The sequence below is a fragment of the Pseudomonas sp. OA65 genome (genome assembly GCF_017498305.1).
In the GTDB taxonomy this organism is placed as follows: Bacteria; Pseudomonadota; Gammaproteobacteria; order Pseudomonadales; family Pseudomonadaceae; genus Aquipseudomonas; species Aquipseudomonas zanjanensis.
In genome coordinates this window covers 1-57,671 of the sequence record NZ_JAGDEZ010000035.1, presented here as the reverse complement: position 1 = coordinate 57,671, position 57,671 = coordinate 1, and the positions used below count along the sequence as shown (strand labels likewise).

General features: G+C 61.4%; 47 protein-coding genes, 1 tRNA gene and 2 pseudogenes (1 of these 50 running past the window's edge). 30 read left to right on the top strand and 20 right to left on the bottom strand.

From position 1 onward, the window contains the following. The 3 genes in view from pgaB to pgaD are tightly spaced (at most 1 nt apart) and all read left to right on the top strand, a layout consistent with a single transcriptional unit that may run on beyond the window. Positions 1-125, top strand: the final stretch of a protein-coding gene (gene pgaB / locus J3361_RS23235) for a poly-beta-1,6-N-acetyl-D-glucosamine N-deacetylase PgaB (RefSeq protein ID WP_207966493.1). 1,873 nt of this gene lie to the left of the window's left edge; only the last 125 of its 1,998 coding nucleotides appear in the window; its start codon lies beyond the left edge, outside the window; its stop codon occupies positions 123-125. A gap of 1 nt (position 126) precedes the next feature. Then, entirely contained in the window at positions 127-1,482 is a 1,356-nt protein-coding gene (gene pgaC / locus J3361_RS23230; protein WP_122566756.1) for a poly-beta-1,6-N-acetyl-D-glucosamine synthase, read from the top strand. Then, complete coding sequence (pgaD, locus tag J3361_RS23225) at positions 1,479-1,985, top strand: poly-beta-1,6-N-acetyl-D-glucosamine biosynthesis protein PgaD (RefSeq protein ID WP_207966492.1); 507 nt, start codon at positions 1,479-1,481, stop codon at positions 1,983-1,985. The genes pgaC and pgaD overlap by 4 nt, the downstream gene beginning before the upstream one ends. A 191-nt stretch (positions 1,986-2,176) precedes the next feature. On the opposite strand, the gene J3361_RS23220 is transcribed toward pgaD, so the two are convergent. Beyond that, positions 2,177-3,709, bottom strand: coding sequence for an apoptosis inducing factor family protein (locus tag J3361_RS23220; protein ID WP_207966491.1), 1,533 nt, complete (start codon positions 3,707-3,709; stop codon positions 2,177-2,179). A gap of 139 nt (positions 3,710-3,848) precedes the next feature. On the opposite strand from J3361_RS23220, the gene J3361_RS23215 reads away from it, so the two are divergent. The 3 genes from J3361_RS23215 (at position 3,849) to J3361_RS23205 (ending at position 6,080) form a co-directional block, all read left to right on the top strand. Next, entirely contained in the window at positions 3,849-4,409 is a 561-nt protein-coding gene (locus tag J3361_RS23215) for a YbhB/YbcL family Raf kinase inhibitor-like protein (protein WP_207966490.1), read from the top strand. A gap of 145 nt (positions 4,410-4,554) precedes the next feature. Continuing rightward, positions 4,555-4,728: a hypothetical protein gene (locus J3361_RS23210; protein ID WP_186709969.1), complete on the top strand. Its 174-nt coding sequence runs from the start codon at positions 4,555-4,557 to the stop codon at positions 4,726-4,728. A 38-nt stretch (positions 4,729-4,766) separates the two neighbouring features. Then, positions 4,767-6,080 (top strand): MFS transporter, encoded by a 1,314-nt coding sequence (locus J3361_RS23205; protein WP_207966489.1) that lies wholly within the window; start codon positions 4,767-4,769, stop codon positions 6,078-6,080. Between the two features lie 101 nt (positions 6,081-6,181). Here J3361_RS23205 and J3361_RS23200 read toward each other — a convergent pair whose 3' ends face one another. Then, on the bottom strand, positions 6,182-7,060 hold the full coding sequence (locus tag J3361_RS23200; protein ID WP_207966488.1) for a LysR family transcriptional regulator: 879 nt from the start codon (positions 7,058-7,060) through the stop codon (positions 6,182-6,184). A gap of 107 nt (positions 7,061-7,167) precedes the next feature. Here J3361_RS23200 and J3361_RS23195 point away from each other — a divergent pair, with 107 nt between their 5' ends. From J3361_RS23195 to J3361_RS23180, 4 genes are all read left to right on the top strand, one after another. Then, entirely contained in the window at positions 7,168-8,169 is a 1,002-nt protein-coding gene (locus J3361_RS23195) for a zinc-dependent alcohol dehydrogenase family protein (protein WP_207966487.1), read from the top strand. 302 nt (positions 8,170-8,471) lie between these two features. Next, the gene (locus J3361_RS23190) at positions 8,472-10,148 is read left to right on the top strand and encodes a VWA domain-containing protein (RefSeq protein ID WP_207966486.1); all 1,677 of its coding nucleotides are present in this window, start codon (positions 8,472-8,474) and stop codon (positions 10,146-10,148) included. Positions 10,149-10,317: 169 nt separating this feature from the next. Further along, positions 10,318-10,890 carry an RNA polymerase sigma factor gene (locus tag J3361_RS23185; protein WP_207966485.1) on the top strand — a complete coding sequence of 191 codons (573 nt, stop codon included), beginning with the start codon at positions 10,318-10,320 and terminating at the stop codon, positions 10,888-10,890. Further along, a complete protein-coding gene (locus J3361_RS23180; RefSeq protein WP_207966484.1) occupies positions 10,887-11,498 on the top strand; it encodes a hypothetical protein in 612 nt (203 codons plus the stop codon). Before J3361_RS23185 ends, J3361_RS23180 begins: the two co-directional genes overlap by 4 nt. Before the next feature lie 241 nt (positions 11,499-11,739). On the opposite strand, the gene J3361_RS23175 is transcribed toward J3361_RS23180, so the two are convergent. Beyond that, positions 11,740-11,988, bottom strand: a complete 249-nt coding sequence (locus J3361_RS23175) for a helix-turn-helix transcriptional regulator (protein ID WP_207966483.1) — start codon at positions 11,986-11,988, stop codon at positions 11,740-11,742. A 168-nt stretch (positions 11,989-12,156) separates the two neighbouring features. Here J3361_RS23175 and J3361_RS23170 point away from each other — a divergent pair, with 168 nt between their 5' ends. After that, on the top strand, positions 12,157-12,429 hold the full coding sequence (locus J3361_RS23170; protein WP_207966482.1) for a hypothetical protein: 273 nt from the start codon (positions 12,157-12,159) through the stop codon (positions 12,427-12,429). A gap of 176 nt (positions 12,430-12,605) precedes the next feature. On the opposite strand, the gene J3361_RS23165 is transcribed toward J3361_RS23170, so the two are convergent. Continuing rightward, positions 12,606-12,992, bottom strand: coding sequence for a hypothetical protein (locus J3361_RS23165; RefSeq protein ID WP_207966481.1), 387 nt, complete (start codon positions 12,990-12,992; stop codon positions 12,606-12,608). A gap of 490 nt (positions 12,993-13,482) precedes the next feature. After that, positions 13,483-13,559 (bottom strand) — tRNA-Arg (locus J3361_RS23160). 350 nt (positions 13,560-13,909) lie between these two features. On the opposite strand from J3361_RS23160, the gene gabD reads away from it, so the two are divergent. The 3 genes from gabD to J3361_RS23145 all read left to right on the top strand — a co-directional run bounded on the left by gabD (position 13,910) and on the right by J3361_RS23145 (position 18,157). Beyond that, positions 13,910-15,352, top strand: a complete 1,443-nt coding sequence (gene gabD, locus J3361_RS23155) for an NADP-dependent succinate-semialdehyde dehydrogenase (protein ID WP_207966480.1) — start codon at positions 13,910-13,912, stop codon at positions 15,350-15,352. Between the two features lie 171 nt (positions 15,353-15,523). After that, positions 15,524-16,801 carry a 4-aminobutyrate--2-oxoglutarate transaminase gene (gene gabT, locus J3361_RS23150; protein ID WP_207966479.1) on the top strand — a complete coding sequence of 426 codons (1,278 nt, stop codon included), beginning with the start codon at positions 15,524-15,526 and terminating at the stop codon, positions 16,799-16,801. Positions 16,802-16,939: 138 nt separating this feature from the next. Beyond that, positions 16,940-18,157: an HDOD domain-containing protein gene (locus J3361_RS23145; RefSeq protein ID WP_207966478.1), complete on the top strand. Its 1,218-nt coding sequence runs from the start codon at positions 16,940-16,942 to the stop codon at positions 18,155-18,157. Between the two features lie 146 nt (positions 18,158-18,303). On the opposite strand, the gene J3361_RS23140 is transcribed toward J3361_RS23145, so the two are convergent. Next, positions 18,304-19,293: a sensor domain-containing diguanylate cyclase gene (locus tag J3361_RS23140; RefSeq protein WP_207966477.1), complete on the bottom strand. Its 990-nt coding sequence runs from the start codon at positions 19,291-19,293 to the stop codon at positions 18,304-18,306. Between the two features lie 228 nt (positions 19,294-19,521). Continuing rightward, positions 19,522-20,706 (bottom strand): delta-9 fatty acid desaturase DesA, encoded by a 1,185-nt coding sequence (desA, locus tag J3361_RS23135; RefSeq protein WP_186709980.1) that lies wholly within the window; start codon positions 20,704-20,706, stop codon positions 19,522-19,524. Positions 20,707-20,851: 145 nt separating this feature from the next. Between desA and dibA the strand changes: the two genes are divergently transcribed. Beyond that, positions 20,852-22,759, top strand: a complete 1,908-nt coding sequence (gene dibA / locus J3361_RS23130; protein WP_207966476.1) for a phosphodiesterase DibA — start codon at positions 20,852-20,854, stop codon at positions 22,757-22,759. Between the two features lie 106 nt (positions 22,760-22,865). Then, positions 22,866-22,955, top strand: a pseudogene (locus J3361_RS29815) (metal ABC transporter ATP-binding protein); the annotation flags it as partial. Between the two features lie 99 nt (positions 22,956-23,054). Here the strand turns inward: J3361_RS29815 and J3361_RS23125 are convergent. Further along, on the bottom strand, positions 23,055-23,438 hold the full coding sequence (locus J3361_RS23125; RefSeq protein ID WP_207966475.1) for a DUF6124 family protein: 384 nt from the start codon (positions 23,436-23,438) through the stop codon (positions 23,055-23,057). A gap of 487 nt (positions 23,439-23,925) precedes the next feature. On the opposite strand from J3361_RS23125, the gene oscA reads away from it, so the two are divergent. The 5 genes from oscA to J3361_RS23100 all read left to right on the top strand — a co-directional run bounded on the left by oscA (position 23,926) and on the right by J3361_RS23100 (position 28,124). Next, the gene (gene oscA / locus J3361_RS23120) at positions 23,926-24,108 is read left to right on the top strand and encodes a sulfur starvation response protein OscA (protein WP_003186967.1); all 183 of its coding nucleotides are present in this window, start codon (positions 23,926-23,928) and stop codon (positions 24,106-24,108) included. A gap of 130 nt (positions 24,109-24,238) precedes the next feature. Continuing rightward, complete coding sequence (locus J3361_RS23115) at positions 24,239-25,252, top strand: sulfate ABC transporter substrate-binding protein (RefSeq protein ID WP_207966474.1); 1,014 nt, start codon at positions 24,239-24,241, stop codon at positions 25,250-25,252. A 177-nt stretch (positions 25,253-25,429) separates the two neighbouring features. After that, positions 25,430-26,248, top strand: coding sequence for a sulfate ABC transporter permease subunit CysT (gene cysT, locus J3361_RS23110; protein WP_013692011.1), 819 nt, complete (start codon positions 25,430-25,432; stop codon positions 26,246-26,248). Between the two features lie 13 nt (positions 26,249-26,261). Then, a complete protein-coding gene (cysW, locus tag J3361_RS23105) occupies positions 26,262-27,131 on the top strand; it encodes a sulfate ABC transporter permease subunit CysW (protein WP_024618577.1) in 870 nt (289 codons plus the stop codon). 3 nt (positions 27,132-27,134) lie between these two features. Next, on the top strand, positions 27,135-28,124 hold the full coding sequence (locus tag J3361_RS23100; RefSeq protein ID WP_047700099.1) for a sulfate ABC transporter ATP-binding protein: 990 nt from the start codon (positions 27,135-27,137) through the stop codon (positions 28,122-28,124). Positions 28,125-28,415: 291 nt separating this feature from the next. On the opposite strand, the gene J3361_RS23095 is transcribed toward J3361_RS23100, so the two are convergent. Beyond that, a complete protein-coding gene (locus J3361_RS23095) occupies positions 28,416-28,940 on the bottom strand; it encodes an Mpo1-like protein (RefSeq protein WP_207966473.1) in 525 nt (174 codons plus the stop codon). A gap of 87 nt (positions 28,941-29,027) precedes the next feature. Here J3361_RS23095 and J3361_RS23090 point away from each other — a divergent pair, with 87 nt between their 5' ends. The 3 genes from J3361_RS23090 (at position 29,028) to J3361_RS23080 (ending at position 31,466) form a co-directional block, all read left to right on the top strand. Continuing rightward, positions 29,028-29,714 (top strand): Crp/Fnr family transcriptional regulator, encoded by a 687-nt coding sequence (locus J3361_RS23090; RefSeq protein WP_207966472.1) that lies wholly within the window; start codon positions 29,028-29,030, stop codon positions 29,712-29,714. A gap of 272 nt (positions 29,715-29,986) precedes the next feature. After that, on the top strand, positions 29,987-30,235 hold the full coding sequence (locus tag J3361_RS23085; protein ID WP_207966498.1) for a helix-turn-helix transcriptional regulator: 249 nt from the start codon (positions 29,987-29,989) through the stop codon (positions 30,233-30,235). Then, positions 30,228-31,466, top strand: coding sequence for a type II toxin-antitoxin system HipA family toxin (locus J3361_RS23080; protein ID WP_207966471.1), 1,239 nt, complete (start codon positions 30,228-30,230; stop codon positions 31,464-31,466). The genes J3361_RS23085 and J3361_RS23080 overlap by 8 nt, the downstream gene beginning before the upstream one ends. Before the next feature lie 275 nt (positions 31,467-31,741). On the opposite strand, the gene J3361_RS23075 is transcribed toward J3361_RS23080, so the two are convergent. Next, positions 31,742-32,746, bottom strand: coding sequence for an AraC family transcriptional regulator (locus tag J3361_RS23075; RefSeq protein WP_207966470.1), 1,005 nt, complete (start codon positions 32,744-32,746; stop codon positions 31,742-31,744). A gap of 100 nt (positions 32,747-32,846) precedes the next feature. Here J3361_RS23075 and J3361_RS23070 point away from each other — a divergent pair, with 100 nt between their 5' ends. Next, positions 32,847-33,920 carry a fatty acid desaturase gene (locus J3361_RS23070; protein ID WP_207966469.1) on the top strand — a complete coding sequence of 358 codons (1,074 nt, stop codon included), beginning with the start codon at positions 32,847-32,849 and terminating at the stop codon, positions 33,918-33,920. A gap of 138 nt (positions 33,921-34,058) precedes the next feature. Here J3361_RS23070 and J3361_RS23065 read toward each other — a convergent pair whose 3' ends face one another. From J3361_RS23065 to J3361_RS23055, 3 genes are all read right to left on the bottom strand, one after another. Continuing rightward, positions 34,059-36,563 carry a TonB-dependent siderophore receptor gene (locus J3361_RS23065; RefSeq protein WP_207966468.1) on the bottom strand — a complete coding sequence of 835 codons (2,505 nt, stop codon included), beginning with the start codon at positions 36,561-36,563 and terminating at the stop codon, positions 34,059-34,061. An 85-nt stretch (positions 36,564-36,648) separates the two neighbouring features. Then, on the bottom strand, positions 36,649-37,650 hold the full coding sequence (locus J3361_RS23060; protein WP_207966467.1) for a FecR family protein: 1,002 nt from the start codon (positions 37,648-37,650) through the stop codon (positions 36,649-36,651). Further along, the gene (locus tag J3361_RS23055) at positions 37,640-38,140 is read right to left on the bottom strand and encodes a sigma-70 family RNA polymerase sigma factor (RefSeq protein WP_207966497.1); all 501 of its coding nucleotides are present in this window, start codon (positions 38,138-38,140) and stop codon (positions 37,640-37,642) included. Before J3361_RS23055 ends, J3361_RS23060 begins: the two co-directional genes overlap by 11 nt. 254 nt (positions 38,141-38,394) lie before the next feature. Here J3361_RS23055 and J3361_RS23050 point away from each other — a divergent pair, with 254 nt between their 5' ends. Beyond that, the gene (locus J3361_RS23050; protein WP_207966466.1) at positions 38,395-40,275 is read left to right on the top strand and encodes a methyl-accepting chemotaxis protein; all 1,881 of its coding nucleotides are present in this window, start codon (positions 38,395-38,397) and stop codon (positions 40,273-40,275) included. A 482-nt stretch (positions 40,276-40,757) separates the two neighbouring features. On the opposite strand, the gene J3361_RS23045 is transcribed toward J3361_RS23050, so the two are convergent. From J3361_RS23045 to J3361_RS23025, 5 genes are all read right to left on the bottom strand, one after another. Further along, positions 40,758-41,222 (bottom strand): SRPBCC family protein, encoded by a 465-nt coding sequence (locus tag J3361_RS23045; protein WP_207966465.1) that lies wholly within the window; start codon positions 41,220-41,222, stop codon positions 40,758-40,760. A gap of 32 nt (positions 41,223-41,254) precedes the next feature. After that, positions 41,255-44,809, bottom strand: coding sequence for a non-ribosomal peptide synthetase (locus J3361_RS23040; RefSeq protein ID WP_207966464.1), 3,555 nt, complete (start codon positions 44,807-44,809; stop codon positions 41,255-41,257). A 10-nt stretch (positions 44,810-44,819) separates the two neighbouring features. Continuing rightward, positions 44,820-45,752 (bottom strand): diiron oxygenase, encoded by a 933-nt coding sequence (locus J3361_RS23035; RefSeq protein WP_207966463.1) that lies wholly within the window; start codon positions 45,750-45,752, stop codon positions 44,820-44,822. Continuing rightward, positions 45,749-46,525: a DUF3050 domain-containing protein gene (locus J3361_RS23030; RefSeq protein WP_207966462.1), complete on the bottom strand. Its 777-nt coding sequence runs from the start codon at positions 46,523-46,525 to the stop codon at positions 45,749-45,751. The genes J3361_RS23035 and J3361_RS23030 overlap by 4 nt, the downstream gene beginning before the upstream one ends. A 684-nt stretch (positions 46,526-47,209) precedes the next feature. Then, entirely contained in the window at positions 47,210-47,902 is a 693-nt protein-coding gene (locus J3361_RS23025; RefSeq protein WP_207966461.1) for a GntR family transcriptional regulator, read from the bottom strand. Positions 47,903-48,104: 202 nt separating this feature from the next. Here J3361_RS23025 and lapG point away from each other — a divergent pair, with 202 nt between their 5' ends. The 4 genes from lapG to J3361_RS23005 all read left to right on the top strand — a co-directional run bounded on the left by lapG (position 48,105) and on the right by J3361_RS23005 (position 52,419). Continuing rightward, positions 48,105-48,797 carry a cysteine protease LapG gene (lapG, locus tag J3361_RS23020; RefSeq protein WP_207966460.1) on the top strand — a complete coding sequence of 231 codons (693 nt, stop codon included), beginning with the start codon at positions 48,105-48,107 and terminating at the stop codon, positions 48,795-48,797. Positions 48,798-48,811: 14 nt separating this feature from the next. Beyond that, positions 48,812-50,758, top strand: coding sequence for a cyclic di-GMP receptor LapD (gene lapD, locus J3361_RS23015; protein ID WP_207966459.1), 1,947 nt, complete (start codon positions 48,812-48,814; stop codon positions 50,756-50,758). Between the two features lie 115 nt (positions 50,759-50,873). Beyond that, entirely contained in the window at positions 50,874-51,062 is a 189-nt protein-coding gene (locus J3361_RS23010; protein WP_156334916.1) for a nucleoid-structuring protein H-NS, read from the top strand. A gap of 985 nt (positions 51,063-52,047) precedes the next feature. Continuing rightward, positions 52,048-52,419, top strand: coding sequence for a DUF6124 family protein (locus J3361_RS23005; RefSeq protein WP_207966458.1), 372 nt, complete (start codon positions 52,048-52,050; stop codon positions 52,417-52,419). A gap of 308 nt (positions 52,420-52,727) precedes the next feature. Here the strand turns inward: J3361_RS23005 and J3361_RS23000 are convergent, their stop codons facing one another. Beyond that, entirely contained in the window at positions 52,728-53,066 is a 339-nt protein-coding gene (locus tag J3361_RS23000; protein WP_207966457.1) for a tryptophan synthase subunit beta, read from the bottom strand. Between the two features lie 193 nt (positions 53,067-53,259). Further along, a pseudogene (locus tag J3361_RS22995) lies at positions 53,260-57,671 on the bottom strand (LapA family giant adhesin); the annotation flags it as partial.

Below are 57,671 nucleotides of genomic sequence, written 5' to 3'. Positions count from 1 at the left end.
ACTGGATGGGACGTCTCAAGCGCAAAGGCGTGACCAGCTTTGGTTACTACCCGGACAACTTCATCGAAGACCAGCCCGCCGTGAAAACCGTGCGGCCGGCGCTCTCCAACAAGTGGAATCCTTGACATGCTCGACAGACTGCTCGCCCTGCTGGTGCTGGCGATCGTCCTTGGGGTGCCCCTGGGCCTGATCTTCCTGGTCACCGGGCAATTCCTGATGGACTTCGTGTTCTTTTACCCGCTGTTCATGTCCGGGCTGTGGATCGCCGGCGGCCTGTATTTCTGGCTGCACTGGGAGCGTCACTGGCCGTGGAAGGACGACACCTTGCCACCGGCTCTGGCAGGCGAGCCGCTGATCAGCATCCTGATTCCGTGCTTTAACGAAGGCGACAACGTCGCCGACACCATTCACGCGGCGCTGGGCCAGCATTACCCGAACATCGAAGTCATCGCCATCAACGACGGCTCCAAAGACAACACCGCCCAGATGCTCGATCAACTGGCGGCTGAAGACCCGCGCCTGCGCGTGCTGCACCTGGCGGAAAACCAGGGCAAGGCCGTGGCCCTGCGCATGGGTGCCATCGCGGCGCGCAGCGAATACCTGGTGTGCATCGACGGTGACGCGCTGCTGGCGCCGAACACTTGTGCTTATCTGGTGGCGCCGATGTTGGATAACGCCCGTCTCGGCGCGGTGACCGGCAATCCGCGCATCCGCACCCGCTCGACCCTGATAGGCCGGGTCCAGGTCGGTGAGTTCTCGTCGATCATTGGCTTGATCAAGCGCACGCAGCGGGTGTTCGGGCGGATCTTCACCGTCTCCGGTGTAATCGTTGCGTTCCGTCGCACCGCCCTGCACCGGGTGGGCTACTGGAGCCCGGACATGATCACCGAAGACATCGACATCAGTTGGAAGCTGCAACTGGATCACTGGAGCATCTTCTACGAGCCGCGCGCGCTGTGCTGGATCCTCATGCCTGAAACCCTGCGCGGCCTGTGGCGGCAACGGTTGCGCTGGGCCCAGGGCGGCGCCGAGGTGCTGTTCAAGAATATCCGTGGCATCTGGCAATACCGCCACCGTTATCTGTGGCCGTTGTTGTTCGAATACTGCCTGTCCACCGGTTGGGCGTTCACCTTCCTGCTGTCGGTGATCTTCTGGGGCGCCGGTAAATTCGTCGAGATGCCAGCCGCCATTGCCGTGGATCACCTAATGCCGCCGGCCTTCACCGGCCTGTTGCTGGCGGTGGTGTGCCTGCTGCAATTCGCGGTGAGCATCCTGATCGACCGGCGCTACGAAAAAGGCCTGTGGCACATCATGTTCTGGGTGGTCTGGTACCCGTTGGTGTTCTGGCTGATCAGCCTGTTCACCACCCTGGTGAGCTTTCCCAAAGTGCTGTTCGGGCAGCATCAGAAGCGTGCGCGCTGGATCAGTCCGGATCGCGGTATCAAACCGTTCGATGATCAGGAAGAGGAAGTGATCCGATGAAAATTATCAGGACCCGGCAGCGGCCTTTTCTGGTGGTCATCGATGCGCTTTTCACCGTACTGGCGTGGGTAGGGCTCTTGTATCTGCTGGTCAATGGGCTATGGCCGCTGATCGACAGCCAGGCAGGCCCGCGCCTGGGCGGGTCGCTGTTCGACACCCTGGCGACCTTGCAGGTCTATGGCTGGATTGCGTTGGTCAACGCGGTGCTGCTGATTACCTGGGCGCGATATCAACAGCGCAAAAGTCGCAGCTTCGCCCAGCGTCGACTGCCGGCGCCGGTGGTGGATGATCAAGGCTTGAGCGCCAGTTTCAAGTTGACCGACGAGCGTCTGGACACCTTGCGCCAGCCCGGCTCGAAGATTATCCACAACAACCAGGAAGGCGACATCAGCCATGTCGTGCCGCATTTCCACCTGCTCAGTCCGGAATTGCAGCCACCGCCCCTGGCGCCATTGGAGCGGCCACGGGTGATTCACTTGCCGGCTGATCAGTCCGTACATTGATGCGAGCTGTGCCGACGCTTTCGCGAGCAAGCCCGCCCCCACAGGGGATTGGGGGTATGGCGGATATTTCGGTCAGCCCAAGACAAAACTGTGGGAGCGGGCTTGCTCGCGAATGCTGCGTGTCAGTCAATATTGATGCCGGCTGATACACCGCTTTCGCGAGCAAGCCCGCCCCCACAGGGAATTTGGGGCTAGGACGAAAAATCCCGGATCAGCCGCCACGCTTCGTCCACCGGTAACGGTTGTTTCATGCGCTGGGCCAACGCCGCCATCGCCCGGCCTTCATCGCAGGCCACCGCGGCGGCAACGAGGCCGTCCTTGCCCAGCAGGGCGATAAAAGGCGGATGCTCGGGCGTACCCTTGAATTCCACTTCGTCCCAATGCTCGGCGTGGCCGAGGTAGTCGTAGCGTTTGCCGAAGTGATAGGTCCAGAAAAACGGCACGTCCAGATAGTGCTCATCGCCGCCGAGCATGTTCGCGGCGGCGATGCGCGCCTGTTGCTGGGCCAGGCGCCAATGTTCGATGCGCACAGGCGCGCCGTTCAGGGGGAAGGTCGCGATATCACCCACGGCCCACACGCCATCCGCCACACGCATGCCCGCATCAACCGACAGCGAATGGTCCTGTTCCCGCGGCAACTGCGCAAACGGCTCGGTGGCCGGGCGCACGCCGACACCGATGATCACCAGGTCCGCGGCAAAACGCTGGCCATTATCCAGCATAACCGCTTCGACCTTGTGTGAGCCCTCGATCCGCGCCGCCTCGCCGTCGGTGTGGTAGACCACGCCGTTGGCCCGGTGGCGGGCCAGGATGGCCTGGCCGACGCTCGCACCCAATTGCGCGGCGAACGGCACCGGGTGCCGGGCCAGGACAGTGACGCTCAGCTCGCGCTTGCGCAGGGACGAAGCGACTTCCATGGCAATGAAACTGTCGCCGATGATCACCGCCCGTTGCCCTGGCCGGACAGTGTCGAGAATCTGCCGGGCGTGGGCGATCGAGCGCAGCACGAAGACTTGTGGCAAATCGACGCCAGGCAACGCTAGCGTCTTCGGTTCCCCGCCAGTGGCAATGAGCGCGGCGTCGTAGTCCAGGCGCCGGCCATCGGCGAGGTGGATTTGCCGGACACTCGGGTCCAAATGGATGACCTCGCCATGGAGCCTTTCGATGCGTTGCTGGGTGAAGTAAGTTTCATCGCGCAGCGGCGCCGTCTCGTTGACTGCCATATCCCCAGCCAGCACATACTTGCTCAGCACCGTACGGTCGTAGCCGGCTTCGGCTTCGCGGTCGATCATCAGGATGTGGCCGCCAAACCCCCTCTCCCGCAACGCCGCCGTACCAGCCGTGCCGGCCGCACCGGCGCCGATGATGACAAACGTGCGCGCGTCATCGGCCGGCGGGACTTTGTCGGACGGCAGCGGTTGGTCATCGACCCAGACGTCACCGTCCCGCACCTCGACGTGATAGCGCGTCAGGCTGTCGAGGGCCGGCGGCTCGCACAGGGCGCCGTCTTCAGCCCGGAACGCCGCCTTGTGCCATGGGCATATCAGCCGTCCATGACACACCGCGCCCTTGGCCAGTGGGGCGCCGGCGTGTGGGCATTTGCCCTGGAAGGCGCGCACCTGATCGCCGGAGCGCAGCAGCAGGATGGACGTGTCGTCGATTTTGACTTCGAGGCCGCGGTCTTCGCGAACGTCGGCGAAACGGGCGACTTGATGCAGAGACATGATCGTTCTCCGGCTGGCGTTTCCCGTTGGAGTCGCAGGGCCGGAGCGAGGTTCAGCATAATTGTCACTGCACCCCTGGCGAAGCTGCGGCTATAGTTCGCAAGCCGTCCATGGCCTGACACGCACAAGGTGCCCCGGTATGACCCGATTGAAGATTCTCACCCCTTGGCTGGCGGCCGTCGCCCTGGTGCTGTGTGCCCAAGGGGCTGTCCAGGCCGAGGAGCGTTTCACCCTCAGTATCCCCGGCGTCTCGGACGATCGCCTCTTCACGGCGGCGGCAGCAAGTGATGCCAACACCTGCGGTGGCAAGAACATTTCCCCGGCCCTGAGCTGGAATGCCGGCCCACCTGGCACCCTCAGCTACGCCATCGTCATGTTGGACCCGGACGGGCAACGGGGGCAGGGTGTCGACCACTGGATCCACTACGGCATCAAGGCCTCCACGCGGCAGATTCCGACGGGCGCCGGCACCAAGTCCTCGTTGGAAGGCATGAGCGGAATCAACAGCAAGAACACCCACGGCTACATCGGCCCATGCCCGCCTATCGGCGACAGCGCTCACCATTACCTGATCCAGCTCTTCGCCCTCGACCTGCCGCCGGAAGCCTTGCCCGCCGGCCTCACACGGGCCCAACTGATGGAAAAAATCAAAGGCCACGTCCTGCGCAACAGCAGCGTAGTGCGCCGCTACCACCGCTAAACAGCGCAGCTCCCCGTGGCGAGGGAGCTTGCTCCCGCTGGGCTGCAAAGCAGCCCCCATGACGCTGGCCCCCGACACAATATTGGCATCACGCGCCAAAAACGAGCACTATCGAACCCCTGTTCACTCATGCCGGAGGATGGCGATGACGCAGAAACCCGACGGCATCGCCCGCCTGTTGAACTGCCCCACCAAGGGCGACGAAATACGCCGGGCCATTGCCCAGAGCCGCAAGGATTTCCTGCCTGTCGACGAGGCCGAAGACGCCGAGCCAGGCCAGCCACCGGTTGAACCGGTGGACAATGATCGCGACGACTGAGCCGTCGCCTCTTTCAACCGACTTGTTCAAATCTGCCTATGACTGCTGCCACTGTTCTAACCGGTGATCGATTCAGCCGCTCCGATTACAAAACCCTGGGCCTTGCCGCCTTGGGCGGCGCGCTGGAGATCTACGATTTCATCATCTTCGTCTTCTTCGCCCTGACCCTCAGCCAATTGTTCTTCCCGCCGGAAATGCCCGATTGGCTGCGCTTGCTGCAAAGCTTCGGGATTTTCGCCACCGGCTACCTGGCCCGGCCCCTGGGCGGCATCCTCATGGCGCACTTTGCCGATCGCCTGGGGCGCAAACGCGTGTTCAGCCTCAGCATCCTGATGATGGCCTTGCCGTGCCTGCTCATCGGGGTGATGCCGACCTACGCGCAAATCGGTTATTTCGCTCCGTTGCTGTTGCTGGCGCTGCGTATTTTGCAGGGCGCGGCGGTGGGCGGCGAGGTGCCCAGCGCCTGGGTGTTCGTGGCCGAACATGCGCCGTTGCATCATCGTGGCTATGCCCTGGGTTTCCTCCAGGCCGGCCTGACCTTCGGCTACTTGCTGGGTGCCTTGACTGCAACGGCGCTGGCGCGGATCTACACGCCGGAAGAGATTCTCGATTACGCCTGGCGCCTGCCGTTCCTGCTGGGGGGCGTCTTCGGGGTGGTCGGCGTCTGGTTGCGCCGTTGGTTGAGCGAAACGCCGATTTTCATGGCCCTGCAAACCAATCGCGAAGGTGCCGCGGAACTACCGTTGCGCACAGTCCTGCGCGACCACCGCCAGGCCTTGCTGCCCGCCGCCCTCCTGACCTGCGTGCTGACTTCTGCCGTGGTGGTGTTCGTGGTCATCACCCCGACCGTGATGCAGAAAAGCTTCGGCATGACCCCCAGCCACACCTTCGCCCTGAGCAGCCTGGGCATCGTCTTCCTGAACATCGGCTGCGTCCTGGCCGGCCTGATCGTCGACCGCATCGGCGCTTGGCGCACCGTCATGCTCTACAGCCTGCTGCTGCCCCTGGGCATCGCCGTGCTCTACGCCAGCCTGATCAGCGGTGGCGCCTGGCTGGGCCTGGCCTACGCCGTCGCCGGCCTGGGTTGCGGCGTGGTTGGTGCGGTGCCGTCGGTGATGGTCAGCCTGTTTCCGCCGAAGATTCGCGTGTCTGGCATTTCGCTCACCTACAACATCGCCTATGCCCTTTGGGCGAGCATGACCCCGTTGATGCTGATCGCCTTGGTGCCGTGGAGTCCGTGGGTGTGCGTGGGGTATTGCGTGGTGATGGGCGCGGTGGGCGTGGCTGCGGCGGCGTATTTTCCGGGGCGGGGAGAGCGAGCTCGGGATCCTGTGTTGGCTTCGGAAACCTGATCAGTAAAAGTTGTTATGGATCTTTTCTGAAAGGGCGAGTGTGAGATTGATCAAAGCGCAACCACTAAGAGTTTCTTAGCGGTTCGCTGCCGACCGTTGTTTCAAAAACGCTCGCGCAAAAAATCCACAAAGGCTCGGGTGCGTGCCGAGCGGCGTCGGTCCTGGCTGAACACGGCGCTGATGGGCAGCGCCAGTGGCTGGTAATCGGCAAGCACAGTGCAGACGGTTCCCTGGCGAACATCGGCCGCGAACAACCACTGTGGTGACAGCGAAACGCCCAGCCCCGACAGCACCATTTCCCGGATTGCCTCGCTGCTGTTGCAGGTGACGTTGCCCTTAATCGTGACGCTGTGCTGTCGGCCATTCTGCTCGAATCGCCAGACGTCGTAATGCTCCAGCAGCGTGAACGCCAAACAGTTATGGCCGGCCAGGTCGGTCGGTACGAGGGGCGTGCCGTGCTGTTGCAGATAAGCAGGGGAGGCGTACACCCGACGCGGGCTGTCGCCGAGGGGAATCGCCACCAGCCCTTCGCTTTTTACCACGCCGATACGAATGGCCAGGTCGATGTTTTCCTTCAACACGTCTTCGTTCTGGTCGCTTAGCCTCAGGTCGATCCGAACTTGCGGATGGCGCGCGAGGAACTCGCCCACCAGAGGCGCAATGCACAATCGGCCAAAACTGACGGGCGCCGCCACGCGCAGCAGGCCGGCGATCTGTTCCTGGCCACTGGCGAAACTGAGCCGTGCCGCGTCGACGCTGGCGAGTATGTCCTTGCTCTCGGTGTAGAAGCGCTGCCCCTGGTCGGTCAGCGCGAGATGGCGGGTGCTGCGGGCAAACAGCGCCCCACCCAGATGCTGCTCCAGGGCGCGGATCTGCTTGCTCACCGCCGGTTGGCCCAGGTTCAGTTCCTTGGCGACCGCCGAGAAGGAACCGCGCTCCACCACCCGCACGAACACCTGCATTGCATAGAGCAGATCCATCAGGATTTGGCCTCTGTCTGGAATGAATCCTATCCATTGTTGCTCACTTATCGGAATGCGTCTGCGCTCCCATGATGAACCTGCCCACTCATTGGAGGTTTACCGTCATGAACAACACCATGCTCGCCGCCGTTGCCGAAACCGCTCAGGCGCCGCTGATTGTCCGTTCCATCACCCGGCCCGTTCCCGGCAAGGGCCAGGTATTGATCAAGGTGCACGCTGCCGGCATCAACCCGCTGGACACCAAGATCGCGGCAGGTGGTGGCGCCCATGCACGCCAGCCGTTGCCCGCTGTATTGGGGATTGATCTGGCCGGGACGGTCGTTGAACGGGGCGAAGGTGTGTATGACTTCGCCCCTGGCGACGAGGTATTCGGCATGGCTGGCGGAATCGGCGGGGCCCAAGGCGCGCTGGCCGAGTACATCGCAGTCGATGCCCGCCTGATTGCGCTCAAGCCTCGCTCACTGAGCATGCGCGAAGCGGCCGCCTTGCCGCTGGCCTTCATCACGGCCTGGGAAGGCTTGGTCGATCGCGCCAACGTCCGGGTCGGGCAACAGGTGCTGATTCATGGCGGCGCCGGTGGCGTCGGTCAAATGGCCGTGCAAATCGCCAGCGCCCGGGGCGCCCAGGTCTACGCCACGGGCTCGGCCCACAGCCTGGATTTCATCCGCGAACTGGGCGCCTCAGCCATCGACTACCGGACCCAGGACACCGACAGCTACGTGCGCCAGTACACCGATGGCGAAGGCTTCGACATCGTCTACGACACCGTAGGCGGCCCGACCCTGGATGCGTCGTTCAACGCGGTCAAGACTTACACTGGCCATGTGCTCAGCTGTCTTGGCTGGGGCCAGCACAGCCTCGCGCCGTTGTCGTTCCGGGGGGCAAGCTATTCCGGGGTGTTTACGTTGATGCCACTGCTGACCGGAAAGGGGCGCGAGCATCACGGACATCTCTTGCGAGATGCCGCGGCGCTGGTTGAATCAGGGCAACTGCGGGTCAACGTGAATCAGCGCCGGTTTGGCCTGGGGGAAGTCAATGAGGCGTTTGCCCAGGTAGCCGAAGGGCGCGGGGCGGGGAAAACGGTGGTAGAAATTGGGTTTGAGTGAGACGGGAGTAGAAATGCAGCCGCCATTACGCCGCTACCGCTCAAGGACGAATTCAAACATGCGAGTTTTAGCGGTCATTTGAGCGGATTCATCGACGACGACCTGCGGGGCATTCCGTCCCGCTAGCAATGCCTGCTGTAGCGTGCTGGCGATTGCTCCAATCACTGCACTGGGCTGGCGATTTTTAAGGTGGCCAGCCCTGTCTTCACGGCGCTGCAAAAAAATCTCTGGTCATTAACCCGAACCGCGTATGACCTGCGTCTGACTCTGTGAACGGATCATTCATTCACGAGGTTCAGCCCATGTCCCGTCCACTTCTTTTTATGCGTCCTGCTGCCCAAGGCTTCGCCGTGACTTTGCTGGTGGCGTTGGCCGGTTGTGGGTTGTCTTCTTCCCGGGAGACGGCCATTCCATCCGAACCGGTGTCCGTGGCCCCGAGCGTCGTACCGCAAGGCGAGATCGCCGAAGTGGGGCAGTCGACGGCCAAGCGCATGCTCATGAAGCCGGCTGCGATGCCCGCCCCCAGTGTGGCGAACGATGCGATCGCCGCCGGTTATCGCGCCGAGCCGCGTGAACAGTACGAAAAGCTCCCGGACAACCCGATTCACAGCGTGGCCGAAACACCGGTCTCGACCTTTAGCGTGGATGTTGATACCGGCAGCTATGCCAATGTGCGACGTCTGCTCAACCAAGGCAGCCTGCCACCCGAAGGGGCGGTGCGGCTGGAGGAAATGGTCAATTATTTTCCGTACAGCTACGCCTTGCCCACCGACGGTTCACCCTTTGGCGTGACCACCGAGGTGGCCCCATCGCCGTGGAACCCCCACACCCGCTTGCTGCGCATCGGCATCAAGGCCAGCGACCGCGCCGTGGCGGACCTGGCGCCGGCCAACCTGGTCTTCCTGGTGGACGTTTCCGGTTCCATGGACCGTCGCGAAGGCCTGCCGCTGGTCAAGAGCACGCTGAAACTGTTGGTGGACCAATTGCGCGACCAGGACCGAGTGTCGCTGGTGGTTTATGCCGGTGAATCCCGAGTGGTGCTCAAGCCCACGTCGGGTCGCGACAAGGCGACAATCCGCAACGCCATTGATCAACTCGACGCCGGTGGTTCCACGGCGGGCGCTTCGGGTATCGAGCTGGCCTATCAGATGGCGCGGGAGAGCTTCATCGACAAAGGCATCAACCGCATCCTGCTGGCCACCGATGGCGACTTCAACGTCGGGGTCAGTGATTTCGACAGCCTCAAGCAGATGGCGGTGGACCAGCGCAAAAGCGGGGTATCCCTGACGACGCTGGGCTTCGGTGTGGATAACTACAACGAACACCTGATGGAACAATTGGCCGACGCCGGTGACGGTAACTACGCCTACATCGACAACTTGCTCGAAGCGCGCAAGGTCCTGGTGGACCAACTCAGTTCCACCCTGGCAGTGGTGGCGCGGGACGTGAAGTTGCAGGTGGAATTCAACCCCGCCCAGGTCAGCGAATATCGCCTGTTGGGCTATGAGAATCGCGCATTGAAGCGTGAAGACTTCAACAATGACAAGGTCGACGCGGGCGAGATCGGTGCCGGGCATTCGGTGACGGCCTTGTATGAAATCGTTCCGAAGGGCGCGCCGGGCTGGTTGGAGCCGCTGCGCTATGGAAGTACGCCTAAATCGGAGGGCACCTCGGCTGAACTGGCAATGTTGCGCGTGCGCTACAAACCGGCAGAGGGTGGTAGCAGTCGCTTGATCGAACATCCCATCTCCAGCGTGCAAGGCGACCGCAAGCCCAGCGATGACCTGCGCTTCTCCGCCGCCGTGGCCGCCTTCGCTCAACAGCTCAAGGGGGATGGGCGCTACACTGGGACGATGAGCTTGAAGGACACCGCTCTATTGGCGCGCTCGGCCCGTGGTGACGATCCGTTCGGGCTGCGTGCCGAGTTCGTGCAGTTGGTGGAGCTGGCCCAGAGCCTTGAGCCTTCGGCCAAGCGCTGATCCTGGCCACGACGGGGATCAAATGTGGGAGCTGGCTTACCTGCGAAGGCGGCGTGTCAGGCACAGCAGTTTCGCCTGACACGCCGCCTTCGCGGGCAAGCCCGGCTCCCACAGAGTCCTCTGCAATCTGCAAGACCGTGTTCTACATCGAAAGGAGTTCGTCACCCACATGCCCGCTGCGCCTGAGTCTCCCAGCGACGAATCGCTGCTGGCCCGCTACCGCAATGGCGACGGGGCTGCTTTCGAAGTCCTGTACGCCCGCCATCGGCAAGGGCTTTACCGTTTTCTGGTGTCCTTGAGCAACAAGGCCGAACTGGCCGAGGAAGTGTTCCAGGACACTTGGCTCAGCCTGATTCGCAGCACCACCCAGCCACAAGGCCGGGCGAGTTTTCGCACCTGGCTGTTCCAGATTGCCCGCAACCGCTTGATCGATCACTGGCGCAAACACGGTATCCATAACCCGCTGCACGACAGCTACGACGAGCAACTTCACGTCCAACCCGACGACACCAGCGGCCCCGAGCAACAGCTGACCCTGAGTCGCGACCAGGCGCGTCTCGACGCCGCGTTGCAGGCCTTGCCCGAGGATCAGCGCGAAGTCTTCCTGCTGCGCCTGCACGGCGACCTGGAGCTGCCACAGATTGCCGCCCTGACCGGTGCCCCGCTGGAAACGGTCAAGAGCCGCTTGCGTTACGCCCAGCAGAAACTGCAGCGACTGCTGGCCGAGGAGGTACCCGCATGATCGACCCCAAACACACCCCGGACCTCGACGACGAAAGGGTCGTCGAGCATTTCCGCCAACACGCCAGCGGCGAGCCGCCGGCCTCCCTGGACGCCTTCATCCTGGCCGCCGCCCGTCGTGAAGCCCCCGCGCCAGCGCCCAGCCTGTGGCAACGCTGGCTGCAAGCGTGCCAACGGCCGCGCTGGCAAATGGCGTTCGCCACGGTCGCCGGCGTGGCGCTGATGATCGGCCTGGTGCTGCGTTCGCCCGTGCCCCACGACGAACTGGCCTCACCCGCTTCGATGGAGTTTTCCGCCGACCAGCAAGAATCCGCCGCCGCAGCACCGCCGGCCATGCCCGCCCCCGCGCCGATCACCCGCATGGCACCCCAGGGCGAACTGGCCCGCGCCCCGGCCAGCCCGATGCAGTCCTTGGCGGAAAAGCCAGCGGCGAAGATGAGCAAATCCGCGCCGGCTGCACTGCCGTCGCTGGAGCAAGGCTTGATGGAAATCCTGCGTTTGCGCGAGGCGGGGGATACCAAGGCCGCAGATGAAAAACTGCTGGCGCTGCACAAGCGCTTTCCTGAGGAGGATTTGCCGGCGCGGTTGGAGGCGTTGCAGAAGCGTTGAGGTCGGCGAGTCAACGTCCGTGGCGAGGGCTCGGGCCGCGCTCGGACGATCTTTTGATCTTTCGCTTGAGGTTCAAGTGTCAGGGGAAAGATCGCAGCCTCGCTTCGCTCAGCAGCTCCTACAGGCCGAGCGGGAGCAAGCTCTCACCTCGCCACAATGGTTCACGCAAGCTATAAGTGAACGGCACTACGATCCATGACCGAGACTTTTGGAATGCTAATAGTCCCCAGAAGCTGAAGGATTATTCGCCCTTGAGCGCCCTTTCGTAGTCGGCTGAAAAACTCGTCAAATCCGTGCCCAAAACCAAACACAAATCCCGCAACTGAACCGTATCCAGTCTTCGCACTCCTCGCTCCACGTCGCTCATGAATGACTGAGGTCTGCCCAGCGCTGTCGAGCACTGTGCCTGAGTCAGCCCGGATTCGATGCGCATGCGCTTGAGGACCTGAAGAAAAACCTCGTGCTCGCGTCGATAAATAGCTTTGGTCATGGCTGCATCCATTGAGATTTGCTTCGCCAAGCTATATCTGCTTTTCGGATATCTGAATTTCAGGTATTTTGACTTGAATGGCGGATAGAACAGAGCGTTCAGGCTCTCTCTTGACGCCTGGAGTCCGTTTCATCCATTTATCGTTTCGCCTGACAAGGAGTCGTACGTATGTCGCATTACATACCGTTGCAAACCAACAACCCCGAGTGCCCCGTCCTACTGATCGACAGCCAGATGCCCACTGCAATGCTGATTGACAGTGCGCTCAGCCGCATCAAGGCCGGGACCGACCTTTTGGAAAGCATCACTTCGGTCACGATCAAGGGCATCGACGATGGGGATTTGTATCGATTTACCAACGCGGCGTATTTGCTGCTGCGAGAAGGTTCGGATTTGCTGGAAGTGGTGAGTCGCAATGTCGATGGTGCTGGCAGATTGTAACTGCAGTCAGTAGGTGCTCGTGCATGGCTGCATGCAAAACGTGCCTGCTGCATGTCGTATTGATGGAGCCGAATTAAGTGAATGGTATCTTGAACGCAAGGTGCGTCCGGATACAAAAAAGCCCCGATCTGGAGATCGAGGCTTTTGGGCGTTATCGGGGATAACCGAATTTTTAGTTATTTGGAGTTGCGCGCCGGTTGCTGTGGAGATGTTGACTGTGGCTGGATGGGGGCTGGTTGGCTATAAACCGTCCGCTTTGCCATATCCATACCGAAGTCGATGGCTTTGTTACCTAGGTAGCCACCGACCCCTATCACAACGGTGATCACAGCAGTCGCAGCGTAGATTTGTTTTTCCACAGTCGAAAGCTTCGATCTGACCTTGGATTGTTCATCCTTCAGTTCGCCTACTTTCTCGCTGAGATTATTGATGCTGGATTCCATAGATGCCATCGAAATCTTCAGGTCAATAAAAGCCTGCATAGCCCAGTCAGGGCCCGACTTTGGAGGTGTTGAAACTGGTGGTGACGGGGTGGTGTCATCGTCGTGTCGGTGTTTGACCATTACGCCTCCCACCTTGACTTGATCCAATCCCAGATGTTTGTAGGTGCGCGCCCATAATATGAGCTGATTGCGGCCACTACACCCGTGCCTGTGGATCCCTCAGAAATGCCTGCCAAATTAGACAATTCTTGGCTGGTGCCAGAGTAGCTTACCGCGAACCCTGATGTAGGAAGCTTTATAAAATCCACCTTCCCACCGTTTTTCAACGACTCCAGCTCACGCTCGATGAGATGGGGGTTGGCGATTGGAATAATCAGAAATATAGCCATTCGATTGCAGTCCGTTTACAAGCTCATCCATGATGTTTGGGACGAGTATCGTCTATATCAAAGACAGTCTGCTATCTCAATCAGTCAAAATTTCAGACGAATGTGTTTCGGACAAAGAAAAGCCCCGACAGGTGACCCTGGCGGGGCTTCTTTTGCGTACGCTTCCTGCCTGCTGTGCGGGTGCGTTCGCTGCGAAGGGTTATGCGAGATTCTGAATTCTTTGGTGCACCAGGCGGGATTCGAACCCACGACCCCTGCCTTCGGAGGGCAGTACTCTATCCAGCTGAGCTACTGGTGCAGCGCGGGCGCCATGATACTCATATGCGTGGCGGGCGTCCATGCTGCTGATTTGCCGTTTGTTTTTACCCCGCTCGGCGGGTGTTGGCTACGCTGATCAGAAAAAACAGGCAAATCCCGTTTTTTCGTTCTTTTTTTCGAACAACCTATTGTCCTTCACCCCCATCGGCCCTAGGATTCGTTTGAGATTTCAAACGCTCTTGTCTGGGTGCTGAACCGCACGTCTGTGCTTATGTGCGTTATTTCTGTGCTTCAGCCCGGTGAATGATTTCCCTGACGGCAGCCCCCGAGGCGCCTTTCTACAACTCTAATTCGCTCCGCGTGCGCGCGGTGCTGTTAAGGAAAGCCGACATGCAGCTTAAAGACACCCAGTTGTTCCGCCAGCAAGCCTTTATCGATGGCGCTTGGGTCGATGCGGACAATGGTCAGACGATCAAGGTCACCAACCCGGCGACGGGCGAAGTACTGGGCACTGTGCCGAAGATGGGCGCCGCCGAAACCCGTCGTGCGATTGAAGCCGCCGACAAGGCGCTGCCGGCCTGGCGTGCGCTGACTGCCAAGGAGCGCGCCAACAAGCTGCGCCGCTGGTATGAATTGCTGATTGAAAACCAGGACGACCTCGGTCGCCTGATGACGCTCGAACAAGGTAAGCCACTGGCCGAAGCCAAGGGCGAAATTGTCTACGCCGCCTCGTTCATCGAATGGTTCGCCGAGGAAGCCAAGCGCATCTACGGTGACGTGATTCCCGGCCACCAGCCCGACAAGCGCCTGATCGTGATCAAGCAGCCAATCGGCGTGACCGCGGCCATTACCCCGTGGAACTTCCCGGCCGCGATGATCACTCGCAAGGCCGGCCCGGCCCTGGCTGCCGGTTGCACCATGGTCATCAAGCCTGCTTCGCAAACCCCGTTCTCGGCCCTGGCCCTGGTGGAGCTGGCGCACCGTGCCGGTATTCCGCAAGGCGTGCTGAGCGTGGTCACCGGCAGTGCCGGTGACATTGGCGGCGAGCTGACCAGCAACCCGATCGTGCGCAAACTGTCCTTCACCGGTTCGACCGAGATCGGTCGCCAGTTGATGGCCGAATGCGCCAAGGACATCAAGAAAGTCTCCCTGGAACTGGGCGGCAACGCACCGTTCATCGTGTTCGACGACGCGGACCTGGATAAGGCCGTCGAAGGCGCGATCATTTCCAAGTACCGCAACAACGGCCAGACCTGTGTCTGCGCCAACCGCCTGTACATCCAGGATTCGGTGTACGACGCGTTCGCCGATAAACTCAAGGTGGCGGTGGCCAAGCTCAAGATCGGCAACGGCCTGGACGATGGCACCACCACCGGCCCGTTGATCGATGGCAAAGCGGTCGCCAAGGTGCAGGAACACATCGCCGATGCGGTCAGCAAAGGCGCGACCGTGCTGTCGGGCGGCAAGGCGATGGAAGGCAACTTCTTCGAGCCGACCATCCTGACCAACGTACCGAAAAACGCCGCCGTGGCGAAGGAAGAAACCTTCGGCCCGCTGGCGCCGCTGTTCCGCTTCAAAGACGAAGCCGAAGTGATCGCGATGTCCAACGACACCGAGTTCGGCCTGGCCTCGTACTTCTATGCCCGCGACCTGGGCCGTGTGTTCCGTGTGGCCGAGGCCCTGGAATATGGCATGGTCGGCGTCAACACCGGGTTGATTTCCAACGAAGTCGCGCCGTTCGGCGGCATCAAGGCTTCGGGCCTGGGCCGTGAAGGCTCCAAATACGGCATCGAGGATTACCTGGAAATCAAATACCTCTGCCTGGGTATCTGATCTGCTTCAAGCGCAAAGGGCACGAGAGCGCTGTCCCTTTGCGCGTTTCACCCGTTCTGTTTCTTGTGGCCGGAACGCTGCGGCAGTCGATCATCGCATGCTGTCGCAGTTGCCTCCCCGCCATCTATTCCTTGAGCCACGCCGACCGATGAGCGGCGAATGAGGACTGTAATGAGCAAGACTAACGCTGACTTGATGGCCCGCCGTACCGCCGCTGTTCCCCGTGGCGTCGGCCAGATTCACCCGATCTTTGCCGAATCGGCGAAGAACGCCACGGTAACCGACGTCGAAGGTCGTGAATTCATCGACTTCGCCGGCGGTATCGCCGTGCTGAACACCGGCCACGTGCACCCGAAAATCATCGCCGCCGTGACCGCACAGCTGAACAAGCTGACCCACACCTGCTTCCAGGTCCTGGCCTATGAGCCGTACGTGGAACTGTGCGAAAAAATCAACGCCAAGGTCCCAGGTGATTTCGCCAAGAAAACCCTGTTGGTGACTACCGGCTCGGAAGCGGTGGAAAACGCCGTGAAAATCGCCCGTGCCGCCACTGGCCGTGCCGGCGTGATCGCGTTCACCGGCGCTTACCACGGTCGCACCATGATGACCTTGGGCCTGACCGGTAAAGTCGTACCGTATTCGGCCGGCATGGGCCTGATGCCCGGCGGCATCTTCCGCGCGCTGTACCCGAACGAACTGCACGGCGTGAGCATCGACGATTCCATCGCCAGCATCGAGCGCATTTTCAAGAACGACGCCGAGCCCCGTGACATTGCTGCAATCATCATCGAGCCGGTCCAGGGCGAGGGTGGTTTCTATGTGGCGCCGAAGGAGTTCATGAAGCGCCTGCGCGCCTTGTGCGACCAGCACGGCATCCTGCTGATCGCTGACGAAGTGCAGACCGGTGCCGGCCGTACCGGCACTTTCTTCGCCATGGAGCAGATGGGCGTTGCCGCCGACCTGACCACCTTCGCCAAATCCATCGCCGGCGGCTTCCCGTTGGCCGGTGTGTGCGGCAAGGCCGAGTACATGGACGCCATCGCACCGGGCGGCCTGGGCGGCACCTACGCCGGTAGCCCGATCGCCTGTGCGGCGGCGCTGGCGGTGATGGAAGTGTTCGAAGAAGAACACCTGCTGGACCGCTGCAAGGCCGTGGGCGAGCGCCTGGTGACTGGCCTGAAGGCGATCCAGAAGAAGTACCCGGTCATCGGTGAAGTGCGTGCCCTGGGCGCGATGATCGCCGTGGAGCTGTTCGAAAACGGCGACTCCCACAAGCCGAACGCTGTGGCAGTCGCCCAGGTGGTGGCGAAGGCGCGGGACAAGGGTCTGATCCTGTTGTCCTGCGGCACCTACGGCAACGTTCTGCGGGTGCTGGTGCCGCTGACTTCGCCGGATGAGCAATTGGACAAGGGCCTGGCGATTATCGAAGAGTGCTTCTCCGAGCTCTGAGTTCGGGTTGTGCGCTGATCCACAAAAACCCGCCTCTTGGCGGGTTTTTTCATGCACGCGAACTTGTCCGACGGATTTTGAGCTGTCTGGAACGGCTGCCAGCGTCTAAGGTGCAAGTATGGCAAGGGAGCATGCTGCATGACTGCTGTGGATTTACCCGCTGTACCCCGTGTGTTGATCGCCGAGGCCGATCCGGTGTCCCGTGAGCTGCTTGAGCAGGTGTTGTCGGGTGTGCGCTGTGACGCTCAAGTGGACACATGCGGCGAGGGCAGGCAGGCGTTGGATTTGCTGGCGAGCCAGCCCTATGACTTGGTGATTGCCGATTGGGAACTGCCGGGGGTCGATGGCCTGGCGATCCTGCGCGGCCTTCGCCAGCAGCATCGCACGCCACCATTGCCGTTCATCCTGATGAGTCGGCGCAACGACAGCGCCAGCGTGCGCGAGGTACTGCCGCTGGCGCCGACCGCGTATTTGACCAAGCCCTTGAACCGGGAAAACCTGACCCAGCGGTTGCAGGGGTTGTTGGTGGGTGGCGGTGAGGAAACGTCCAACGATGCGCCGGTCCCGGGGCCGGGGTTGACGTTGTCCACCTTTCTGGAACGTCGGCGTGACCTGTCCGAAGGCGCGCCCTTGATGGCCGATGTGCAAGTGGCGATCAAGCGCAGCCCCAACCCCGGCGGCCTGGACCTGAAACTGCTCGAAGAAGAACTGCGCACCGACCCGCAGATCACTGCGGTGCTGATCGCCGCGGCCAACAGCGCTGCCCAGCATCAGGGCGGCGGTCCGGTGCAGACCGTGGCCCAGGCGCTGCACCAGCTCGGCACCGGGCAAAGCATGAACTTGATCCTCGGCCTGACCCTCAAGCGTTGCGCCCGGCTCAGCGTTCCGTGTCTGGCGGACTATGCCGAGCGTTACTGGGAGCTGTCGCTGCACACCGCCGAGTACGCCCGGACGATGGCCCGCTTGCTGGACCTGGAGCAGGAGCGCTGTTACTGCGCCGGGTTGTTGCATCGCTTGGGTGACCTGGCGTTGCTGCGCTGCCTGGAGGAATGGAAACAGGCCGGTGGCGAGCTGGATGAGCCGGAGGAAGTCGGTGACTCGCTGGAAAAATTCGGCGCCAGTTTCGGCTCGGCATTGCGTGCCCGCTGGCGTTTGCCGTTGGAGCTCAGAGAGCTGATCGCGGCGGTCTACGGCCTGGGTGGCGGGGTTTATTCCCGTGAAGCCTTGGTGATGAACATGGCAGCGCAGATGGCGCATCTGCCCGCCCATGAAGGCCTTGAAGAACTGGCCCGTGGCCGCACGGCGCGGTTGCTGAAGATCGGCCTGCCGGAATTGATGCGGTTGCGCCGTAAATAGCACCACAACTGAACCCCTGTGGGAGCGGGCTTTGTGGGAGCAAAGCTTGCTCGCGATGCAGGCAACTCGGATTCAAGTGGACACCGAGGCGCTGCTATCGCGGGCAAGCCTTGCTCCCACAGGGGTTCAGTGGCGGGACAACTCAATCAAGCCGCGATGATGCGGTTCTTCCCCTTGCGCTTGGCCTCGTACATGGCCGCGTCGGCGCGGGCGAACAGGCTGTCGAGGGACGGGTCCTCGGGAGTAATGGCGGTGAGCCCCTGGCTGACGGTAATGCCGAAGGTCTGCTCGCCACAGCGGAACATCAAGCGTTGGATTTCCCGTTGCAACCGCTCGGCCACTTGCAAGGCCATGTCGGGGGGGCAGCCGGGGAATACCGCCGCGAACTCTTCGCCACCGATCCGCCCGAACAGGTCACCACGCCGGAGTACGGACCGGCCACTTTCGGCGATTTTCTGCAACACGGTATCGCCTTCCTGATGGCCGTAGGTGTCATTGATCACCTTGAAGTCATCGATGTCCAGCAACAGGAACGCCATGGGCGTGCCTTGTAGCCGTGCCTGCTCGAACTCACGGTTGGCGCATTCGAAAAAGTGCCGGCGATTGCTGCTCTGGGTCAGTACATCGGTGGTCGCCAGTCGCTGCAGTTCACTTTCCAGCATCTTCTTTTCGGTGATGTCCTCGGCGATGCCGACCACGATCACCGGTTGCCCGGGTTCGGCCTGACGGTTGATGAAGCACTTGTCGCTCAACCAGCGGACCTGGCCGTCGCCGGCGATGATGCGGTATTCACGATCTTCGACGGCACCCTTGACCAAAACTTCGGCCAGGCTGCGTTCGGCGTACTCGAGGTCGTCGGGGTAGATTGCGTCGCGCCATTCGTTGTAGTCGGCCAGGACCAGGCCGGCGGGGCGGCCAAAGATTCGCTCGTAGGCGGGGCTGACATACAGCACTTGCCGGGTTTCCCAGTTGAACGCCCAAAGCACGGCATTGACGCTGACCAGCAGCGAGCTGAACAGCTGCTCACGCTCGCTCAAGCGCGCCACTTCACCCTGGGCATGCATCAGTGCCATGAGCGTCTGGGCCGCCTCGGGCCAATGAGGTAGGGAGTAATCCTGTAGGTTCTTGTCGACCATCGGCACAAATCTCAAAGAGCGTGCACTGCTGTTGTTTTGCACGCACTTTTCTCCAAAGCCCGCCAGGATGGCGAAGTGCTCTTTGAGATAGGGGATTCGGGGCGAAGTTCCTTTTCGGGCGACGAAGGGCGGGGGATTTAGCCCGTAAGATACCAAGTGTTGAACCTGTGGCGAGGGAGCAAGCTCCCTCGCCACACAAGAAGCCCTTATCCACATGGCGTTGTCGCGTCAGGCCGTGGCAGGCCGTAGCGAGTAGGTCTTGAGCTGGTCGGCAAAGTCGCGCAGGGACTGGATGCCGCTGGCCTCGGCCTCGCTGACCCATTCCTTGATGGCGGCGAGCATGTCGTGGCCGTTGCTGCTGGTCTTGACCCAGATCTGCTGCAAGGCCAGGCGTTTTTCGTAGATCACCTTCAGCGCCTGGCTGTGTTCGAGCATGTTCTGGATGCGCACATGGTGACGGTCGTCCAGCAGGCTGGTTTCCCGCGACAGCAGGCGTTTGGCCCGGTGGAACTGGTGACGCACCGAGTGATCGACCTTCTCCAGTTCCTGCTTGACCAGCGGCGCGATGACCAGCCGGCGGTACTGGGCCATGATCTGGAAGCGGTTGTTGAGGATCGCCATGGCCGTGTCCATGTCCAGGTGGCCCTTGCCTTCGACCCGGTGGGCGATCGGCGCAACGCGCTGGACCTTGGCCAGGCGCAGGAAACTGAAGACCTTGATCCAGGCCCAGCCCAGGTCGAACTCCCACTTGCGCACCGACAGCTTGGCCGAGTTGGGGTAGGTGTGATGGTTGTTGTGCAATTCTTCGCCGCCAATCAGGATGCCCCACGGCACCAGGTTGGTCGCCGCGTCGCGGCATTCGAAGTTGCGGTAACCCACCGCATGGCCCAGGCCATTGACCACGCCAGCGGCCCAGACGGGAATCCACATCATCTGGATGGCCCAGATGGTGATACCGATGGTGCCGAACAGCAGCAGGTCGATGACGCCCATGATCGCCACGCCCAACAGCGGGAAGCGGCTGTAGAGGTTGCGCTCGATCCAGTCGTCGGGGCAGTTCTTGCCGTAGATGCGCAGGGTTTCCGGGTTTTCCGCCTCGGCGCGGTACAGCTCGGCGCCTTTGCGCAACACCGTGGACAAACCCTTGATGACCGGGCTGTGGGGGTCATCCTCGGTTTCGCATTTGGCGTGGTGCTTGCGGTGGATGGCGGTCCACTCGCGGGTGTTCTGCGCCGTGGTCAACCACAGCCAGAAGCGGAAGAAATGTTTGAGACCGGCGTTGAGCTCCAGGGAGCGATGCGCCGAATAACGGTGCAGGTAGACCGTGACGGCAATGATTGTGACGTGGGTCATCAGCAGGGTGACTGCCACCAGTGACCAGGCCGACAAGCCAAGAAAACCTTCGTACCACATAGGCTGTAGGGCCCTCGATAAAGATAGAAACCGCCGTTGCATTATCACCAGCCCCACAGATAAAACCAGTCGGCCTTTCAGATAAGAGTGGCTGAATGTTTCTTCCTCTATAATCCCATCACTTTGTAGGGACATGGATGGCCGAATGCCTGCCTATCAACGCAGTGCCATGCGCGTAGCGCTGCTTTACCTCGTGCTGTCAGTCATCTGGCTGCAGCTGATTGGTTATTTATTGAGCAGTTTCTTCGATCAATTCGTCGATAGGCAGCGCTGGCTGCTGATCAACGGTTATGCCTGGGTGCTGCTCAGCGCCGGGCTGATCTTCCTGGCCCGGGCACGGATCTCGCGGTTTTTCGCCAAGGGTGAGCACGGCGTCGATCGCGAGCGCCTGCGCCAGGCCGCGGCCGTCTTCGATTGCACCCGCGAAGGGGTGTTGGTGACGGACCGCAATGGCTTGATCGTGCATGTGAACCGGGCTTTCATGGCGATCACCGGTTATGCCCGGGACGAAGTACTGGGCCAGCGCCCCAATCTGTTCAAGTCCGGTCGCCATGGGCCGGAGTTCTATCGCGACATGTTTGCCGCCTTGGCCAGCCAGGGTGAGTGGAGCGGTGAGATCTGGAACCGGCGTAAAAGTGGTGAGATTTATCCGCAATGGCAGACGATCCGGGTCATTCGCGACGATAACGACCAGGTCAGTCATTATGTCGCGGTTTTTTCAGACATCAGCGCCATCAAGGATTCGGAGCATGAGCTGGCGCACCTGGCCCATCACGACCCGCTGACAGGCCTGCCCAACCGGCTGCTGTTTTCTGATCGCACGGAGCAAGCCCTGGCGTCGGCGCAGATGCATAAGCGTGGGTGCGCTCTGTTGCTGGTGGATCTGGATCACTTCAAGAACATCAATGACAGCCTGGGCCACAACGTCGGCGATGAGTTACTCAAAGGCGTGGCCGAGCGGTTTCGTGGGTTGTTTGCGCCAGGCGTGACCCTGGCTCGGTTGGGGGGCGACGAATTTGCGGTGCTGGTGGAAAACTGCTCCCAACCTGGCCAGGCCGCGGCGTTGGCCCGGCGTATCCTCGACGCCCTGAAAGAACCGCTGCGGTTCGATGGGCACGCGTTGTTCATCAACGCCAGTGTCGGCATCAGTTTGTTTCCCGGCGATGCCCTGAACGCCGGGCAACTGCTGCGCAACGCCGACTCGGCGTTGTTCAAGGCCAAGAGCGCCGGGCGGGACGGTTACGCCCTGTACACCGAAGAACTCACCGCCCACGCCCAGCAGCGGGTCGAGATTGCCTTCGAACTGCGGCGCGCGCTGCAGCAACAGGAGTTGCGCGTTCACTACCAGCCGGTCCACGAGCTGGCGACCAGTCGTCTGATCGGTGTCGAGGCGCTGGTGCGTTGGGAGCATCCGACGCGGGGGCTGGTGTCGCCGGGCGAGTTCATTCCCATCGCCGAGCGTACCGGGCTGATTGCCCAAATCGATGCCTGGGTCTTGGACCAGGCCTGCCGGCAGATGTGCCGGTGGCAGCAGGCTGGAGTGGCGCTGTCGTTCGTCGCCGTCAATGTCTCGAGTCGGTTGTTTGCCCATCGGGAGTTGTACGAACGGGTCGCTCAGGTGTTGCACGACACGGGCCTGGATCCGGCCTATTTGGAGCTGGAAGTGACGGAAAGCGCGGTGATGGAAGACCCGGAGGTGGCGCTGGAGCAGATGCATCGCCTGCGGGAGTTGGGTGTGCGGCTGGCTATCGACGATTTCGGCACGGGGTATTCGTCGCTGCTGCGGCTTAAGCGTTTGCCGGTGCAGAAGCTCAAGATTGATCAGGGGTTTGTCGCGGGGTTGCCGTGGGATGAGGATGACGCCGCGATCGTCCGGGTGATCATTGCCTTGGCCCATAGCATGGGGATGCAAGTGCACGCCGAGGGTATTGAACAGCGTGAGCAAGCGGCGTTCTTGCTTGGACTGGCTTGTGAGCTGGGGCAGGGCTACTGGTTTGGCCGGCCCGTGGCGGCGGCGCTGTTGGATTGGGAGCGGGCGCCGGTTATTGCCTGAGCGTCAGTGGTATTGATGTTGGTTGACCCACCGCCATCGCGAGCAAGCTTTGCTCCCACAGTTGTTTTTGGGGTGATCGAAATATCCGCAACACCCCCAATCCCCTGTGGGAGCGGGCTTGCTCGCGAAGGCGTCGGTTCAGCTTGCATCATTGTTGCCTGACACTCCGCTATCGCGAGCAGGCTCGCTCCCACAGTGGATTGGCGTTGAACTTGAGATTCGGTCCGACACGGAACCCTGTGGGAGCAAAGCTTGCTCGCGATGGCGCCGGCTCAGCTTGCATCAGAGCAAAGCGCTACCCCTTGGCCCCAGGCGCCACCGCCTCCTTGGTTTCCAAATGATCCAACGCCCGCTCAACCAACAACTGCACCCCATCGGCCATGCGACTGATCGCCAGGGCGACGCAGCGGCGTGAGTCGTCCACGTCGTCAGCCAGGTCGGCGGCGATGGTGCTGATGGAGAGCAGGTCTTCGGAGGCGTTGGCGAGCAGGGTTTCGGTGTCGATGTGGGGGGACACGATGAAGAGTTGGTTTTTGTCGGGTTCGGGCGGTGAGGCGGGCTTGGGCTTGAGGTAGTAGTCGAGGGCGCGGGTGGCGGCGTCGTCGAGCTTTTTTTCTTCCTGTGCTTGGACGCGGGATTTGTGGCCGTTTTGCGGTGGATTCGGCGTAGGTTTGAACATGGGTAGGTTTCCTATAGAGAACCGCCCTGGATCGCTTGCACGCAATGAAGGGTGGCAGCTGTGTGCGAGTGTGCAAGACCGAGCAACCCTACCCAAAACTCGGCAGATCCGAAGATCTCCCGAACACAGCCGCCATAAAACACGGGCGCGAACGCGCCACGAATGGCTAGAAGCATTAAGGGTTGGTGTTTTACCCGGACTTGCACGTCCGTGTCACCGTTTTTTGCGATGACGAACAGAGGTTAGCGGTACTCGGAAACGCTGCCTAGTTCATGCACAGCCCTACGTCTTGAAGGAAATCTCCGAGGATTGGGCCGGGAAAAAGTCCCCAATCACTCCTGCCGTAGGACGTCGGCTACTTTATGTAATTTTGGTTATATAAAAATTCTTAAATAGTCTTTTTAAGAATATGTGCACTTATCTAGTATTGCTCCCACGCCGCAAGCAGTGCCGCCCACTGCCAGGCATTCATTCAAGGAGCAGCAGCATGAGCGCATCTCTACGTAGCGTTGACGGTCAGGACGAAGCCACCATCTTGCGCGAGATCCAGAGCGCGTTGCGCGATCTGCGTTTTGGGGCGGTGGAAATCACCGTGCACAACGCCCAGGTGGTGCAGATCGAACGCAAGGAAAAATTCCGTCTGCAGCAACCCAGTCATAAGCCGTCTTGAAAACCGAAGATCACAGCCTTCGGCAGCTCCTACGGGGGCTGAGTGTAGGAGCTGCCGAAGGCTGCGATCTTTTCTACAAGCCACTCGATTTCCAGAAGCCATAAAAACCAGAATTCCAGGAGCTTTCACCATGTCGTCCATTCGTCGTTATGCCCTGGCCGCGCTGGCCAGTGCTGTTTTTGCGGGTTCCGCCGTCGCCAAGGATTACGAGTTGCTCAACGTGTCCTACGACCCGACGCGCGAGCTGTACCAGGATTACAACGCCGAATTCGTCAATTTCTGGAAGAAAGCGCATCCGGACGACAGCGTGAAGATCCAGCAGTCCCATGGTGGCTCGGGCAAGCAAGGCCGGGCGGTGATCGATGGTCTGCGGGCCGACGTGGTGACCCTTGCCCTGGCCGGCGACATCGATGAAATCGCCAAGCTGGGCAAATCCCTGCCGGCGGGCTGGCAAACCCGTCTGCCGGACGCCAGTACGCCCTACACCTCGACCATCGTGTTCCTGGTGCGCAAGGGCAACCCCAAGGGCATCAAGGATTGGGATGACCTGATCAAGAATGACGTATCGGTCATCACCCCGAACCCGAAGACCTCCGGCGGCGCTCGCTGGAATTTCCTCGCCGCCTGGGCCTATGGCCTGAAGGCCAACGGCGGTGACGAAGCCAAGGCCAAGGCATACGTGCAGGCGCTGTTCAAGCACGTGCCGATCCTCGACACCGGCGCTCGTGGCTCGACCATTACTTTCGTCAACAACGGTCAGGGCGACGTGTTGCTGGCCTGGGAAAACGAAGCCTTCCTGGCGCTGAAAGAAGACGGTGGCGCCGATAAATTCGACATCGTCGTGCCGTCGCTGTCGATCCTCGCCGAACCGCCGGTGGCAGTGGTGGACAAGAACGCCGAGAAGAAAGGCAATGCCGAGATCGCCGAAGCGTACCTCAAGCACCTCTATAGCCCGGCCGGCCAGGAAATCGCCGCGAAAAACTACTATCGCCCACGTGACAAGGATGTGGCCGCCAAGTACGCCCGGCAATTTCCCAAGGTGGAGCTGGTGACCATCGACAAGGACTTCGGCGGCTGGAAAACTGCCCAGCCGAAATTCTTCAACGATGGCGGCGTGTTCGACCAGATCTATCAGGCGCAGTAAGCTGAAACAAAGCTAAAGCCGGACACCGAATTTGTGGTGAGGGGATTTTGTGGGAGCAAGGCTTGCCCGCGATGGATGCGATGCGGTCCTTCAGAAACCGAGTCGCCTCTATCGCGGGCAAGCCTTGCTCCCACCCAGTCGTGCTTCCATGTTTAGTGTTTTTAACCAAGGACCTTTATGTCGCGTCGCATATCCCCCGTCATACCCGGCTTCGGGCTGACGCTGGGCTACACCCTGGTGTACCTCAGCCTGATTGTGCTCATTCCCCTGGCGGCGATGTTCGTGCATGCCGCCCAGCTCACCTGGGAGCAGTTCTGGGCGATCATTTCGGCGCCGCGGGTGCTGGCGGCCCTGAAGCTCAGTTTCGGCACCGCGCTGTACGCCGCGATCATCAACGGCGTGATCGGTACGCTGCTGGCCTGGGTGCTGGTGCGCTACACCTTCCCCGGCCGCAAGATCATCGACGCAATGATCGACCTGCCGTTCGCCCTGCCCACCGCCGTGGCCGGTATCGCGCTGACGGCGTTGTACGCGCCGACCGGCCTGGTGGGCCAATTCGCCACTGACCTGGGCTTCAAGATCGCCTACACCCCGCTGGGCATCACCCTGGCGCTGACCTTCGTGACGCTGCCGTTCGTGGTGCGCACGGTGCAGCCGGTGTTGGCCGATATCCCCCGTGAAGTCGAAGAAGCCGCCGCCTGCCTCGGTGCCAAGCCATGGCAGGTGTTCCGCCACATCCTCGTGCCGGCGTTGTTGCCGGCCTGGTTGACCGGCTTCGCCCTGGCGTTTGCCCGTGGCGTGGGCGAGTACGGTTCGGTGATTTTCATCGCCGGCAACATGCCGATGAAAACCGAGATCCTGCCGTTGCTGATCATGGTCAAGCTCGACCAATACGACTACACCGGCGCCACTTCCATCGGCGTGCTGATGCTGGTGGTTTCCTTCGTCCTGTTGCTGCTGATCAACCTGCTGCAGCGGCGCATCGAAACCCCATAAGGAGGCGCGAATCATGTCTCAATCGTCTATTTCCGCAGCCTCCACCAACGCTGCCCGTCGTGGCAGTGCGACGTCGCGGCGCGTCTTGATCGGTCTCGGCTGGCTGATTTTTGCGCTGTTTTTGCTGTTGCCGCTGTTCATCGTGGTGTCCCAGGGCCTGAAACTCGGGCTGGGGGCGTTCTTCACCGCGATCTTCGAACCGGACGCGCTGTCGGCGTTGAAGCTCACCGTGATTGCCGTGCTGATCTCGGTGCCGCTGAACCTGGTGTTCGGCGTCAGTGCCGCGTGGTGCGTGAGCAAATACTCATTCCGCGGCAAGAGCATGCTGGTGACGCTGATCGACCTGCCGTTCTCGGTGTCGCCGGTGATCGCGGGCCTGGTCTACGTGCTGATGTTCGGCGCCCAGGGCCTGTTCGGGCCGTGGCTGTCGGATCACGACATCCAGATCGTGTTTGCGCTGCCGGGCATCGTCCTGGCGACGATCTTTGTCACCGTGCCGTTTGTGGCCCGTGAGCTGATCCCGCTGATGCAGGAACAAGGCACCCAGGAAGAAGAGGCCGCGCGCCTGCTGGGCGCCAATGGCTGGCAGATGTTCTGGCATGTCACCGTGCCGAACATCAAGTGGGGCCTGATCTATGGCGTGGTGCTGTGTACCGCCCGGGCCATGGGTGAGTTCGGCGCGGTGTCGGTGGTGTCCGGGCACATTCGCGGGGTGACCAACACCCTGCCGCTGCACGTCGAGATCCTCTACAACGAATACAACCACGTGGCCGCGTTCGCTGTGGCGAGCCTGTTGCTGATCCTGGCGCTCTTTATCCTGCTGCTCAAGCAGTGGAGCGAAAACCGAATCAACCGCCTGCGCGCCAGCGCCGCGGAGGAATAAGTCATGTCGATCGAAGTCCGTAACGTCAGCAAGAATTTCAACGCCTTCCGGGCCCTGGACGACATCAGCCTGGACATCCAGAGCGGTGAGCTGGTAGCGCTGCTCGGGCCATCGGGTTGCGGCAAGACCACCTTGCTGCGGATCATCGCCGGCCTCGAGACCCCGGACCAAGGCAACATTGTGTTCCACGGCGAGGATGTCTCCGGCCACGACGTGCGCGATCGCAACGTCGGTTTCGTGTTCCAACACTACGCCTTGTTCCGCCACATGACGGTGTTCGACAACGTCGCTTTCGGCCTGCGCATGAAGCCCAAGGGCCAGCGTCCGAACGAAAGCCAGATCGCGACCAAGGTCCACGAACTGCTGAACATGGTGCAACTGGATTGGCTCGCCGACCGCTACCCGGAGCAGTTGTCCGGCGGCCAGCGCCAGCGTATTGCCCTGGCCCGTGCCCTGGCGGTGGAACCCAAAGTATTGCTGCTGGACGAACCCTTCGGTGCCCTCGACGCCAAGGTCCGCAAGGAACTGCGCCGCTGGCTGGCGCGGTTGCACGAGGACATCAACCTGACGTCGGTGTTCGTGACCCACGACCAGGAAGAAGCCATGGAAGTCGCCGACCGCATCGTGGTGATGAACAAGGGCGTGATCGAGCAGATCGGCTCGCCGGGGGATGTCTACGAAAACCCGGCCAGCGACTTTGTGTACCACTTCCTCGGCGACTCGAACCGCCTGCACCTGGGTGAGGACCGGCATGTGCTGTTCCGCCCGCACGAAGTCTCGCTGTCGCGCTCGGAGCTGGAAGACCACCACGCCGCCGAAGTACGCGACATCCGTCCGCTCGGCGCCACCACTCGGGTGACCCTGAAGGTGGAAGGCCAGAGCGAACTGATCGAGGCCGAAGTGGTGAAGGACCATGACAGCCTGGTGGGGCTGGCGAAGGGCGAGACGCTGTTCTTCAAGCCGAAGGTCTGGCAGAAAGTCGCTAACCTTTAAAGGCATCCCGAGCACGGGATTTGTGAACGGCGCAGACCTATTGTGAGAGCGGGCTTGCTCGCGAAAGCGGTGGGTCAATTGACGACGATATTGATTGTGCCGCCGTCTTCGCGAGCAAGCCCGCTCCCACAGGGAGATTTGTGTACGACGCAGATCCATTGTGGGAGCAAGGCTTGCCCGCGATGCAAACACCTCGGTGTAGCTGATAGACCGAGGCGGTGCCATCGCGGGCAAGCCTTGCTCCCACAGGTTCGCGCTCCACAAGGATGGCAGACTGGTATGGCGGTGTTGTCAGGCCGCCGAACGCTGGTTGCGCAACGCCACCGGCCCGGCGCGCTCTTCGATGGCGCGCTTCAGTTCGCCGCGAAGCCCCAGCAGGAAGCCCGCTTCCACCACCACAAACAGCGGCCCGACAATCAGCCCGGTGAGGTCGTCGACGAACGCCGGCTTGCGGCCTTCGTAATAGTGGCCGACGAACTGGATCACCCAGCCCACCACGAACATGCCCAGGCCACTGCCCAGCCACACCCAGGTGCTTTGCGCGGCGAGCACCTGGCCCAGCCAGACGGCGAGACCCAGCAGCACGGTCATCAGCACACCCAGGCGCAGTTCCAGGCGCAGGTAGAACCAGGCACTGGCCACTGCCACCAGCAGCGCCGGCGACACCAGCACTGCGCCCATTGGCCAGCCGGGCCGTGACAGCAGCACGGCGACGGCGACGAAGATCAGCGGGATCCCGATGAAGTGGCTGGCGATGTTGCGCGGGTCGCGGTGATACGCGGCGTATTGACTGAGATGATCGACGAGGCTTTTCATTGTTGTTCCTCCTGAGGTGATGCCTGCATGATGCCCGGGTATCACCAGGCGTTCTGTCAGTTAGCCGACACTTGTCCCGGAGTTTCCATGAATTCCCATCCCTGGCACTCACACCTGATGGCGGGCCACTGGTACAGCCATCTGCCTGCTGAATTACAGAATAGTCTGCTGGACATGGCGCGGGTGCGCCATCTGCCGCCGGGCCATCGGCTGTTCCAGCGCGGCGATCCACCCTGCGGGTTGTATGCCGTGCTGGAAGGCGCGGTGCGCGTCGGTGCGGTGAACGAGCAGGGCAAGGAGGCGTTACTGAGCGTGGTTGAGGCACCTCACTGGTTCGGTGAAATCTGCCTGTTCGATGGCCAGCCACGGACCCATGATGCGGTCGTAGTGGGTCAATGTACGCTGCTGCATTTGCCCCAGGCGCCGCTGTTGGCATTCCTGCAAGCGCAACCCCTCTACTGGCGCCACCTCGCTTTATTGATGAGCCACAAACTGCGCCTGGCCTTCATCAACCTCGAACACCTGAGCCTGATGCCCGCCCCGGCCCGCCTGGCCCACCGCCTGCTGATGATCGCCGAAGGCTACGGCGAAATCGAACCGGCCCGACGGGTGTTACAACTGCCCCAGGAACAACTGGCGCTGATGCTCTCGCTGTCGCGCCAGACCACCAACCAGATCCTCAAGGACCTGCAGGCCCAGGGCATTCTTCACCTGGGCTATGGCGAGATCCAAATCGTCGACATCGAACGGTTGCGGGCCCTGACCACAATCTAAAAGCCGACGCGGCACCCGTGGCGAGGGAGCTTGCTCCCGCTGGCCTGCGCAGCAGGCCCCAGCAACCTACAGGCGGATCGCATAGGCCAGTTTTGCGGCTGCTGCGCAGCCGAGCGGGAGCAAGCTCCCTCGCCACGGGCTTGGTTGTCTGGGCGAAAGTCATCGCGAGCAAGCACGCATGTTTATGCGCTACACTTCATGAAAATTTGAATTAAATACAGTGCACACCACTATATTTGATCAGCTTGCACTGTATATGATGCGGAATGACGATGAAAAACCTAGGCGATTTGATAAGGCGACTTCGAAAAGAACACCACCTCTCCCAGCAGGCATTGGCCGCCCAGTACGGCATGAGCCGTGCCACGATTTCCGGCATCGAAAACAACACGATTGCGGAAGTCGGTATCCGCAAGGTCGAAGCGATCCTCAATGGTTTTGGCTACGAGCTGACAGCTGTCGCTCGTCCTGCGAAACGTCCCACGCTCGACTCACTGAGAAAGGATGCTTTCCATGGCTGACGAGCAAGGCCTGGACAGGTTGCAAGTCACCGTCAGTGAAACGGCGGTTGGCATTCTTGGGCGGGGTCAGCAACGCAGTAAATCTGTATTCGCCTATTCCACGGGGGCGCAAGAGGAGCAGTCGGTTTCGCTGACCATGCCGGTGCGTCTTGAAAGCTACGCCTGGGAACCCGGCGTACCACCCATTTTTGAGATGAACCTGCCGGAAGGTGCCTTGCGTGATGAGTTGGTTCGTCGCTTCAGCAAAGCGGTACGAGGCTTTGACGACTTCGCCATGCTTGCCATCGTGGGGCCTCATCAATTGGGTCGAGTGGGCATTGGTCGTTTGGGGATTTCGGCCGGGCCGCCTGAAACCAGTCTGGCTGATTTGCTTGTACACGACGGGGCCGAGGGGTTGTTCGACGATCTGCTGCACACCTATGGGCAGTATTCGGGTGTGTCCGGCGTACAACCCAAGGTGCTCATACGCGATAGCGCATCGACAGTCGATCGCTTGACCCACCGGGGTGCCACACACCTGATCAAGGCTTTTCGCGCGGACGAATTTCCCGAGCTGGCTGCCAACGAGTTTTTCTGCATGCGTGCCGCGTTGCATGCAGGGCTTGAGGTGCCGGAGTTCGAGCTCAGTGAGCGCGGTAAGTTCCTGATCGTGAAGCGTTTTGATTTGTCACGCACTGGCGAATACCTGGGTTTTGAGGACTTCTGTGTGCTCAACGGCTCGCCTTCTAAAACCAAGTACGACGGTTCGTATGAAGGCGCGGCCCGGCAGATCAAGGCGTACGTTTCACCTCATAAGCTCAATCAGGCGCTGGAGTCTCTGTTTAAAATCGTGGCGCTTTCGGCGGGCTTGAAAAATGGTGATGCGCACTTGAAGAATTTCGGGGTGCTTTATGACCACTGTGGCGCTGACGCATCTATCAGGCTCGCACCCGCCTATGACCTGGTCAGTACTGCGGTTTACATTCGTAATGACAACATGGCGCTCCTGCTGGGCGGCTCCAAAGCCTGGCCGAAATATAAAATGCTGATGGGGTTTGGTCGCTCAGCCTGCAATTTGACCGAGAAGCGCTGCAAGGAACTGTTGGAGCAGGTGGTTCATGGAATGGGTGTCGCCTTGGTCGAAATGCGTCGCTACATGAATGGCCATCAACCGTTCCGAGCGACAGGGGAAGCAATGGTCGACGCTTGGACATCGGGCCTTGCACGCAGTCTTAAACCCAGCGCCGACTGATGCACCCGGCACCCGTGGCGAGGGAGCTTGCTCCCGCTGGCCTGCGCAGCAGGCCCCAGCAACCTACAGGCGGATCGCATAGGCCGGTTTTGCGGCTGCTGCGCAGCCGAGCGGGAGCAAGCTCCCTCGCCACGGGCTTGGTTGTCTGGGCGAAAGTCATCGCGAGCAAGCTCGCTCCCACGGGGTTAGGTGTTGTCGCAGCTATTGCGGTCACACCGCTTCCAATGTGGGAGCGAGCTTGCTCGCGATAGGGCCAGCCCAGGCTCTGCAAAAACCTACCGCAACCCATCCCGGAACTGCCCCGGCGTCATGCCGGTCCAGCGTTTGAAGGCGCGGCTGAAGCTGCTGGCGTCGGCAAAGCCCAGCAGATAACTGACTTCGCTCAGCGAGCATTGCGGATCGCGCAAGTGCAGCAACGCGAGGTTTTCCCTGCATTCGTTGAGCAGTGCGTCGAAGCGGCAGCCTTCGTCGGCCAGGTGCCGTTGCAGGCTGCGCAGGCTCAGGTGCATGGCCTGGGCGATGCGTTCGGCGCTGGGTTCGCCTTCGGGCAGTTGCGCCTCGATGGCCGCGCGGACCTTGCGTTCCCAGGTCAGTGGCTGGAGCTGGGCGAGGGTGCGTTCGAGCACGGTTTCGTTGTGTTCGGCCAGTTCCGGGTTGGCGTCGTCCAGATGGCTGTCGAAATCGACGAGGCTGAACTCCAGGCAATCCTGGGCGGCGCCGAAATGCACCGGCGAGCGGAACACCTTGTGCCATGGGCTGGCGTCCGTCGGTTCCGGCCGTCGCAGGTACACTGCCAGCGGTGCGTAGTCTCGGCCGAGGCGGTTGCGGCAGGTGCGCACGTAAATCGCCGCGAACGCATCGATGGCTTCAAACGCTGGCGCCGGCCGGCCCGGGGGCACATCGAGGCTGAAGCGGTAGCGGTCTTCGCCACGGTTCAATTGCAGGGCCAGGGCATCGCTGACCACCGGGTGATAACGCACGATCCGCTCGAACACTTCCCGCAAGCTGCCGCTGGCCACCAGCGCATAACCCAATGCGTGGAAGGTGGTGGGGCTGACGAAGCGCGACACCCGCAGGCCGAGGGCCGGGTCGCCGCTGGCCTGCACCGCCAATGCCCACAGGCGCGTGGTGGCCGAGAGTGGGTAACGGGCGTTCGGGTCGTCCATCCATTGCGGGTCGAGGCCGGCCTCGACGCACAAGGCATGGCTGTCCAGGCCCAGCGCATCGAGCTGTTTGCGCAGGGCGCGGGTCCAGCTGGCGAGGGAGGTCGGTTCCGTCATGACGATTGGCGCTTGCGGTCAACAGGTTGGCGTATACGGCTACCACCCCGTGGGACAACGCCCGGCAGGATGAGCACATCTCTAACAGAGGATGTAAGCCATGCACGGCACTTGCGCAAGCCCCGAGCGATTGAATGCACAACAACGAGCGGCCCATATTCGCCAGGTGGTCCTGGCCCGGGGTGAGGAATTGCGTCAGCGCTACCCGATTTTGCGTCATCAGGATGCGCTGGGTGCGGGCATCCTGGCGTTCGCCCTGGTGGGGATGATCGGTTCGGCGCTGCTCTACCTCAACGGTGACCTCGCAGGCTGGGCGTGCCTGTTGCTCAACGCGTTTTTCGCGTCCCTGACCCATGAGCTGGAACACGACCTGATCCACAGCATGTATTTTCGCAAGCAGCGCCTGCCCCACAACTTGATGATGGGCCTGGTGTGGCTGGCGCGGCCGAGCACCATCAACCCATGGATCCGCCGTCACCTGCACCTCAACCATCACAAGGTGTCCGGGAGCGAGGCTGACATGGAAGAGCGGGCCATCACCAACGGCGAACCTTGGGGGTTGGCGCGGTTGCTGATGGTCGGCGACAACGTGATGTCGGCCTTCATCCGCCTGCTGCGGGCCAAGACCTGGGCGCACAAGCGCAGCATCCTCAAGCGTACGTTGAAGGTTTATTTTCCGCTGGCGCTGCTGCACTGGGGCGCTTGGTATGTGTTCCTCGGTTTCCATGGGGCCAACGGCGTCGCGAGCTTGATGGGAACTTCAATTGACTGGTCGGCAAGCACGCTGGCAACGATGCAGGTGATCGACATCGCGGTGGTGGTGATCATCGGACCGAACGTATTGCGCACCTTTTGCCTGCATTTCGTCAGCTCGAACATGCACTACTACGGCGACATCGAGCCGGGCAATGTGATCCAGCAAACCCAGGTACTCAACCCCTGGTGGTTGTGGCCGTTGCAGGCGTTCTGTTTCAACTTCGGCAGCAGCCACGGCATTCATCATTTCGTGGTGAAGGAGCCGTTCTACATTCGCCAACTGACGGTGCCGGTGGCCCATGAGGTGATGCGCGAGATGGGCGTGCGGTTCAATGACTTTGGTACGTTCGGGCGGGCGAATCGGTTTGTGCGGGAGGAGGGTGTGGTGCGGGAGGAAGGGGATATGGCCCAGGCCTAAGGACAGGGGCAAGCCTTTGTGGCGAGGGAGCTTGCTCCCGCTGGGCTGCGCAGCAGCCCCAAAATACAAGGGCCGCTACGCGACCCAGCGGGAGCAAGCTCCCTCGCCACAATGGTATGCGTCAAGACCGGGAACAGGTCAGAACTGGTAACTCACCGTTGCCGCCATATTGCGTTCTTCACCCAGGTAGCAATAGCTCAGGCTGGCGCACGAGGCGACGTAGGTTTCGTTGGTCAGGTTGTTCGCGTTCAAGCGCACATCCACGCCTTTCAAGCCGACCTTGCCCAGGTCATACCCCACCGACGCATCGAACAGCGTGTAGGACGGCACCTTCATGGTGTTCTCCGCATCGGCCCAGCTATAACCGACATAGCGCACGCCGCCGCCCAGGCGCAGGCCATCGAGTGCGCCGCTGTCGAACTTGTAGTCAGCCCAGACCGAAGCCATGTGACGCGGGGCCTGGGTCGGTGAGTTGCCTTTGTTTTCGATGATGTTGGTGGGCGTGCTGAGGGTACTGACCATCGATTTCGAATATTCGATGTCGGTGAAGGTGTAGCTGCCCAGCACCTTGAATTGTTCGGTCAACTGCAGGTGCGCTTCCAGTTCCAGGCCTTGGGAGCGTACGGCACCGACGGCGCGGTAGAAGTTTTCCTGGGGCAGTTTGGTCGCGAGGTTTTCCTGGTCGATGCGGAACAGCGAAGCGGTGTAGAGATCATCGGTGCCGGGTGGTTGGTACTTCAGGCCCAGTTCCCATTGCTTGCCATCGGTGGGCGCCAGTGGATTGCCGGCGCTGTCGGCGTAGGAGTTCGGGTTGAACGACTCGGAATAGCTGATGTACGGCGCCAAGCCGTTGTCGAACAGGTACAACGCCCCGGCGCGGCCGGTGAGCTTGGTGCGTTTGTCGTTGATCTCGGTGCCTGCGGGGCGACCGAATTCAGCGATGCGGTTCTCATCCGAGGTCTCGACCCAGTCCTGACGCAGGCCCAGGGAGAAGCGCCATTTGTCCATTTCGATCAGGTCTTGCAGGTAGACGCCGGTCTGCTCCAGGCGCCGCAGGTAGCTGGTGGGGCTGTAGTAGGTGATGGCCGAGTTGCCATAGACCGGGTCGAAGGCATTGATCGGCGCCAGGCTGCCGCTGGTCCAGTCGACCACGGTTTTACGCCGCTGGTAGTCGGCGCCCATCAGGACGGTGTGCTTGGTCGCGCCGGCAAAGAATTCGGCTTGCAGCATGTTGTCGACGATGAAGGAGTGGAGCTTTTCTTCGGCGCCGGTGTAGTAGCGGTTCAGCTCGTTGCTGGTGGGCGTGGTCCAGCCATAGGCGTAGACCTGATCGTTGGTGACGTCGGAGTCCAGGTAACGGAAGTTCTGCCGGGCGGTGAAGACGTCATTGAAACGGTGTTCGAACTGGTAGCCGAACGACTGCTGGTCGCGTTCGTAACCGTCGACGCCAGGCTCGCCTTCGAAGAAGTTTTCGGAGATCCGCCGGCCGTTGCGCTGATGCAAGGTGCCGTCGGCCGGCATGCCGCCGTGGTAGCCGCCGTCGGGGTCATGCTGCAGGTAGGCCTGGAGCGTCAGCGAGGTGTCTTCGCTGAAGTCGATGTTCACCGTGGGCGCGAGGGCGAAGCGCTTTTCCTTGTTGTGGTCGAACTGGGTATCGGACGTGTCCGCCAGACCGATCAGGCGATAGGTGATGCGTTTGTCGTCATCCACCGGACCGCTGAAATCGAAGCCCATGCCCCGTTGGCCCTGGGTGCCGACCGTGGCCTGGATCTGGTGATAAGCCTCGTACAGCGGCTTCTTGCTGGTCAGCGCTACCAGGCCGCCGGGCGAACTGCGGCCATAGAGCACCGACGACGGCCCCTTGAGGATATCGACTCGCTCGAGGAAATACGGATCGATCTGCATGGAACTGTAGGTGCCGCTGTCGCCCATGGACTTGAGGCCGTCGAGGTAGATGTTATCCACCGAGCCGTCGTTGAAACCGCGCATCGCCACGTAGTCGTAGCGATGGGTGGCGCCGTAGGGGTTGGTCAGCACGCCGGGGGTGTAACGCATGGCCTGGGACACGGTTTGTGCCCCCTGGTCGTCCATTTGTTCGCGGGTGACCACGGAGACGCTCTGGGAGGTTTCGCGCAGGGCGGTACTGGTCTTGGTGGCGACCTGGCTGTGGGTGGCGTTGTAGCCTTCCATGCTGCCCAGGGCGTTACCCAATGCGAAGCCCTTGATGTCGGTGCTCGGCAGTTCCATCGTGCTGCCAGTGGTCTGGGTTTGCAGCACGTAGCTGATGCCATCCTGGCTGACGGCAACCAGTCCCGAGCCGCTGAGCAACTGGCTCAGGGCCTGATCGGACGAATACTCACCTTTCAGCCCCGGAGACTGGACGCCGCCGGTTTGCGCCGGCGTGCTGGCCAGGGTGATCCCGGCTTGGCGGGCGAACTGGTTCAGCACATCGCTCAGCGGGCCGGGGGCGATGTTGTAGCTCTGGCGGCTGGCGGTCACGCCGTCTTGTGCGGCCACCGCGAGCATCGGCACCACGCTGACCCCCAGCGCCGTGGAGAACAGCGCGGCATGAATGGCCTGGCGCAACAGGCCCGGTTGCGAAGAGAAGCCGAAGGGGTGCTTGAGAAGTACGCGCTCAGTCATTGTAGGTTCCGTTGGAGTCGCTGAAGGCCGATAAGGGTTGCTTACTGTCCTAGCCGGACGCCGGCCTGAAACCCGCCAAAAAAAATCAGGCCAGGCGTTCCACCGTGATCCACCAACGGGTTCGATAACGGATCTGCACCGGGAGCGTGCGTGGCAGGACGGCGAGCAACTTGTCGGTGTCCTCCAAGCGGAAAACCCCCGACAACCGCAGGTCGGCAATCGACGCCGCACATTTCAAATAGCCTGGGCGGTAGCGTCCCACTTCGTTGAGAAAATCTGCCAGGCGCATGTTGCGCGTGACAATCAACCCGTCTGCCCAGGCCCCTGCGTCCATGTCCAGCGGTGGCGCCAGGGTCGCTGTCGCTGAGCTGACCAGATAGGTTTGCCCGGCCTCGACCTGGAGGGGCGAGCCATCGCTGTTGGGGTGCGAACGGATAACCACTCGTCCGCTGGTGACACTTAGCCGTGTGCAACCGCTGTCCTGGCGCACGACGAAACGCCCCTCCAGCCCTTCGAACAGTCCATGGCGGCTTTGTACCAGCAGCGGCCGCCCCGGGTCGTGGCCACAGGTGACCATGATTTCGCCACGGGCCAGGGTGATCAGGCGCTGTTGAGCGGTGAAATCCAGGTCGGCAGCGCTGTGGGTATTGAGCTCGAGTCGCGTGCCATCTGGCAGTTGAAAACCTCGACGTTCACCGGTGGCGGTGGCGAAATCGGCATTCCACGCCTGCCCGCCGAAGTCCTTGCCCAGCCACGCCGCGCCGCTCACCACGGCGATGCCCGACAGCAACTTGAGGGCCTGGCGCCGACTGAGGCGCTGGGCGCTGTTTTCCAGGGTATCCAAGGCGATGTGGGCACCGGGCACGGCCCGCAGGTTCGAGGTCAATTCGCTGTGCAGCGATTGCACCCGCTGCCAGGCCAGTTCGTGTTCAGGGTGGGCGGCGCGCCAGGTGTCGCACTGTTGGCGCAACGTCGGGTGGGTGGCGTGATTGCGCAGGCGCAATAGCCAGTTGATTGCCTGTCTGACGACCTGTTGCGACGGGCCGTTACGGCGGTTCTGCAAGTGATCCGCCGGCTCAGCTTTCATAGCGCAACACATAGCAGTGGTACAGCGCATCGGCGACGTAGCGCTCCACCGAGCGCAACGAAACGCCCATCTGTTCGGCAATCTGCTTGTACGTCAGGCCTTCGCATTGGGCCAGCAGAAAGGCCTTGCGTACTTTCGGCTTGAGGCCTTCGAGCATTCTGGCAACGGCTTCGAGCAATTCCAGGATCAAGGCCTGGGCTTCGGCGCCGGGGGTTTCGGCTTCCGGCAGGTGAGCTATGGTTTGGAGGTAGGCGCGTTCGATTTCTTCCCGCCGCCAATGGTCGATCACCAGGCCTTGGGCGATGGTGCGCAAAAAGGCGCGTGGGGCCCGAAGCTCCGGGCGTTCGCTGCGCTGCAACAAGCGCACGAAGGTGTCCTGGGCCAGGTCGGCCGCATCGGCGGCATTGCCCAGGCGGGTGCGCAGCCATGTGTTGAGCCAGCCGTGATGCTGGCTGTAGAGCGCCTGTACTGCAAACTCGGGAGATGACATGGACACGACGGCCTGGATGTTACGAATGATAACGTGTCGCATTGTCATCAGCCGCCGGCGAATTTGCAACCACCGTTCAACCCGGCGAGCCTCCCGTCGACTATTTGTACAAATGCCTAATTATTTGTACAAGCTTGCCGACAGAGTGAGTATGCGTGCACCAAAGTGGAGCAAGTGACAAGACTGCCCGCGCTGTTACATGGAACGTTGCGACCTGGAATGCACCCCCACTCCTTGCAGAAGAAGCCCCATCGATGAATCTAAAGTTCAGCCACAAAATCCTTCTCGCCGCCTCTGGTGTGGTGGTCCTGGCTTTTGCCCTGTTCACGCTCTACAACGACTATTTGCAGCGCAACACCATCGGTAGCAGCCTGGAGTCGTCCATCGAGCAATCCGGCGACCTGACGGCCAGCAGCATCCAGAACTGGATGAGCGGGCGGATCCTGGTATTGGAAAACCTGGCGCAAAACATCGCGCATCAGGGCACTGCCGCAGATCTGCCGGGGCTGGTGGATCAGCCGGCGCTGACGTCGAACTTTCAGTTCACTTATGTGGGCCAGGCCAACGGTGTCTTCACCCAACGCCCGGACGCCAAAATGCCTGACGGCTACGACCCGCGTCAGCGCCCTTGGTACAAGCAGGCCGTGACGGCCGATAAAACCATGTTGACCCCGCCTTACCTGGCGGCGGTGGGTGGCCTGGTGGTGACCGTGGCCCTGCCGGTGAAGCACAACGGCGAATTGCTTGGCGTGGTGGGCGGCGACCTGAGCCTGGAAACCCTGGTGAAAATCATCAACTCCGTGGACTTCGGTGGCATTGGCCATGCGTTCCTGGTCAGTGGCGACGGTCAGGTGATCGTCAGCCCTGACAAGGATCATGTGATGAAAAACCTCAAGGACATCTATCCAGGTACGCCAGTGCGCATCGGCAAGGGTATCCAGGAGGTCGAGCTGAACGGCCAGAACCGTATCCTTTCGTTCACCCCGGTGACCGGCCTGCCGAACGCCGAGTGGTACATCGGCCTGTCGATCGATGAGGCCAAGGCCTACGCGCCGCTGAGCCAGTTCCGGACGTCGGCGCTGATTGCGATGTTTATCGCAGTGGCGGCCATTGCCTTGCTGCTGAGCTTGTTGATCCAGGTGTTGATGCGCCCGTTGACCACCATGGGCCGTGCCATGCAGGACATCGCCCAGGGCGAAGGCGACCTGACCCGGCGCCTGGTGGTGCAGGGCAAGGACGAGTTCGCCGTGTTGGGTGGTTCATTCAACCAGTTCGTGGAGCGGATTCATGCGTCGATTGCAGAGGTGTCTTCCGCCACCCGCCAGGTGCATGACCTGTCGCAGCGAGTGATGACCTCGTCCAATGCGTCGCTCGTCGGCTCCGATGAACAGAGCGCCCGCACCAACAGTGTGGCGGCGGCCATCAACCAGTTGGGCGCCGCGACCCAGGAAATCGCCCGCAATGCCGCCGATGCCTCGCAACAGGCCAGCGGTGCCAGCGAACAGGCCGATGACGGTCGCCAGGTGGTGGAAAAAACCATCCAGGCCATGACCGAGCTGTCGCAGAAGATCAGCCTCTCGTGCACCCAGATCGAAACCCTGAACGCGAGCACCGACAACATCGGGCACATCCTGGACGTGATCAAGGGTATCTCCCAGCAAACCAACCTGCTGGCGCTGAACGCGGCCATCGAAGCGGCCCGTGCCGGTGAAGCCGGACGCGGATTTGCGGTGGTGGCCGATGAAGTGCGCAACTTGGCGCACCGCACCCAGGAGTCGGCGGAAGAAATCCACAAGATGATCACCTCGCTTCAGGTCGGCTCCCGTGAAGCGGTGACCACGATGAACGCCAGCCAGACCTCCAGCGAAGAAAGCGTGGAAGTGGCCAACCAGGCCGGCCTGCGACTGGTCAGCGTGACCCAGCGCATTGGCGAGATCGACGGCATGAACCAGTCGGTGGCCGCCGCGACCGAAGAACAGACCGCCGTGGTCGAGACCCTCAACATGGACGTCAGCCACATCAACCTGCTGAACCAGCAAAGCGTGGCCAACCTCAATGAAACCTTGAAGGACTGCGATGCCTTGTCCCAACAGGCCAATCGACTGAAACAACTGGTAGACAGCTTCAAGATCTGACCTCAGTCGCAAGCCGACCCAATCCCTGTGGCGAGGGAGCTTGCTTCCGCTGGCCTGCGCAGCAGGCCCCAGCCGGTCTACAGGCTTATCGCATTGGCCGGTTTTACGACTGCTGCGCAGCCGAGCGGGAGCAAGCTCCCTCGCCACGGGTAGGGGTTGCCTGGGCTGACGCCATCGCGAGCAGGCTCGCTCCCACAGGGGATTGGCTGTGTGCCAGGATCTTGGGTTCACCCCGGAACCAAATTATGGGAGCGGGCTTGCTCGCGAAGACGGCAGCCCAGCCAACTGCTTCATTGACTGACCCACCGCTATCGCGAGCAAGCCCGCTCCCACAGGGGATTGGCTGTGTGCCGGGATCTTGGGTTCACCCCGGAACCAAATTGTGGGAGCGGGCTTGCTCGCGAAGGCGGCAGCCCAGCCAACTGCTTCATTGACTGACCCACCGCTATCGCGAGCAAGCCCGCTCCCACAAGGATGGGTGCTTACTTGAACATCCCCTGCACATTTCCCATCGCCTCATCGGCGAAGCCCTGGAGGAAATCCCGGAAGCCTGACGGTGTATGGGCGTCGGTGTGGTCGGCGATGATGGTCCAGGTGGCGCGGCAGCGGTTGTCGGCCAAGGGTTCGACGCGCATGGCCGCCCACAGGTTGTCGATGCCCAGGGTGTTGTAGATCAGCGTCCAGGTCATGTGCATGGCCTGGTCGTCACGGCTGTTGAGCTGTTCCACCACCAGGTTCTGCCCATCGCGGAAGAACTTCTTACGCAGGGATCTTACGCCCTTGCCAGTCATTTCGATGTGCTCCAGTGCCGGGATGAAACGGTTGAAGCCGCCAAAATCACCCACCACGTCCCAGACGCGCGCCGCGTCAGCCGCGACCTCCACCGAGGTTTCGACCTGGCAGGCGTGGGGGTTCTTGATCAGGGTGTCGGGTTGAAATGCACTCATGGTCTTGCTCCTTGCTTTGGGTTGAGGGTGTTTCAGATGAAGTCGATGGCCTTGAGGTAATCGGCGCCGCGGCGTAGCAGGGCCGGGGATTTTTCCGGGTAGCTGGCGCCCATCTGGCGCACGCCGGCGCGGGCGTTGTCGTGGCTGATCAGCGAGATGTCACCGATGTCTTCCTCGAAGCCGTTGAGGTAGAAACCCAGTACGCCAAACAACGCATTGTCGGCATCGACCCGAGCCAATTGCCGTTGCCACTCGGCGATGCTCACCAGGGAAAATTCCCGGCCGCTGTCGCGGAACGACGCCACATAAGCGTCCCAGCTCAACGGTTGCGGGTTGTGCAGGTTGAACACCGCTTGGCTGGGTTGGTAGCGGCTGGCGTGGAAGGCGATGAAGCGGGCCAGGAAGTCCACCGGCATCAAGTCGAAATTGAGCGAGAGGTCCGGCACCTGGCCGAGCTGGATCGAGCCCTTGAGCATCAGCATCAAGCGATTCTTGTGGGGCTGGCAGACCCCGGTCAGGCTGTTGAAACTGATATTCCCAGGGCGGAACAGATTGACCCACACGCCGCGATCCCGGGCCCGTTGCAGGATCCGTTCGCCGACCCATTTGGACAGGTTGTAGCCATTCTTGATGTAGATCGGCGGCGTCTCGGCGGCCGGCTGTTCCAGCACTTGGCCGTCGGCATCCAGGGCACTGGAGGCGGACAGCGTGGAGACGAAATTGAAGATTTTCTTGCGGCGCCCTTCACACAGGCGCAGGCACTCGAAAATCGGTTCCACGTTGTCCCGCGCCAACGACTCGTAGTCGAGCACATGGTTGACGTGGGCGGCGTTGTGCACCAGCGCGCCGAAGGTGCGGTCGATGCGGGCATAGACGTCGTCCGGTAAACCCAATTGCGGTTGAGTGATATCGGCGGCATAGACGCTGACGCGGTCCAGGTCCAGGTGGGTCAGGTGATTGTCCCGCAGGGCCTGGGAGAACCGCTCGGCCGCGCTCTGTTCAGCGCTGGCGCGCACCAGGCAGGCGACTTCGGTGGCGCCCCAAGCCAGCAGCGCTTCGACGATGTGGACGCCGAGGAAGCTGTTGGCGCCGGTCACCACCACCTTGTGCACATCGCCGCATTGACTGATGGGCAGCGGATCGAGGTTGAGCTCGGCTTCGGCATCGATGAAGGCTTGGGGGCTGAGGACCGATGCACTGCCTTGCCCGGGGTCGTCCAGCAACTTCGCCAAGGTCATCAACGTCGGCGCTTCGATGAAGCGGTTGATCGACAGGCTGCGGCCGAACGCCTGGCGAATGCTCAGCAGCAATCGCGATAGCAAGATCGAATGCCCGCCGAGGTTGAAGAAGCTTTCATCGGTGGCGATGTCGTCGACCGGCAATTCAAGCAGCTCGGCCCACAGTTGCCGCAGTTGTGTCTCCAAGGCGTTCTGCGGCTGCCGGCGTTGGCCGTCGACGTGCACCTGCACCGCCATGGCGAGCAATGCCCGGCGATCGACCTTGCCGTTACTGGTGTACGGCAGGTTGGGTAATTCAACGTAGGCCGTCGGGTGCATGTAGCTGGGCAAGCTGTTCTGCACATGCTCACGCAAGGCCTGGAGAGCGGCACCGGGACGCGTTTGCTCGGGATGAACCAGGAACGCCAGGATTCGCCGCCGCTCATCGACCCCCACCGCCACCTGGCGAAACAACTGGCTTTCCCGCAGGCAGTGTTCGATTTCCTCGGGTTCGACTCGAAAGCCACGAATCTTCACCTGGTTATCGCGACGGCCACACAGTTCGATGCCGTTGTCGGTCCACTGGCCGATGTCGCCGGTGCGATAGACCCGCAGCGTTTGCCCGGTGGGCAGCGTCAGGTTGAGGTAACGCGTCGCGGTCAGCGTTGGGTCGTTCAGGTAGCCGAGGCCAACGCCCGGGCCGGCGATGTACAACTCACCTGGCGTGCCTTGCGGTACGGGTTGCAACTGTTCGTCCAGAATCAGCACCCGGCCATTGGCGATGGGCACGCCGAGGTTGCGGTTGTTGTCGCCGACGCCGAATTGCCGGGTGGTCGCCAGCACCGTGGTTTCGGTCGGGCCATAGATATTGTGGAACCGGCATTGCGGCGCGAGCTGTTCGATCACGAACGGCTCGCAGACATCGCCACCGGTGATCAGGTGCGCCAGGCCCAGCGGTGCATCCAGGGGCATGACGCTCAACAGCGCAGGCGGCAGGAAGGCGTGGCTGACGCGCTGTTGCTGAACCAACGCAACCAATTGCTGCGGATCGCGGCGCTGGTCTTCGCTGGGCACCACCAGCAGGGCGCCGTGGATGAAGGTCGGCAGGATATCCAGCAGCGACGCGTCAAAGTTGATGGTGGAAAACTGCAACGCCCGGCTGTCGCGCTGCAACCCGACGTAGTCGCCGTACCAGGCACAGAAATGGCTGAGGTTGCGGTGGCTGAGCAACACGCCTTTGGGCTGGCCAGTGGTGCCGGAGGTGTAGATCGCCACGGCCGGTTCGTCGCCATCCACGGTGCGGCGGATCAACGAGGCCGGGATGCCTGGCGTGGGCGCTGGCAGCTGATGGACATTCAGCGTGGGCAACGAGAGGTCGCCGAGGTCGCTGTCGCCGTCGTGCAGCAGCAGGTCGGCCTGGGCATTTTCCAGGATAAAGCGCCGACGTTGCGCTGGGTGCTGCGGGTCCAGCGGCAGGTACACCGCACCGCAACCGAGAATGGCCAGGATCGCCGCGTAGAGGTGCGCGGACTTGGGCAGGCAGACACCGATCACCTTGTGGGAGGAAGTCTTGTGGGAGGAAGGCTTGCCCCCGATGAACGATGACGCGGTTTGCTTGAGTGCATCGGTGTCTTCATCGCGGGCAAGCCTTGCTCCCACAGGTTCTGCTTTTCTTGCTCCCACAGGTTCTCCAACAGTTCCTTTCCCCTGTGCTGCTTGGTGCAGTATTTCCAACATCGGCTGCTGCAACCTCAGCGCCAGGCGGCGCAAGGATTTGTAGTCGATCAATTGCCCATCGACCCACAGGGCCGGTTGCGTCGCGTCATCGAGCAATCGCTGTTCGATGCTGTGCATCACCGGCACGTCGGCGGCGGCCAGCAGCCAGGGCACCGGCGGCCGATTGAGGCCGTGCTCGAAGGCCAGGGGCTCCAGCGCATCGAGCCCGAGCAGGGGTTGGTCAACGGCGTCAGCGTGTACCGTCGGCCAGTGATCGAAGCAGGTCTCATCCCGGGATAACTGGCTGACCAGCCGTGCGCCGGTTTCGACCAGCGTCGCCAGCGTACGCAGGCGCAAGGATTGACCGTTGCCATCGCGTTGCGGCGCGATCACTTCCTGGCACAACAGCCGCTGCGTACCGTCGCGAAAGAGCAGCACCGGTTGCGGCAATGCCTCGCCTGCCAGCGTGCGCAGCGCCACGCGGATCTGAAGGCATGAGCGGGCTTCAATGGCGCGCGGTGTCGTACCGTCGTCGATCAACAGGTCGACCGGCGATTGCAGGTCCACCACCGCGTGACCGTGCTGCTCCAATTCCCGGGCCAGTTCGGCCATGGCCTGGCTGGTGCCAGGCACTGCAATGTCGAGGCGTCTCATAGAAAGGTCCTCATGGGGTCAGATAATCAGCGAGGGCATCGCGTACGCAGGGGGACGCGAGCATCGAGCTGCCGCGGAAAAAACGCGTGATGTTGCCCACCAAGGGGTGAAAACGATTAATGGGATAGGCCAACGCACTGGCGTCTTCACGCAGCGACTGGCGTACCGATTCGTCGACGGGCAGGTGCGCGATCAGCTCGAAGTCGAATGCTTGCTGCAGGTCGCTCGCCAGGTACTGGGCGATGAAACCGGGCATCAGGCGGGCAATGTGCGCGCGGTCCTCTTCGGGGGCGGTGCGCCAGTAGATCTGCACCAGTCGCGTCCAGAAACCGGAGTGCCGGCCCTCGTCGAGCAAGTGATCGGCCATCAGCCCCTTGATCGAGGCCTTGACCGAGTCGTCCCGGGCGAAGGCGGCCACTTCGTTGGTCACGGTGTTCTCGGCAATGGCGATGCAGATCAGCTCCACGGCGCTGAGCAGATGCTCCGGCGCCTGGGCCAGGGTCGCCGGTATGGCGCGGCTGAGTTCGATCTGTCCAGGCAATGGGATGGGGTCGATACCGGTCATGTCGATGGTCTGTTGCATGAAGTCCATCGCCACCAGGGCGTGGTAATCCTCGTCCACCACCACGGTCATCGCGTCGTAGCGGCAGGCGAACGGGAATTCGATGCCGAAGCGGTTCTTGGCGATGCGCCGGGCGGTGTGGTCCACCAGTTCGGTCTCGAAAATCACCACGTCGTTGATGAATTTGTACAGGCTCTGCACCAGCACGAAGTCGCGTAGTTGCGCACAGTGGCTGAGGAAGGTCTGGCTGTGCACCAGCGGCTGGCGGCTCATGGGGAAGATCAGCTTGTCGTCGTCTTCGACCCGGCGCCGTGGCCGGGTACGGATCGTGGCGCGGCTTTCCCAGGCGTCGGCGAAGGATTGGTATTCGACGGCATTCATGGCATCACCTGTGCAACCGGCTGGGCCATGCTCTGGCGCAAGCCGTCCCACAAGGCCGCGCGACTGTGAACGGCGGCGAGCGCGGCGGCCAGCACCTCGGTTTCGCGCTGCGGGTCGCCATCGATCAGCCGCGCCAAGAGTTTCTCTGCCGCCGGCCCGTGGTCCTCGGAGTCGACCTCGATGTGCCGTTGCAGGTAGTAGCGAAAGGTCGGGGCCTGATCCAGGCCAATGCCCCAGGCGTCGAGCATGCGCTGGAACATCTGCGGGATGACACTCTCGCGACCATGTACAAACGCGGCGGCCACGCTGTGGGCCGGGGCGTGCAGGGCGGTGTGCAGGGTCTGGCGGACGAACCGCGCCGCCGCCGGCTCGACTTCGACACTGTCCAGCGCGGTCTCTGGGCTGACGCCTTCCTGCTGCAGGGTGATGAACTGCTCGATTGCGCGGGTATCGGCGCCGATTTCCCGCATGGCGTCCAGGTACAGTTCGAAATGGCTGCAATAGCCGGCGCCAGGGCGGTCATCCGACTCCTCCCCCAGCACGATCTCATTGATCAAGCGGGCCGCGTGGGGATCGGCTGGCGGCAGCCAAGGCAACTGGACACAGGTGAGTTCGCGTTGCAGTCGCTTGGTCAGCGACATGAAGTCCCAGACGGCAAAGACATGGCTTTCCATAAAACGGCGTAACAGATCGATTGATGTAATCTCGGAAAAAACCGGGTGTTGACCAAGTTCCTGCTTTTTCAGAGATAGTTGTTCTTTGGATGGCTGCATTGGAACGTCCTCATCAATGATGTTTTGTCCGGAAGGCGGCTCGTTATTTAATTAGGGCGAGCGGGTGCCTGAACCGGAATCCATGAATTGCCAAAGTGGCTTAAGTATTCTCTTTTAATCGTTATGTCGGCTTCTTATGCCTGTATTTGCTGAGCTTGGTGCAAGTCGAAAGGGCCGCCAGTAACGCGGCGAATAAAAAATTAATACAGGTAACAAGTAGGCGGCAAGTGTTTTTTTAATTATTTAAAGTTGGCTTTTTATTGGGCGTGAAGAGGCTCTTTAAAACTTTTTATATAAGTTTTATTGGCGCGAAGAGGCTCCTTCCGATTTAGCGAGATCAGAATCGAATAGTTCGAGTGAATGCCTCACTCGGAGCACTTCAGGGATCGGGGAGTTAAGAGGTTTTATGTTATGGGCAGGACGTCGGTCGGACTTCCGATCATCCCGCCGGTTGGACGACGCTCCTTGCGTATTGGCTTCGATTCGCCTGGCCTCAGCCAGGCGTTGACTTCTTCAGGTCTGTTTTGAATCGACAAGCGCAAGAGTGAGCCCAAATCGATGGCAGTGCCATTGGACTGATGGGACGACGAATCGCGGCTACGGCCAGGCCGCGCCGCGCTGGCGACAAGTGAGTTGGAAGGATATGTAAGAAATTTTTACGCCGGACGAAGCGCCGGCGCGGGATCAAGGCTTCGACGACTGTTCCAGGTACCGACGCATGGTGATGGAGGCGTTTTCCAGATGCTGCTCCACCAAGGCGACCGCTTTATCGATATCTCTGGCCGCCGCGGCAGCGAGCATGGCGCGGTGGTCGTCCTGGGTCAGCTTGCCCAACCCCATGGACGAAAGATGAAAACGCAAAAAGCGCTCTTCTTCATTGAGCTCATGCTCGATCAGGTCCAGCAGTTTGCTGTTGGGTGCCTTGTGGTAAAGCGACATATGGAACAGCCGATTGAGCTTGGCGATTTCAGCGTATTCGGTTTGTGTCTCCAACTGTTCGATGTACTGGGCTGCCAGCGCCAGGTCATCGTCATCGAGCAGGGGGATGGACAAGCGCAAGGCGAAAGCTTCCAGGACCGCACGCAAGGCGTAGGTCTCGACCGCGTTGTTGGTAATCAGCGGGGCCACCACGGCGCCTTTATGCTGGACTACATTGAGCAATGACTGTGCTTCGAGCTGACGCAACGCCTCACGTACCGGCATGCGGCTCACGCCGAACAGGTCGGCCAGCTCTTGCTGGCGCAGGGCGGTGCCGCTGGGCAGGCGGCCGTCGAGGATGGCCTCGCGCAGGGAGCTTTCGATGATCGAGCGCGCCTGGTCTGCGGGGACGGGGCCGTTGACTTGGATAGTGCTGAGCGGTTTGGGCTTCTTTGTCACGACAACACCTGAACGGGTAGTAACGAAAATTGGATCCATGCCAACGTTAGTTACAGATTGCCAAGCCGTCAAAATCTCGCGGCCCCGGTTCCTGAACTAAAGTTTAGTCTGCTTGCGGTGATTGCAACCTGCCATTGTCTTTTGCCCGGCCAGGCTTCACCATCCAACGAATTTCCAACGGCCCTTTTCGGACGTACTTCCCTTGGCTGCACCTTTCCCAGTCCTCAGGTCCTTGCGTTGGCTGTGTTCGGCACTGTTGCTGGCCGGCCTGATGCTGGGCGGCCTGCAAGCCGACTGGGACTTTGCGCAGATCAGCCGGCGGGCGCAAGCGTTATATGGGCCACTGGGCGAAGGGCAGCAGCGGATCGACGCGTGGCAGCAACTGCTGGCGACTCAGAAACAGATCCCCGAATTGGAACAGCTCAAGGTGGTGAACCTGTTTTTCAACAAACAGGTGCGCTACGTGGAAGACATCGACCTGTGGCGTGAAGTCGACTATTGGGAGACGCCGATCCAAGCCCTGTGGAAGGGCGCCGGCGACTGTGAAGACTACGCCATCGCCAAGTATTTCAGCCTGCGTCGTCTGGGTGTGTCCAGTGACAAGCTGCGCATCACCTACGTCAAGGCGTTGCGGCAGAACCGTGCGCACATGGTGCTCACCTATTACGCCACGCCCGAGGCGATGCCGCTGGTACTGGACAGCCTGATGGACGGCATCCAACCGGCCAGCCAGCGAACCGACTTGCTCCCGGTCTACTCTTTCAATGCCGAAGGGCTGTGGCTGCCGGGCGCCAAGGGTAACAAGAAAGTGGGTGACACCAAGCGCCTGTCCCGGTGGCAGGATGTGTTGAAAAAAATGCAGGCCGAAGGTTTTCCGGTCGAGACGACTAACTAGGAGCGCGCGCTCAGATGTCTTTGTTCAAACAGCTGTTGATCGCTATCTGTCTGTTCCTGGTGGTTGCCTTCAGCGGCAGCTTCATGGTCAGCCTGGAAAGCTCGCGGGCCCAGTACGTCAACCAGTTGCGCTCCCACGCCCAGGACGCGGCCACGGCGCTGGCGCTGTCGTTGACGCCGAACATCGACGACCCGGCGATGGTGGAACTGATGGTCAGCTCGATCTTCGACAGTGGCTACTACGCCAGCATCCGCGTGGTCGACGTGGCCACCGACAAGACCCTGGTCGAGCGCACCGGTACACCGGACGCCGGCAGTGTGCCGCAATGGTTCGTCAAGCTGATCGGCCTGGAACCGGCCGGTGGCGATGCCATCGTCAGCCGTGGCTGGGAGCAGGCGGCGCGGGTCGAAGTGGTCAGCCACCCGATGTTCGCCCTCGCCAAGCTGTGGCAGAGCGCGTTGGGCAGCCTGGGCTGGCTGTTGCTGTGCGGCGCCGTGAGCGCGGTGCTGGGGGCCTTGCTGCTGCGTCGCCAGCTCAAGCCACTGGACTACATGGTGCATCAGTCCCATGCCATCGCCCGTCGTGAGTTCCTGAGCCTGCCGGAGCTGCCGCGCACGCCAGAACTGCGCCGCGTGGTGCAGGCGATGAACCAGATGGTCGAGAAGCTCAAGGCGCTGTTCCAGGAACAGGCCGAACGCAGCGAGAAACTGCGGGTCGAGTCCTACCAGGACAACCTCACGGGCCTGGCCAACCGGCGCTATTTCGAAATGCAGCTCAATGCCCGCGTGAGCAACCCGGAGCAGGCCAGCTCGGGTTACCTGCTGCTGTTGCGGGTCAAGGACCTGGCCGGTTTGAACCAGCGGCTGGGCGGTCAGCGCACCGATCAGTTGCTCAAGGCCGTGGGCGAACAATTGCAGCGTGAGTGCGCCCGCTATCCGGAAACCCTCAACCTGGTCACGCGTATTCGTGGCGGGGAGTTCGCGGTGCTGGCACCTGGGCTGGTGCGTGAGGAAGCGCTGCAATTGGCGCAGAACCTCGAAGCCGCGCTGGCGAGCTTGCACGCCACCGGCGCGACTGACGTGGCCTCGGTGGCCTCCATCGGGCTGGCGCCATTCGTCCACGGCGACTCGCCGCAAGCGGTGCTCCAGCTCGGCGACCAGGCCCTGGCCCAGGCTGAAAGCCAGGGCGAGCCGGGTTGGGCCTGTCTAGACCACAGTGCCTCGGCCAGTGTCGGTGACGATCACCATGCCTGGCATACGTTGCTCGACCAGGCCTTGAGTCATCAGCGCTTCGAGTTGTACTTCCAGCCGGTGGTGGCGGCCCAGGACACCCAGGTGGTGCTGCATTACAAAGTGCTGTCGCGGCTGTTGGATGAGCAGGGCCAGACGATTCCCGCCGGGCGTTTCCTGCCTTGGTTGGAGCGCTTCGGTTGGACGGCGCGCCTGGACCGTTTGATGCTTGAACAGGTGCTCAGGCAGATGGCTGGGCATGAGCAATCCCTGGCGCTTAACCTGTCCTCCGCGACCCTGGCTGATCCTCAGGCATTGAATAAGGTTTTTGAAATCCTGCGGGCTCACTCCAATCTTGGGTCGCGCCTGACCCTGGAGATTGGTGAAGAGCAACTGCCCGAGCAAGCGGTGCTGGAGCGGTTGACCCGGCAGTTGCGCGAGCTTGGTTTCTCCTTGAGCCTGCAGCGTTTTGGTGGGCGGTTCAGCATGATCGGTAACTTGTCGCGGTTGGGGTTGGCTTATCTGAAGATCGATGGCAGTTATATTCGTGCGATTGACCAGGAAAGTGACAAGCGCCTGTTTATCGAAGCGATACAGCGTGCTGCTCACAGTATCGACTTGCCGTTGATTGCTGAGCGGGTTGAGACGGAGGGGGAGCTGGCGGTGATTCGCGAGATGGGGTTGTTTGGGGTTCAGGGGCAGTTAGTGGGTGAGCCTAAGCGTTGGGATTGAGACTTCTGAGTGAGTACATATCCGTTTCTGCGGTAACGGCTGCTTATGGTTCCGCTCTTACAGCGGCTCACTTTTGAGAAGCGCAAAAGTAAGCAAAACGCTCCTGCCCCACCACTTGGCACCTCGCCTAGGCTCGGTGTGCCCTCACTCCGGCATTGCTCCGTGGGCCCGCCGCGAAGGGCCATCCATGGCCCAGCGCGGCTATCCCGGCATCCATGCCGGGATGCCCACTCCACAATGCCTGCGTTCGGCCAGCGTGGTTAACGGGGCGCCCGAGATCAACGTCCACCGCGAGGCGGCCTAGTAGCCGACCTGGCTCTCCCGGTCGTACACCCGTCAGATCTGTTTGAGCAGGACCTGTGGGAGCAAAGCTTGCTCGCGAGGCGGCCTGATAGCCGACCTGGCTCTTTCGGCCGTACTTCGATCCTATTGTGGGAGCGAGCCTGCTCGCGAAGGCGGCGGCACATTCAGCATTAGTGCAAGCAGACCCACCGCCATCGCGAGCAAGCTCGGCTCCCACAGGGACCGGCGGTGGACACTGATCTTATAAACGACCAAAAACCTGTGTGGGAGCGAGCTTGCTCGCGATGGCGGTGGTGGTTCAGTCATATGGATGTCGGGCTTGCCGGCCTCATCGCGAGCAGGCTCGCTCCCACAGGAGAAACGCGGTCCGACCAAGAACCAGGTCGGCTATCAGGCCGCCTCGTGGTGGACGTTGATCTCGGGCGCCCCGTTAACCACGATGGCCGAACGCAGGCATTGCGCAGTGGGCAACCCGGCATGGATGCCGGGTTAGCCGCGCTGGGCCATGGATGGCCCTTCGCGGCGGCCCACGGAGCAATGCCGGAGTGAGGGCACACCGAGCCTAAGCGAGGTGCCAAGTGGTGGGGCAGAAGCGTTTTGGTTACTTTTGCGCTTTTTCAAAAGTGACCCGCCGTCAGGGCGGAACCCTAAGTGGCCGTTACCGCAGAAACGGATATACACCCCCCTCTAAAAGTAACGTCCTAGGAGATTTCCTTCGAGTTGTGGCGAACTTGGTGAACTTGTCCGGCGTCTGCCTCGTGGCTAGTCTGGGGTTGTCACTGAAAAAAACGGTGACACTGGCGTGCAAGCCGGTTAAAAGACGACGCGCAAGCGCTTTATGGCGGTTGTGCGTGGGAGATTTCTTCGTGAGAAGGATTCTGCCGGGGTTCCGTCTGCCCGGTCTTGCACACCTGCGTACAACTGCCACCTCATTTGCGTGCAAGCGAAGGGTGTCGGTTCCACTTCTACAGATGGAGCTTCACGACATGTTCAAAGTAACTCCGAATCCGCCAGAAAACCCTGGCAACAACTCCGACAAATCCTCGAAATCCAAAAAACTCGACGAAGCCGCCGAACGCGCCCTCGACTACTACCTCAACCCCAAACCCACCGATGAAGCCTCGGGAAAAAACCAAACTGCCCAGCTCTTCATGGTCTCCCCGGACATCGACACCGAAACCCTCCTGGCCAATGCCTCCGAAGACCTGCTGTCCATCAGCGCCATCGCCGCCGACCTAGCCGATGACGTCGACGGCTCACGCCGCAGCGTGATCCTGGCGATCAGCCGAATGGCCGATGGGGCGCATTTGCTGGTGGAGAGGGCGATGGATCGGCTGGAGGTTCAAGCGGCGGGCTGACAGGCCTGCGGTGAATTGACGATTGTCATCGCGAGCAAGCTCGCTCCCACACTGGATCTGTGTCGAACCGAAATATCGAAATCAACACCAATCAACTGTGGGAGCGAGCTTGCTCGCGATGGCGTCCGCCCAGAAAACCCAGAACCTGTGGCGAGGGGATTTATCCCCGCTGGGCTGCGCAGCAGCCCTAAACATCAGCGGCCTCGGTGTGTCAGGCAGTTCACCTTTAAGCATCTGGGGCTGCTGCGCAGCCCAGCGGGGATAAATCCCCTCGCCACAGGGTTTTGTGTGCTGCTCGAGGTGGCAGGCTAGATCAACCCCTTCTCATCATCATCGATCAACCGACTCAACCCGCCCAAGGCTTCACGGGCCTGGTTGCGATCCATCAGCTTGGCCTGGGCCGCTGGTGGCAGGTCGGTGACGCGGATGACGCCTTTGCTGGTCAACACCTGGATCAAGTCATCGAGTACCCGAATCATTTCCAGGTCGCTTTGCTTGAGTTGCTTGAGGCTGTTTTCCACGGCCTGGTTGGCGAACCAGTCCTGGATCTCGTGGTTGTCGGCCGGCAAGGTCTCGGAGGCCTCGGCGTAAGCGGTGGCTTCTACGCGCACCAGCAGGCCTTGTGCATCGCGTTGCACATAAAACATCGGGCATCCCTCATGTATGAAGCGGCGTCATGCTGGGCAGCATAGGCCAACTTGGGGGGAGTATGAACACTTATCGTGGCGAGGGAGCTTGCTCCCGCTGGGTTGCGCAGCAGCCCCAAAAAACAGGGCCGGGCTGGCGCTGAAACGCCAGTCCGGCCCAGCGGGAGCAAGCTCCCTCGCCACGGTGTCAGCTTCAGCTGTTGTTGTGATCGACCTTGATGGTCGGGTCGCTACCGGCGATCAACGAGTTCAGGTTCACGTTCGACCAGTTGTTGCCTTCGAGCTTGATCGTCACGTCCGGCGTCGCAGCGGCACCGTTGGCCCCATTGAACTGACCGGAAGTGCTGACCTGCAGCGACGACACGCCATCGACCGTGCTGATTTTCAGGAAGTGGTCGATGGTGCTGCCGGTTTCACCTTGCAGCAGGTCTCGCAGATCGATCCGGTCGCCTTCGCCGGCGTTGAAGTTCTTGATCACGTCGGTGCCGGTGTCGCCGGACTTCCAGACAAAGGTATCGCCCCCCAGGCCACCGATCAGGGTGTCATTGCCCTGGCCGCCGATCAGAGTGTCGTTACCCGTGCCACCCAACAGGATGTCGTTGCCCTTGCCACCGTTGAGCGTGTCGTTGCCGCCCTGGCCGAAGATGATGTCGTTGCCGGCGCCGCCCAGCAGGGTGTCGTTGCCATCGTGGGCACCGGACACATCGAACGCGGTGTAGTGCTCGGTGATGTACTGGTGCACGTTGCTGGTGGTGACCTTGCTCGCGTCCACGCCGCTTTGTTGGGCGACGAAGGCCTGGATGGCCTGGTAGCCCTCACCCGCAACACCATTGAAACTCACCAGGTCGCCGAACAGGATGTCGTTGCCTTCGCCTCCGTTGACCGTATCGGCGCCCGGCAGGGTCGCTTCGGTGTGGCCGATGATTGAGTTGGCCAGGTTGCTCGGGTCGATGTTGGTTTGCGGCTTGCCATCGGAGTCGTAGGGGGCGAGATCGGACAGGGTGACGCCGTTGTTCAGGCCGATGGCTTCAACGTTACTCAGGCCTTTGAGCAGCGTGAAGCTGGCCGTTGAGCCGTCTGCTGCCGAGGAGTCGCCCCACCAGCCGCCGGCCAGGTTGGAGAACTCGAACGTGCCATTGCCCTCGGCATGCACCGTGCCGACGTAGTTTTCATTCCAATTCTTGCCGTTCTTGATGGACAGGTACATGTCCCCATTTTCTTCGATGGTGAATTTGTGTGTGCTGTCGATCGTCTGGGTGTAGTACTTGCCAACGGTGTAGTTAGCCGCGCTCAGGACGTCGTCGAGCTTGACGGTGCCGTACAACACTGGGTTCGTCTCTTCGCCGGACTGGTAGCGCGTTGGCTCACCGTCGGTGATGAAATACGTCAGGTTCTTCGCGCCGGTATTGCTCAGGGCCTGGGTGCTGTTGAAGAAGTTTGCGGTGGTCTTGAACACGTCTTCATAGTTGGTATTGCCGCCGGACACCATCGAGTCGAGCACGCTCTTGAGCAGTGTCAGCGCGTTCGGATCGTTGAGGTTGACCGCAACGTTCTTGTTTACCTGGTTATCGAAGTCCGCCAGGAAAATGTTCACAGTCCCTGAGTTGCTGCCCAGGCTCTGCTTGAGGGTGTTGAACACTTGGGTCAACGAGTTCTTCGCCGCGGTGACGGACGACGAGCTCATGCTGCCGGAGCTGTCGACCATGAAGGCGATGTTGTAGTTGACCCCTGGCACCACGGTCAGCCCACCGATGTCGGCGACCACGATGTCGTTGCCGTCGGTGCCGGTGACGTTGTCACTGCCGGACGTGGCGGTGATTGCGTTGTAAGTGGCCGGATACACCGTGACAGGAATCTGCGCCGTGCTGACCGCCGAGCCGCCGAGGGCTTCGGTGGACGTCGAGGTCACGGTCAGGTTGAACTGGCCGTGGTAGTAGGTCGGTGGGGTCAGGGTGAGGCTGCCCAGGTTCCAGCCGGTGACCGAGGCTTCGCCGTTGCTGCCTACGGTCGCGGTATGGCCGGCGCCGTCGGTCAGTACGCTGCCTTCCGGAATGCCGCCGATCTTCACGCTCAGGCTTTCGGAACCGTCGGTGTCGGTCAGGGCGGTGGTGATCTTCGACAGGTGCACGCTGGTGCCTTCGGCGCCTTCGTTGAGCTTGAAGCCGTCGTAGTAGCCTTCGCCGTTGGTGCCGTGCAGGTCGGAGACGGTCACGCCGGCGTTCGCCAGGTCGGTCACACTGGTGTAGAGCGGCACGCCGGCATTGCTCAGGTCCACTGGCGTGCTGCCGTTGACCGACAGGTTCACGTCGTAGCTGCCCGGGCCGGTCTGGTTGTGGTGGTAGATGTCCAGGGTGTAGTAGCCGCTGGTGGTCGGCGTGAACGAACCGTTCAACTGACCGCCCGCACCCCACGTGGTTGCCGCGGCGGTCTTGCCACCGATGGTCACCAGCAGGCTGTCATCGCCCGTGCCGCTGAAGGTGTAGGTCTTGCCGGCTTCGAGGAAAATCAGGCCCGAGGTTTTCGACGCGGTGCCCGGATTGACGTTGCCGTCGTTCTGAACGTTGCTCACATTGGTGCTGCTGTTCGGCGTGCCGGCGGCATCGATCACCGACTTGAGCGTGCCGGACGGCGCGCCGCTGCCATCGGTGCCCAGGCCCGACAGGCCGGTCCAGACTTCCTTGATCAAACCGGTGGAGGTCACGTTGTTGCCGGCCACGTTGAGGCTCGGTGCGTCGGCGACCGGCGTGATATCGATCTTCACGGTACCGGTGTTGCCCAGCGTCTGGCCGTCGGTTGGCTGGAAGCTGATTTGCGCGTAATCGGCCTTTTGATCGCCCACGCCGGCCGGGTTGCCGTTGGCACCGGATTCGTTGGCATCGGGGGTGAAGCGCAGCTTGCCAGCGTCGATGTCCGCCTTGGTGAAGGTCTGGTTGTTGGCCACGTCCTTCCAGGTTGCGCCGTCCAGGTACTGCAATTTGCCGTCACCCGGAAGCCCGGTGATTTTCACACCCTGGCTGGCGGCGGCGCTGTCCACGTCGCTGATGCCGAACGTCGACCAGCCGAGGACCAGTGAAGTGTCTTCGGTACCGGTCACCGCGCCACCGGTAGCGACTGGCGCGTCGTTGACCCCGACCACGTTCACGGTGGTGGTCGCCGTGTTGGAATAACTCGTGCCGTCGGTCACCGTCACGGTGATGACGCGCGGTACGGTGCTCGGATCTTCGCTGTTGTTGATGAAGCTGATGTTCTTGATCTGCTGCATGTAGTCGGCCAGCGTCGCATTGCCTGTCAGCGTCAGGACGACTTTGCCGTCGGTGCTATTGGCGTTGATGCTGATGCCGTTGACGCTATTGCCCAGGTTCAGATGATCGCCAGGCTGACGGTTGGTCAGCACGATGGTGGCGCCGGTCAGCATGGTGCTGTCCGGGTCGGTGATCTTCAGGTCGGTGTCTCCGATGGACACGCCCGGGCCGGTGGTGCCTTCGGTGAAGGTCACTTGGTAATCGGCACCGGTCTTGCCGCTGGAGTTGTTGGCGTCCAGGTCGAGTACCGGCGGTGCATCGTTGTCGATGATCGAGGTGCTGACGCTGCCATTGGTGCCGCTGACCGCCAGGTGCTCGAAGTTGCCACCGGTGGCCGAGTCGATCCTGACCACGAAGTTTTCGGTGCCTTCGGTGATCTTGTCATCCAGCGTCGCCACGTTGAAGGTCGCGCTGGTGGCGTTGGCCGGGATCTTCACGGTGTAGACACCGGTGAAGTCCGTGCCGTCGGCGGCGGTGCCGCTGTAGACGATCTTGAGCGTCACTTCGGTTTGCGCCGGGTTCGTCAGGTTGACGGTGTATGTCGCCGCTTGGCCTTCGGTAACCGATGTGCTGCCGGTGATGCTGACGGTGGTGTTGTCGACCGTGTCGCCCACGGCCGTCGACGCGCCGGTCTTATCGACCGCGATGGCTTCGAGGTTGCCGCCGGAGGCCGATTTGATCGTCTCGGAGATGGACGGCGCGCCGGTGTAGACGTCGTTGCCGACAGCCACGTCCAATGCGCCCGAGCTTGCGCCAGCGGCGATGGTGATGGTCTTGCCGCTGTCGAGCGTGACTGTCACCGGACCGTTCTGTGCGGTGACGGGTTTGCCGTCAGGGCCGGTCAGGGTGGCGGTGTAGGTGATCGTGCCGTTTTCATTGACAGTCGGTGTGGCGGTCAACGTCACGGTGGTGGTGTCGTTGACGTCGCTGACCACGGTGCTGACCGGAGCGGTGTTCGGAGCAATGGCTTCGAGGTTGCCACCGGATGCATCTTTGATCGACTCAGTAACTGTCGTTGGGCCTTGATACACGTCGTTGCCGACAGCCACGTCCAAGATGCCCGAGCTTGCGCCGGCTGCGATGGTGATGGTTTTGCCGCTTTCCAGCGTCACGGTCACCGGACCGTTCTGCGCGGTAACTGGCTTGCCATCGGCACCGGTCAGCGTGGCGGTATAGGTGATGGTGCCGTTTTCGTTCACGGTCGGATTGGCGGTCAATGTCACGGTGGTGGTGTCGTTGACATCGCTAACCACAGTGCTGACTGGCGCGGTGTTCGGGGCGATGGCTTCGAGGTTGCCGCCAG

Coding starts and splice junctions, on each gene's coding strand:
- cysW (WP_024618577.1), top strand. CDS start 26,262: ATGTCTCAATCGTCTATTTCCGCAGCCTCCACCAACGCTGCCCGTCGT.
- J3361_RS23145 (WP_207966478.1), top strand. CDS start 16,940: ATGACTGCTGTGGATTTACCCGCTGTACCCCGTGTGTTGATCGCCGAG.
- J3361_RS23200 (WP_207966488.1), bottom strand. CDS start 7,060: ATGGATCTGCTCTATGCAATGCAGGTGTTCGTGCGGGTGGTGGAGCGC.
- pgaD (WP_207966492.1), top strand. CDS start 1,479: ATGAAAATTATCAGGACCCGGCAGCGGCCTTTTCTGGTGGTCATCGAT.
- J3361_RS23055 (WP_207966497.1), bottom strand. CDS start 38,140: ATGTCATCTCCCGAGTTTGCAGTACAGGCGCTCTACAGCCAGCATCAC.
- J3361_RS23195 (WP_207966487.1), top strand. CDS start 7,168: ATGAACAACACCATGCTCGCCGCCGTTGCCGAAACCGCTCAGGCGCCG.
- J3361_RS23000 (WP_207966457.1), bottom strand. CDS start 53,066: ATGTTTTATGTGCAACGCGATGCACAAGGCCTGCTGGTGCGCGTAGAA.
- pgaC (WP_122566756.1), top strand. CDS start 127: ATGCTCGACAGACTGCTCGCCCTGCTGGTGCTGGCGATCGTCCTTGGG.
- J3361_RS23090 (WP_207966472.1), top strand. CDS start 29,028: ATGAATTCCCATCCCTGGCACTCACACCTGATGGCGGGCCACTGGTAC.
- J3361_RS23125 (WP_207966475.1), bottom strand. CDS start 23,438: ATGTTCAAACCTACGCCGAATCCACCGCAAAACGGCCACAAATCCCGC.
- J3361_RS23170 (WP_207966482.1), top strand. CDS start 12,157: ATGTCGCATTACATACCGTTGCAAACCAACAACCCCGAGTGCCCCGTC.
- J3361_RS23180 (WP_207966484.1), top strand. CDS start 10,887: ATGATCGACCCCAAACACACCCCGGACCTCGACGACGAAAGGGTCGTC.
- J3361_RS23205 (WP_207966489.1), top strand. CDS start 4,767: ATGACTGCTGCCACTGTTCTAACCGGTGATCGATTCAGCCGCTCCGAT.
- J3361_RS23210 (WP_186709969.1), top strand. CDS start 4,555: ATGACGCAGAAACCCGACGGCATCGCCCGCCTGTTGAACTGCCCCACC.
- J3361_RS23030 (WP_207966462.1), bottom strand. CDS start 46,525: ATGCAGCCATCCAAAGAACAACTATCTCTGAAAAAGCAGGAACTTGGT.
- J3361_RS23085 (WP_207966498.1), top strand. CDS start 29,987: ATGAAAAACCTAGGCGATTTGATAAGGCGACTTCGAAAAGAACACCAC.
- J3361_RS23080 (WP_207966471.1), top strand. CDS start 30,228: ATGGCTGACGAGCAAGGCCTGGACAGGTTGCAAGTCACCGTCAGTGAA.
- J3361_RS23075 (WP_207966470.1), bottom strand. CDS start 32,746: ATGACGGAACCGACCTCCCTCGCCAGCTGGACCCGCGCCCTGCGCAAA.
- gabD (WP_207966480.1), top strand. CDS start 13,910: ATGCAGCTTAAAGACACCCAGTTGTTCCGCCAGCAAGCCTTTATCGAT.
- J3361_RS23035 (WP_207966463.1), bottom strand. CDS start 45,752: ATGAATGCCGTCGAATACCAATCCTTCGCCGACGCCTGGGAAAGCCGC.
- J3361_RS23140 (WP_207966477.1), bottom strand. CDS start 19,293: ATGGTCGACAAGAACCTACAGGATTACTCCCTACCTCATTGGCCCGAG.
- J3361_RS23065 (WP_207966468.1), bottom strand. CDS start 36,563: ATGACTGAGCGCGTACTTCTCAAGCACCCCTTCGGCTTCTCTTCGCAA.
- J3361_RS23100 (WP_047700099.1), top strand. CDS start 27,135: ATGTCGATCGAAGTCCGTAACGTCAGCAAGAATTTCAACGCCTTCCGG.
- J3361_RS23060 (WP_207966467.1), bottom strand. CDS start 37,650: ATGAAAGCTGAGCCGGCGGATCACTTGCAGAACCGCCGTAACGGCCCG.
- J3361_RS23185 (WP_207966485.1), top strand. CDS start 10,318: ATGCCCGCTGCGCCTGAGTCTCCCAGCGACGAATCGCTGCTGGCCCGC.
- J3361_RS23095 (WP_207966473.1), bottom strand. CDS start 28,940: ATGAAAAGCCTCGTCGATCATCTCAGTCAATACGCCGCGTATCACCGC.
- J3361_RS23215 (WP_207966490.1), top strand. CDS start 3,849: ATGACCCGATTGAAGATTCTCACCCCTTGGCTGGCGGCCGTCGCCCTG.
- J3361_RS23175 (WP_207966483.1), bottom strand. CDS start 11,988: ATGACCAAAGCTATTTATCGACGCGAGCACGAGGTTTTTCTTCAGGTC.
- gabT (WP_207966479.1), top strand. CDS start 15,524: ATGAGCAAGACTAACGCTGACTTGATGGCCCGCCGTACCGCCGCTGTT.
- J3361_RS23220 (WP_207966491.1), bottom strand. CDS start 3,709: ATGTCTCTGCATCAAGTCGCCCGTTTCGCCGACGTTCGCGAAGACCGC.
- oscA (WP_003186967.1), top strand. CDS start 23,926: ATGAGCGCATCTCTACGTAGCGTTGACGGTCAGGACGAAGCCACCATC.
- J3361_RS23050 (WP_207966466.1), top strand. CDS start 38,395: ATGAATCTAAAGTTCAGCCACAAAATCCTTCTCGCCGCCTCTGGTGTG.
- J3361_RS23070 (WP_207966469.1), top strand. CDS start 32,847: ATGCACGGCACTTGCGCAAGCCCCGAGCGATTGAATGCACAACAACGA.
- desA (WP_186709980.1), bottom strand. CDS start 20,706: ATGTGGTACGAAGGTTTTCTTGGCTTGTCGGCCTGGTCACTGGTGGCA.
- J3361_RS23115 (WP_207966474.1), top strand. CDS start 24,239: ATGTCGTCCATTCGTCGTTATGCCCTGGCCGCGCTGGCCAGTGCTGTT.
- dibA (WP_207966476.1), top strand. CDS start 20,852: ATGCCTGCCTATCAACGCAGTGCCATGCGCGTAGCGCTGCTTTACCTC.
- cysT (WP_013692011.1), top strand. CDS start 25,430: ATGTCGCGTCGCATATCCCCCGTCATACCCGGCTTCGGGCTGACGCTG.
- J3361_RS23040 (WP_207966464.1), bottom strand. CDS start 44,809: ATGAGACGCCTCGACATTGCAGTGCCTGGCACCAGCCAGGCCATGGCC.
- J3361_RS23190 (WP_207966486.1), top strand. CDS start 8,472: ATGTCCCGTCCACTTCTTTTTATGCGTCCTGCTGCCCAAGGCTTCGCC.
- J3361_RS23045 (WP_207966465.1), bottom strand. CDS start 41,222: ATGAGTGCATTTCAACCCGACACCCTGATCAAGAACCCCCACGCCTGC.
- J3361_RS23005 (WP_207966458.1), top strand. CDS start 52,048: ATGTTCAAAGTAACTCCGAATCCGCCAGAAAACCCTGGCAACAACTCC.
- J3361_RS23165 (WP_207966481.1), bottom strand. CDS start 12,992: ATGGTCAAACACCGACACGACGATGACACCACCCCGTCACCACCAGTT.
- lapD (WP_207966459.1), top strand. CDS start 48,812: ATGTCTTTGTTCAAACAGCTGTTGATCGCTATCTGTCTGTTCCTGGTG.